The organism is Desulfobulbus oligotrophicus, from assembly GCF_016446285.1.
Classification (GTDB): domain Bacteria; phylum Desulfobacterota; class Desulfobulbia; order Desulfobulbales; family Desulfobulbaceae; genus Desulfobulbus; species Desulfobulbus oligotrophicus.
In genome coordinates, this window is the sequence record NZ_CP054140.1 from 115,343 (window position 1) to 162,500 (window position 47,158).

The following is a 47,158-nucleotide window of genomic DNA, read 5'->3' on the forward strand; positions in this document are numbered from 1 at the left end:
AACCGTGAGGTGAGGCACTGTTACCTCTACTTTTTGAACAGGATCAACATAACGGACCTGTTCGCAACGAAGCCCTTCCAACCAGCCTGCTGAGCAGGTGGCGATCTCGAGTTTTCCGGGAATGTGTTGTGTAAGATAGTGTTGCAGCAGGGCAAAAGCAGGTGCTGACGTAAGCAAGGCCGGAAGAAAGACAAGCACTGCAACTGTCAATCCTGCAGCGATGATCATGGCACGCCATTTTCTGCTCACAATTTTCCTGTTCCCCCACAGGTCGAAATGCACTGACAACTGCCGGATGCAGCCCCTGTACCTTGCCGCGATTACCACGGGTTGTCAACCTTGGAGTACGTAACGGCTGACGGTTGTTCAGCAGGTAAAGGTCTGTAAAAAGACGGAAGATATTAACAACGAATCGGTCACCGATACGCTGAGCAGTCCGGGACGCTTCCGCTGCATCAGTCACAAGAATATCACGATTGCCGCAATAACCGAGAACAGTACAAAAGGAAAACAATGATCTGGAAAAAAAGACCAACGCTTGAGGAACTTCAGCAGGCCTGTCATCAAACCCTGGTGGAACGGCTGGGGATAGAGTTTACCGAGGTGGGTGAAGACTATATAGAAGCCCGCATGCCAGTGGACGAACGAACCATGCAGCCCATGGGCTTACTTCACGGCGGTGCCTCGGCGGCCATGGCCGAAACCCTGGGAGGTGCCGGTGCTTATCTCTGTGTTGAAGAGGGCATGGTCTGCGTCGGTCTGGAGATCAATGCCAACCACGTCCGCCCTGCAGGCCCGGGCTGGGTGTTCGGTCGTACCATCGCACTGCGCATATTCTTGATGACATGGGTGCAGATCATTGTCGTTTCGATCTTGGCATGTCCGAGAAACTCCTGAGTCAGGTGTTTGTGATTGACGGGCAACTTAACTGGAGGGTATAGGATGGCAATGGGCAGGACAAGGAGCTATAAAAAAATATTTCCTGATACCAAAATATTACAAGACATGCCGGCGATTCCAGGAACAAAAGAATGGAGACGATATCACCTGCATGAATCGCACGTTCAGGGCGCGTTGAAAAGAGCCGCACGGATGGCAAAACTCACTAAGCGTGTTAAACTACACACTTTTCGTACAGCTTCGCGACCCATCTTTTATAAGCTAACGACGACATACGGACAATCCAAACGATGCCGGCCCATACCGATGTGAGAACAACGATGATGTATACCCACTGCATACCGAGCAAGACGACAAAAGAGGCAAAAAGCCCATTGGATTTTTTAAGCATCATTTCACCGTGAAATATAATAAATTTAGCATGTTTTTTGCTTTTATCGTTAACAACACTATTGAGTGTATTAGCTGGACGATTCCGTCCAGCTAATACCTTGTTATGCCTCATGAATGGCCGCTGCGATGACTGACCGATTTTCGAAGAGACATGGGTACCACGAGTCACACGAGAAAGAAATCTCTGTGAGGCAGGACGCGCCACACGAATTGCGTGGTGTTCTTGTTCAACTTGCTTACGAGTGCGGTTTTCGTCCGCAGAGCCTTCGAGAAGTTGTTTGTCGCCTACTCCGCAAACGTCCAGACCAAAACAACTGGTCCGAGTACCCCAACATTGACCGTGAAGTACACGAACTCGTTGATGACTGCGACTGGTACCGCGTGTACGACATCATTGAGGGGCTCGCCGTTGCCATGTGCGAAGCACCATATTCCTATGATGCCGGGAAATTCGAGAGCGAGTTGAACGATTACTTCTTTGAAAACGGCATAGGTTGGAAGTTGTCTGCGGGTGTCATCGAAATGCGCGGCCCCGAGGTGTTCGAGGAAGTAGTTGTCACGGCTGAACATGCACTTGAAGCGCGAAAGCTCAGCACAGCGAGAAATGAATTACATGAGGCGCTTCGTGATTTGTCTCGCCGTCCCTTGCCGGATGTAACGGGGGCTATTCAACATTCGATGGCAGCTCTGGAATGCGTAGCCCGCAAAGCGTGTGGTGACGAGAAGGCCAATCTCGGCGACATCATGAAACGTTACGGAGATATTGTGCCTCGCCCTCTAGACGAGGCAATTTCAAAGGTATGGGGATACGCTTCGGAAAACGCGCGCCATATTCGTGAAGGAAGGGAGCCAACCTTTGAAGAAGCCGAGTTGGTCGTCGGTATCGTTTCCGCGCTTTCTACCTATTTGGCGAGAAAACATGAGGCATAACCCTACGGTCCACCGGGCGCTGCGCGATAAAGCCGCGCAGCGCCGGTGACCTCCACGTTATGTGTCTTAGAAACCATGTCGTCCTTTGACCCGGACAAGTTCTTGAGCGAACCGATCTACGCGTTGGATTTCGGGTTCATGGTCGGAGACGTCGAGGATTTTCTTGAGTTCTCGGAATCGAACGTGGAGTGGCAGTTTCGGCGAGAGATGATCTCTGTACAGCGGCAAGCGGCTTCTGATGCTCTTGAACCTGGGTACAAGGAGCATCTTGAGACAAACGCCAAACACAGATTCAAAGTCAGCTTACCGCTGCGCGTGCGCTACGCCGCTCTTGTGGCGCTAATCACGTCGGTGGAATGGGCAATTGTTCTTGTCGTGGGCAGGCTCCGAGTGCCGCTGCCCGAGAAGCCAAAGAATGCGAACGCACCGTCTTTTTCGATGACGAGGACCGGCAGACGTATTTGAAGGTATTGGCAGGATATGCCCAAAAATATCATGTGAGTATCCGTGCGTAATGCCTGATGGGCAATCACATGCATCTTCTTGTTGTGCCGGAGACAAAAACCGCTCTATCGCGAGGAATCGGCAGTACCAACCTGATGTATACCCGGTATCTCAACCACAAGCTGAATCAGTCTGGACGCATCCGGCAAAACCGCTTTTTCTCTTGCGTAGTTGAAAGTGAGCAGTATCTTTGGGCAGTGACTTGCTACATTGAGCGTAACCCATTGAAGGCCGGTTTGGCGGCGAGTGCGGAGACATATCGCGGGTCCAGCGCCAAAGCCCACGTTATCGGCATAAACGACCCCCTGCTGGATGCAACGCCGTGGCTCTCTCCTCAAAAGCGGAGCGCGTATGCAGCTTTTGTCGGAGATGAAGATAAAGAAACTGATAATGCAATCTGCCTGGCTACCCGAACCGGGCGGCCATTAGGAACGGAGCAATGTATCGATCAACTGGAATTTCGGTTAAATCAGCCATTAAGACCGGGAAAGCCGGGGCGGCCACGCACAAAAACCGGGAAGTGTCCCTAATTTTCCTGGGAAGTATCCCTAAATTTCCTAATTTTCTCTAATTTTCAATTTTCCTGTAGCTGTCCGTTACCCGAAAAAGAAGGAATTTCCGCTTTAGCCTGCCAGGACTGGAAACAGGTGTCTCAAGCCGCTGGCAATAAATTCCACTCCCATGGCAGCCATGATCAGCCCCATCAATCGGGTGACGATGTTGATACCGGTTTTACCGAATAAACGGGTAATAGCCGGAGCCAACCGGAATAAACAGGCGATCAGACAGGCAAGCAGAACAATGGCCACCATCAGATAGATGTAATGCAGGGGTGAGGGATACCGCTGGGCATAGAGGATAACCGTGCTGATTGCCCCCGGACCCGCCAGAAGCGGTGTGCCCAGCGGAACCACCGCCACATTGTCCCGTTCTGCCGAATCCAGCTCTTCTTCTTTGGTCTGTCTGACATTACCCATCTTGGCGTTGAGCATGGAGATGGCCATGAGCAGAATAAGAATGCCTCCACCAACCCGAAAAGAATCCACTGAGATCCCGAAAAAACGAAGGATGGCTTCGCCGCTGAACAGCACCACCAAAAGGATGATACCCATGGAAACAGCGGCCATGACGCTGTTTTTGCGGCGCACCTCGGCAGTTTGGTGAGCGGTCATGTTAATAAACACCGGCAACATGCCCATGGGATTGACAATGGCCAGCAGCGCAATAAAGAATTTCAGATACTCATTGATCGTTCCGGTTTCCACAGACTCATTATCCTCGGCAGCATACCAGTTGAGGCAAACATCACAAGTTAAGCACAAAAAAGAGGGGGAGTCCGACTGCCCCGACCTCTTGACTAGCAGCACAGAAAAAAAGGTGGTGTCAGGCCCCCAACGGTGAACCTGTTGCACCCGGCGTATCGTGGCCCCTGTGTACACGACAACAACAACCCCTGTCAGTAAAAATAAAAAAAGGGGTAATTGCCCTACCCATCCCCCTGTAACAGACACCATCAGCCACAGATGCGTATCAGTTTCTCAGTATTACCGCCGGCAGGCATTGTCACCGTCTTTGTCGTTGACTCCGGATTGCACACTGCATACTTTTTAGCATAACCGTGGAGTTTTCATACAGAGGTTGAGCACCGTCAGGAGATAGATTAAATTTTCAATCTGGTGGTCACAGAATGTATGCCACTCCCCCCAAGCATCAGCAAGATAACCAATCCCTCGGTTTTCTGACATTTTTGCTGATGTCAAAGTCCACCCCCAGCATAGAGGAGAAAACAGCCATGTTCATCGTTCTCATTTCGTTTCCACCCATTAAAGAGGGCAAGGATGCAGAATTCCAAAAATGGTTTGTCTCTTCAGGGAAAGCGTTCAGTGGGTATCCCGGTTTTATAAGCAGGCGGCTGCTGCGCCCCATCAGCGGTGGAAACTATGCCGCCATTGTTGAATTTACAGATCAGGATGCATTCCAGGCCATGCACAGCAGCCCTCTTCATGCCGAAGTAGGGGCACAGGTGATGCCGCTCTTTGATGGCAGTCCGAAACCGACATTCTACCAGGTGGTTGAGGAGTAGTTGTGTAGATCAACCGTCTGTTGACGAATACAACAGGAGGTTTTTCAGCACAGCAAATCCAACCGGAGCCGCCCCCTTTTGTACCGGTATGCAGAATCGACCACCCTCTGCTCTTGTATATCCGGGGCGGCACCAACACCGTGCCTGCCGTCTTTCCTGAAGGTATTCGTGCTGTTTCCGGCTTCACAGCAGCAACGTGAGGAAAATCCCGGCAGCCGCGATTTCGGCATCGACCCAAGTGTAATGAACCGGCCTCAGACGCCTTGCTTGAAAATAAACACAGCCATACTGGGCCGTAATCCCTGGGCTGTAAAAAAAGCCTCCGAACCGGATGAACAGCCGGCATACAGCATGGTTACCAGAAACAAGAAACGCCGCAGCTCACCACTGCGCTGGTAGCGTTGTTTTGGGATATCGGGACATTGACATGTCCAGACAGGCAGGGAGCTGTCCATCGGGTCTCTAAAAGAAAAAGCCTGCAGGCGTTGTTTCACCTGCAGGCTTTGATGTCTGTTTGGTAGCGGGGAGAGGATTTGAACCTCTGACCTTCGGGTTATGAGCCCGACGAGCTACCAGACTGCTCCACCCCGCGTCACAATTTTGTTATAATAGCAAATTTTCTGAAAAAGTCAACCATTCTAACAGCCAGATTATCGATTTCCCAGCATTGCCGTGAGCTTTTCCAGCACAACCGGTGGAAAAGGTGTCAGTTTACCCTGACGATTCACACAGGCATGCACGGTAAATCCTTTTGCCAGCAACGTTAAACGATCGGAATCCTGCCGTGACACAGCATAGTGTAATCGGCAACTGACCTTGCCGGCTTCAACAAGCGAAGTGGCAATGGTGAGCAGATCGTCATAGGCAGCCGGTGCCTTGAAACGAAGGTAGCTCTCGGTAACCGGCAGTACGCAGCCCAACTCCTCAATGGCCCTGTAGGGCAAGGCCCAGGCACGCATCATTTCAGTGCGGCCGATCTCAAAATACCGTAAGTAGTTGGCATTGTACACCACTCCCGCAGCATCGGTATCACCATAAATAACCCGGTAAGTGGTGGTAAAGATCGGTTCTTCAAGATTCACTGCCAGTTTACTCATCCTCATCCCTCCTGCTCGACGAATCGACGAAAAAAAGCCGATCCTGAGGCCAGATCCAGTCCGTTTTCCTGAACCGCGGCCAGAACATTGGCCTCAGTGTATGTCCTTCCGGACGGTACCGCAACACCGCGCGAGTCGTATAAAAACATCGGCACCGGCCAATCCTCGTGAGTCCGTCGGGCGACCGGTGTGTAATGATCCATGGTCACCACCAGCCGGAAGGGTTCGCCTCGACGTTCCATCTCCGTTACAATCGGAGCAACGATGCGTTGATCAAAATCAGCCACTGCCTGTACCTTTTCCTGCGCCAATCCCTGGTGTCCGGTTTCGTCCGGTGCCTCAACATGCACCACCACAAAATCGTTCTCAGCCAGCACCGCAAGGGCGGCCTCAGCCTTGCCCTGATAATTGGTATCCAGGTAACCGGTGGCACCCGGCACTTCAATAACCCGCAGCCCTCCCAGTACTCCCAGCCCCTTGAGCAGATCAACAGCGGAGATCATGCCGCCGCCAACACCAAATCGCTGTTGCAGGGTCTCCATGGCCGGCCGCTTACCTTCGCCCCATAACCAAAGAGCATTGGCGGTCCGCTTTCCCTCTTGTTCACGCTTCCGGTTCACCGGATGATCCCGCAAAATTGTCGACGCCTGTTCCAGAAGAGGCGGAAACTGTTCAATCTGCCGGTACTCCTGGAAATACGCAGACACATCCTGATCAGAATGATCGTGGGGAGGAACCGTGGCAAACCCTTCGGGCAGCTCGCCGCGATACACCAGAAGATGACGGTAACTCACCCCCGGGTACAGGCGCACTGACTCGTTGCCGCATTCCTGCTGCACAGCCTCGATCAACTGCTGACTCTCCTCAGTGGTGATATGCCCGCTGCTGTAGTCCACCATGATCAGCCGTTCGGCATCCGGTCGATGCACATGGACCAGGTTGCACCGGAAAGCTGTTTCTTCCGGCGCCAGTTCAACACCCATGCTGGCCGCCTCCAACGGCGCCCGACCAGTGTAGTACCGCTCCGGCTCATAGCCCAGCAAAGAAAGATTGGCCACATCACTGCCGGGAGGATACCCTTCAGGAACCGTACGCACCCGCATCATCTCAGCCAGCGGCGCCAGCCGGTCCATGGTGGGAGTTGCTGCCGCCTCCAGAGGCGTCTGGTTGTGCAAGTCGGCGATGGGCAGGTCCCCCATGCCGTCACCGATCAAAAGAATATATTTCATAGTAACCTGCGTATAGGTTGATAGGGTTCACTCCTCTTCCAGGATACGGATCTTAACAACCGGAGCCGTCACAGCCTCAAGACGACCGATTTCATCAAGTGCTCCGCGGATAGCCGATTCTCTGGCGCTGTGCGTCACCACGACCAGAGGAACAGCACCGGCACTTTTACGACCCTTCTGAAGAACCGACTCTATACTGATCTCATATTTTGCCAGGATCCCGGCAATGGAGGCCAGAACCCCCGGTTGATCAAGAACTGTGCAGCGAAAATAGTAGGGTCCGTACAGTTCATCCATGGGAGTGATACGACGGGATTGCATCTGATCGGGCAGATACGACAGGGCCGGTACCCGGCCGATGGAGCCGCAGGCGATGTTACGGGCAATATCAACCAGATCAGCAGCAACAGCACTGCCCGTGGGAATCATGCCGGCTCCCAGGCCGTAAAGCAGCACGTTGCCCACGGTATCCCCCTGGAAATGAATGGCGTTGTAGGCCCCATTAATCGAGGCCAGCAGATGTTGCTGCGGGACCATGGTGGGGTGAACACGTGCCTCGACATGATCACCATGATTGCGGCTGATGGCCAACAGTTTGATTCGGCAGCCGAATTCACGGGCCAGTTCAATGTCCATGGGTTCTATCTGCGAGATGCCTTCCGTGACAATCTGCTTGTGGGTGATCGGTGTTCCGTAGGCAATGGTCATCAGGATAGCGAGCTTGTGGGCGGTGTCGATACCTTCAATATCGTAGGTCGGATCAGCCTCGGCAAAACCCAATCGTTGTGCGTCCTGCAGCACTTCGGCAAAAGGAATCCCCTCATCGGTCATACGCGTTAAGATGTAGTTGGCCGTACCGTTCATAATGCCCATGATGGAGAGAATGCGGTTGGCGACCAATCCCTCTTTGAGCGCCTTGATCACCGGAATGCCGCCACCGACACTGGCTTCAAAGCCCACCTCCACCCCCCTGGCAGCCGCCGCGGCAAAAATCTCAGCGCCTTCCTCAGAAAGCAGCGCCTTATTGGCGGTCACCACATGCTTACCGGCGGCAATGGCCTGCATGACAAAGGTTTTAGCCGGTTCGATACCACCGATCAGTTCAACGATCACATCGATATCCGGATCAGTGATCAGATCTGCGGCGTTCTTGGTCAGGGAAACAGAACTGAAACGATCCGGCAGGGCTGCAGTGCTGTGATCGGCAACCCCGGCAAGGCGAATGCTCATTCCCGTTCGCCTGATCAACCGCTCCTTCTGTGTTAACAGTACCTCTGCCAACCCCTTTCCCACTGTGCCGAATCCGATCAACCCAACCTTGATTTCCCTCATAGCATCACCTGAAAAAATTGAAAAAGGAACCACGCATCGGCAGTTTTCTACCCTCTTTCCAGTTCCTTGTCAAAAAGTATACTCCCCAGGTTCAGGATTCCCTGCCTCCACAGCACATCCGCCAAAGCTGCAATCAGTTGCAACGCCGCCTTCTCTTAGCCCAGCCGGTGCAGTCATCCTGACCGCAGCTGATATCATTTCGCCTGATCCCTCTCATCATTTTCTCTGGCACATTCGACCAGGGTACAGTATATTCAACGAGATTATGAGAGGCTATTCATTTTGCCAGCCTGTTTTTCTGTTATCAGATCAATGTATTATCGAACAATATCCTGGAAAATCTGGAGGAACCCGGCATGAACATCCTGACTTTCGGTCCAAACGGCAGCGGTAAAGGTACCCAGGGTGCCATTATCAAAGAAAAATATGGTGTCGATCACATAGAATCAGGTGCCATTTTCCGTGAGCACATCAAGGGAGGGACCGATCTGGGCAAAAAGGCGAAAGCCTATATCGATCGTGGCGACCTGGTTCCCGACGAGATCACCATCCCGATGGTCCTTGAAACCCTGGCAAAATCGAAAGAAAAAGGCTGGCTGCTCGACGGTTTCCCACGTTCACTGGCCCAGGCCGAAGCTCTGCACAAGGCCTTGCAGGAAGCCGGCATGAAACTTGACTACGTGGTGGAGATCGTCCTTGACCGGCAGATCGCCAAAGATCGTATCATGGGCCGCCGTCTCTGCGCCAATGACAACAATCACCCAAACCATATCGCCTTTGACGCCATTAAACCGGTTGAAAAAGATGGACGCCTGGTCTGCCGTGTCTGTGGCGGTGAGTTGTCCACCCGCGCTGATGACCAGGATGAAGAGGCCATTAACAAACGACACAATATCTACTACGATGAAACAACCGGCACCATGGCTGCAGTCAACTACTTTAAAAATCTGCCCGGTGCCCCGGTGATCTCTGTTGATGGTTCCAAAACCATCAAAGAGGTCTCTGAACTTATCATGAAGGAACTGCCCTAAAACGTCACGATACCTGGTTGACAACAAAAACGTTCCGGTACCTGAGGTGCTGGAACGTTTTTTTGTTTGACAGGCACTGGTTTTCCTTTATGGTTGAAGACATGAAAACACTGCTGTCAACAAATCTGATCTACTCCATCATGGCAAAGGAAGCCTTTGTCAAAGAGGCTGCCGACGATATCCTCCGTCTGACCGAATGGATTCGCGAGGTCTTTGAAGATGGCGGCAAACTGCTGATCTTCGGCAACGGCGGCAGTGCTGCAGATGCTCAGCATCTGGCTGCTGAATTTGTCAACCGCTTTCTTATCAACAGGCGCCCCCTGCCGGCCCTGGCCTTAACGACAGACACCTCGATCCTGACCTCCATTGCCAACGACTTCTCCTATGACCTGGTTTTTGTCAAGCAGATACAGGCGCTTGGAAAACCAGAAGATTTGGCGCTCGGCATCTCCACCTCCGGCAACTCGGTCAACGTTGTTAAAGCCATGGAAACAGCCCGGGCAATCGGCATGAAAACCGTTGCCTTCACCGGCGGCACAACCCGTCCCGGAGGAGACCTGGCCGCTGTCTGCGACCTGGTCCTCAATGTGCCGTCAGACTCCACACCACATATCCAGGAGACCCACCTCTGGCTGGAACACGTCATCTGCGAGATTGTTGAAAAGCAGATGTTCGGCACCACTTAAACTCCACCGCACCCTCAAGGCTCCCCAACTTGCGATATACCCATGGCATTCTACCCAGAACCCCTTGATTTAAGTGGTTTACACACCTATTCAGTCTTCGGTCGCCACTCTAAAGTCAGTGTCAATGACTTTGCCTCGCCTGTCAGACCGGGTATGACTGTGCGCCAGTTACTCTCCAGCCTGCCTGCCCAGCTGGCCGGCGCTGATTTTCCTGATCTGGTCAACCGCATCGTCACCGCTCGCAAACATGGACGCCCGCTGCTTCTGGGTATGGGGGCACATGTGATCAAGGTCGGACTCAACCCGATCCTGATCGACCTGATGGAACGCGGTATTATTACAAGTATTGCACTCAACGGGGCCGGTATTATCCATGATGCTGAAATTGCCATGGTGGGCCGGACATCGGAAGAGGTGGCTGATGTCCTCGGTGCCGGCGCCTTTGGAGCTGCCAAGGAAACCGGCGAAGTCCTCAATCAGGCCATCAGCGAAGGTGCTGCACAGGGTATTGGCATCGGTCAGGCTGTGGGTATGGCCCTGCTGGCCCGCAACTTCCCGTACAACGACCAGAGCCTTCTCGCCATGGCCGCCAAACTTGAGGTACCGGTGACCGTTCATGTGGCCATGGGCACCGATATCATCCACATTCATCCCTCAGCGGACGGCGCAGCCATCGGTCGGGCCGGGCACCATGATTTCCGGCTCTTCTGCCGTCTTGTCAGCGAACTTGAGGGCGGCGTTTACCTCAACGTCGGTTCAGCAGTCCTGCTGCCCGAGGTGTTTCTCAAGGCTCTTACCGTGGTCCGTAACCTCGGCTATGAGGTCAAACAGATCACCACCGCCAACTTCGACTTCATACGGCACTATCGTCCAACCACCAATGTGGTTCACCGTCCGACTCTGGAAGGCGGCAAGGGCTTCAACTTCACCGGTCACCACGAGCTGCTGCTGCCGCTCCTGGCAGCAGCCCTTGTTGACGAGTTTGACAAATAACCCTATTGGCTGTATATGGCCGCTGCAGTCAATCTGTACCGATGTATTCGCCTTCAAAAACAGGAACATTGCATGAGAAATCAACTGCGCATTGGAACGCGCGCCAGTCTCTTGGCTGTCACCCAGTCGACCTGGGTCAAAATTCAGATAGAGTCAACCTGTCCAGGAACGCAGGTGGAGCTGGTGAAAATCACCACCAAAGGGGATCGGATCCTCGACGTCCCTCTGGCCAAGGTCGGTGGTAAAGGGTTATTCGTTAAAGAAATCGAAGATGCGCTGCTGGCCGGGGCAATCGATCTGGCGGTTCATTCGATGAAGGATGTGCCGACCGAGCTTCCGGAAGGCCTGCACATCGGCATCATTCCCGCACGCGAAACCCCCTGCGACGCCTTTCTTTCAACCCGATACGCCTCTGTTGAAGAACTGCCGACAGGGGCCTGCATAGGCACCTCCAGCCTGCGACGCAAAGCACAACTGGCCACTCTCCGCCCGGATCTTACCATCCTCGATCTCCGCGGCAATGTTGATACCCGGTTGCGTAAACTCGAAGAAGGCGAGTTTGATGCCATTATTCTTGCCGGTGCCGGCTTGCATCGTTTAGGCAAAACAGACAAGATCACCACCCTGCTTACACCGGAGCAGATGTTACCTGCCATAGGGCAGGGGGCACTCGGTATCGAGCTGCGCGAAACTGATACCGAACTGCTGGCCGGCCTTCAGTTTTTACATCACCGGGCAACCGCTGTGACCGTTGCTGCAGAGCGGGCCTTTCTCCTACGTCTGGAGGGCGGTTGTCAGGTTCCGATCGGTGCCCACGCTACCTTGTCAGGTGATCAGATCACCCTCACTGGTCTGATTGCGGCTGTTGACGGCAGCATTGTGCTCAAAGAGCACATCACCGGTTCTGCCCGGGAAGCCGCTGCACTGGGCACTGCTCTGGCGGAATCTCTACTGTCCAAAGGTGGTAAAGCCATTCTTGACGCTGTTTACTGCACTGGTTCGTAACCTCCCCATAACCTCATTTCTGTTCAGGCGACTCAACTGTGACCACGACCAATCCTGTACCCCACCCTGCTCCCGGTAAAGTCTATCTTGTTGGTGCCGGTCCCGGAGATCCGGGCCTGATCACCCTGCGTGGCAAGTATCTCCTGGAGCACGCTCAAGCCGTTGTCTATGACTATCTGGCCAATCCCAAGCTGCTGGGCTATGTACCCAAAACCGCCGAACGCATCTATGCCGGCAAAAAGGGAGGCGGCCTCCATGCCTATACCCAGGAAAATATCAACAAACTGCTGGTTCGACTTGCCAGAGAAGGCAAGATGGTGGTGCGTCTGAAAGGTGGTGATCCCTTCATCTTTGGCCGTGGTGGTGAGGAGATAGAGGAACTGGTGAGCGCAGGGATTGATTTTGAGGTTGTACCCGGAGTGACTTCCGCCACTGCGGCCGCCACCTACGCGGGAATTCCCATCACCCACCGGGAATACACGGCCTCTGTTGCCTTTGTTACCGGCCACGAAGATCCGGCCAAAAAGTCCTCCAACATCTGCTGGGAAAAGCTGGCCACTGCAGCCGGCACCATCGTTGTTTATATGGGGATCAAAACCCTGCCCAACATCACACAAAAACTGATGGATTTCGGTCGTTCTCCGGAAACCCCGGTGGCTGTCGTCCGCTGGGCGTCTACTCCTCAGCAGCGCTCCGTGGTCGGCACCCTGGCCACGATCTGCGATATCGTACACAACGCAGACATCAGACCGCCGGCACTTGTGATCGTCGGCGAAGTTGTCAACCTGCGTAACACCATTGACTGGTTTGAAAAAAGACCGTTGTTCGGCCGACGCATCGTTGTCACCCGCACCCGCGAACAGGCCAGTGAGCTTGTTGCCCAGCTGGAGGAGTATGGGGCCGAGTGTCTGGAATACTCCACCATTCACATCGAGCCGGTGGACGACTTCACTCTTGTTGACCGGGCAATCGGTGAGATGGCAACCTATCAGTGGGTACTGTTCACCAGCCTCAACACTGTCAGCCATTTTTTCCAAAGACTTGCCGCACTCGGCTACGACAGCCGTCTTCTTGCCGGCACAAAAGTAGCCGCCGTTGGTAAAGCCACTGCTGAAGCACTGCATGCCCACGGTATCACAGCAGACCTGGTGCCACAAAAATTCACAGGCCAGGGATTAGCCGAGGCCCTGCTCTCTGTTGAAGTCAAGGGAAATCGGATTCTGCTGCCCAGGGCACTGCACGCCAGCGATATCCTGCCCGAGATGCTGACCGATGCCGGTGCAGAGGTTATTATTGCTCCGGTCTATCGAAACGTACCGCAGGAAGGTGTCAAAGATGAGCTGCGTGATCAGTTGCTTGCCGGTTCCATCGACATGGTGACCTTTACCAGCTCTTCCACGGTAACCAACTTCCTGGCAATGATAGAAGGCGGTGGTGCCGGTGAACTGCATCGCCTGCTCGATCAGGTGGACATCGCTGCGATCGGGCCGGTCACTGGGGAAACTGTGCAGAAATATGGTCTTGCTGTGACCGTTCAGCCACAACGCTACACGATCAGCGACATGGTACAGACCATTGTTGCTCACTATCGCAACAAATCCGGTCATGCTGCCTGATCAGCGGATCTGTCGGGTACATCTTCCCCGACCCGGGAATCATCGGCCACCCGCACCAGAAAACAACGATACACCGGTAGCAGATGAAAATGCGAAAGCACTGCGCTGTACACTCTGCAACACCGTCATCACCGGACAAGAACAGGCCGTGGCTGTTCAGGGTGGGCATGAACACGCCTTTTTCAATCCAGCGGGTATTGCCTTTGAAATTCGCTGCTTTCGTACCGCACCCGGTGCGATCCCTCAAGGCAACGCAAGCGACACCTTTACCTGGTTTTCCGGTTATCACTGGCAGATCGTCCTGTGTATCAACTGTCACACCCATCTTGGCTGGCGGTTCATCGGAGACTCTATCTTTTTTGGCCTCATTGCCTCGCGATTGCAATAAACGTATCGGTGTGAACGGTCCCGGCAAAGAGCAGAAGCCGGCAACCTTTTGGTCATCGCCGTACTTTTATTTTTTCTTGTTCGACAAAATATTAAAAGTTGCATAAATTACATATTTTATCGGTAAAAATATCGATATTTCTTCAATAACGCCGCTTCCTCAACAGCGATTTTTTCTGTATGAGGCAACAGGACAACATGAAATCTTTTATCGGGCTCAGATGTGTTGACCTCTTTTCATGCCAACAGTGCCCGTATATTTTTCCGCTTACTCAGTCGCCGGCCACACGTTTTCCTGAATACTTGAGCAAGGAGTGCCCACCGTGAAACTGAACCTCTGCTGTGCATCTTTCTGTCATGTCAACCGTTACCGGTGGTTCCTGACCTGCTTCAGTCTGTTCTGCTGCACATTACTCATCTCTGTCGCCTCTTTCGCTGCTGACGGCAAAACAGGCCCACCAGCTAAACAGCAGGTGATTATCCTTCCCTTTACTGTCGAAATCCCTGGTTCGTACAGCTACCTGAAGCATGGCCTTGCCAGTACCCTGGCGAGCCGCCTCTCCGCACGAGCCGGTGTTGCTGCAGTTGCCCAAGGTAGCATCTCCGAACAGATGGCCCTGACCCTCAAAGAGGGCAATCATGCTGCCTTTGGTCAGCTGCTCCGCCAATCCGGTGCACAACACGTGATCATCGGTTCTCTGGCACCCAAAAACAATCAGTTTGAACTGACCTGCTACGTCTTTTCACAGAGCGGTACGCAACCACCCAGACAGTTTATTCAAAGTTTTACCATTGTGGACGACGCCATGCAGGCCGTTGATGAGCTGGCCTGGGACATAAGCGGTACTCTCTTTAACAAACCCCGCCCGGAAATACGAGATGCAGCCAAACAGACAACCGACATGGCGACCTTCCAGACCGCTCACCCGGAACGCGCCTATCGAGAAGGCCGGTACGCGGGCATGACCACCGGCCTTGAGGCAGGTGGTCTCTTCACGCTGGCCAACACCTTGCGCAGCCGGGCCCTTCCAGTGCAAGCCATGGACATAAACGCCGGTGACCTGGATGGTGACGGCAAGGATGAGGTTGTTCTTCTGACCACCGACAGCCTCGTGATTTATCGTTATGATGACAACCAGTTCCGCATGCTGGCTACAGTTAACCTGCCCAACCATATCCGCTATCACTCCGTCACTCTGGGAGATTTCAACAAAAACGGCCTGCAGGAAATATACATCAGCGGCAGCAATGGGGACATGCCCGACGCCACAGCCATGGAATGGAACGGTAAACGAATAACCACACTCTTTGAGCATGCCCGCTGGTATCTCCGAACCATGGCTTCACCGGGAGAGGCACCTGTACTGCTGGGTCAGCGAAGCTTAGCCGATGACCTTGGCGGCGGTGGAATTTTTGAAATGCACCTGGATGCTCAAAATACCCTGAACGAAGGGCAACGCCTCAACATTCCCAAAGGCCTTTCCGTGTTTGACTTTGTTCTGGCAGACCTCGACGGCAGCGGTAATAAGGTTGTTGTGGCCATCAACAGCCAAAACCGGCTGCAACTGTATGACACCGCAGGTTCTGTGCGCTGGACAAGTCCTGATACTTTCGGGGCAAGCAACAACTTTTTCGGAACCCTCACCAGTGCCAACAATGCTGCCTCAAGCGAAAAAGAGCCTGCCTGGATTCGGACCAGGATCGTGGTTGCTGATCTGGACGGCGATCATATCAACGACATTCTGGTTGGTCGCAACCGACTGGAGACCGTGCCTTTTATGCCAAATCTCCGATACTTTGCCGGCAGTTCACTGGCCGCCTTCAAATGGGATCGCTTCAGCCTGACCCGCCTTTGGGAATCTAAAAAAATTCCCGGCTATATCGCGAACTATCAGGTCCTCCACGCTGATCCGGGAAGCACGGAATACGCAGTCCTTTTTGCTGAAGCAGAAACCAGTTATCCATTTATCTTCTGGCAGAGTGCATCCACGTACCTCAACAGCTACACCCTGCAAATCAATCTCCAGGGATCAAATCAAAGCATCTGGGACAGCCAGGATCTCCCCTCTTCTGAAGAACAGTGAGGAAAAGAAGTGCCACTGTGGAGCACCACAGACAACAAGAGTAAAATTTTTTAAACTCAAGTAAAAAAAACTTGACGAGCATCACAAGTTATTTTACGCTGCAGTCGGTGAATTCGTTTTTTTAAGGTTTAGCTCTGTTGTGGAGACACTCTACCAACACCTACACAAGAAGGAGAGAGAAATGAAAAAAGTACTAGTTGCAGGCGCAGCCCTCATGCTGGTAGGCGGCTTAGGTTCCACTGCCTCCGCTGCTGCTGTTGAGCCCGGAGTAAAGATCACCGGTGATGCCCGTGTTCGTCTTGGCTATACGGATAAATACCACATGAATTCCAGACAGTTCGGCAACCGAAATGCCGGCGGAGTTGATCAGGTTGGTGAGTACAATTACAAGGGCCAGACCAACATGGATTCCCGTATCCGGTTGAATGTTGTCGGAACCGCAGCAGGCGGTGCCTATGCCAAGGCCCGTTTCCGTATGGAAGGATCCTCCGGTGATATTGATAATGACCCTGCCGTTACTCAGCCGCCAATCAACTCCGGCAGCAATATCTGGGTTGACCTGGCTTACATTGGTATTCCTTTCAACGACAACCTCACCGTTGAACTTGGCCGATACCGTTCCACCTACGGCCCGATGGGACCGACCTACAACTTCTTCTATGATGATGTCAGCTCCTACGGGATCCGCGGTATCATTAAATTTGATAATGTAGAGATCAACCCCTTTATCGAATGGATGGAAGAGGCACAGAACGGCGAGTACACAGGCTCCCTCAGAAGAGTTGCTGCTGAAGACGATGATGTTATGCGCTACGGTGTGCATGCCAAGACCAAACTCAACAACGACTGGACCATCGGTGGTATGCTCGGCTATCAGACCGACTCACGCCCTGAAGTGTGGACCGCAACCGGTATTCAGTACTTCGAACCCAACGAAGGTCTGTTCGGTTCTCTCTATGTGTCCGGTAAGGCCGGTGCCTTTGGCCTGAACAGTGAAGTGGCCTTTACCAACGCCGACCTGAACAACTTTAACTCCTGGGAAACCGACACCTGGACCGTTTCAAATAACGGTAATGACCTGATCGGCTCCAAGGACACCGGATACGGCGGCTATGTGTTGCCGACCTACACCATTGACAAGCTGACCCTTGGTCTTAACCTTGGTTTCACCACCAAAGGTTTCCAGCCTGACCGGGCCTTTGGTACCGGCGTTATGATGGGTTCTTCCGACAACAGCCGTATCTCCTCCATCCGTATCGGTGATTTCGGCAACTGGCTCTGGGGTGGACTGATTGTCCAGTACCAGGCAACCGAAGCACTGAAGCTGACCGGTAACTTCATGTATGCAGATATCCATACCTGGGACAGCAAGGGTGTGGCAGGCGACGGGCCGAATACAACATCCGCATCCATACCGGGAACGGAAGCTACCGATTACAGTGCCGGTGGTGTGAAGAGCGCCTGGGAGGTATCCGGAATTCTCCAGTACACCATCAGCCAGGGTATGGACATGTACCTGTCCGCTGGTTATCTGAAGCCCAAAGTTGAGGGATATCTTGAAGAAGATGACGGCGTGTTTGGTGCACTTTCACGATTTGAGCTGAAGTTCTAAAACATCTCGTTTCCAAAAGAGCTGTCTGCACAGAGGTGTGGGGTTGATCATCAGCCTCACACCTTTTTTTATGGATTCCTGTCTGAAACAACGAACAGGCTATCTGATCAGGAGGCATCCTGATTGGTTATAGGCAACTCATCCTGTGGTTTCGGCAAGACAATTGTTGCCCGCATCCCATTACCGCTGCTTTGAAGCACCAGTTCACCACCGTGTTCTTCAACAATTCGCCGGACAATGGTAAGCCCCATACCTGTTCCCACGACCTTGGTTGTGAAAAACGGGTCGGTTGCATACTCTACAGTTCCCCGGCTCAATCCTTTACCGGTATCGTGAATGATGATACGTACCTGTTTGTCCTCTACTTCCACAGAGACCGTTAACTCACCTCCCAATGGCATGGCCTCGATACTGTTACGAAAAAGATGCACCAGTGCCTGCTGAATCTGGCGCGGATCAATCAACAGTTCCAGATCATGCTCAGGCAGGACGAGATTCTGGCGGATCCCCCGCTCGTTCAGTGTCTTGTAATAGAGCAGCAGCGATTGACCGATAAGCGGCAACAGCGAAACCCGTTCCATCTCCGGTTTAGTCTGTTCAACAAAAACAAAAAGATCTTCCAGGATCTTTTCAATCTTTTCCGCTTCACCCGTCATCATCGAAAGAAACCGTAACCACTCTTTGTTCTCAATTTTACGGGCAAGCAGGCGGGCCGTTCCGCCAATGGCCGTGATCGGATTACGAATACTGTGTGCCAGCTGGGCAGCCATGTGCCCCAGAGCCGAGTAGCGCTCTGCATCGATGAGCAGGTCTTTATTTTTTTGCAGTTCTGCCGCCACTGCCTCAAGCTCATTCATTTTGCGTTGCATTGCTGTATGCAGACGGCAGTGTTCAATGGCAAGACTGGCTTGACTTGCAAAACCCTCCAATGCCTTTATCTGTTCTTCATCAATCGGGTGACGACTGACAAAATGATCCGCAATGATGACCCCCAAGGCCCTGCTGGGTGAGAAGAGGGGCACAACCACAAAAGTATCTTCCTGCAGCAGGCCGAGGAGCTCAAGGGGGACTGAAAACTCAGACTGCCCGTTCACCACATTGATGGATCGTCGCTCACGGACCGCCCGGATTAAAACATGCTCACTGTTCAAGGCATCGACCTGCAAAGCACGGGCAATTCGATTCACCTCGACATTCATGGTGTTGCTGTCGTCCCGGAGGCGGGCGATAAGGTCATGCAATCCCAGCTTTTGATCCTGGATTTCCTGCCAGATCCGACTGCCTTCCTCCCTGTTCGCCGGTCCGATGGCGGACCGCCCTTTCAAAAGGGCACCATCCTCATCAAACAGGGCAAGAAAGGCACGGTTAAACCCCACCCCCTCTTCTGCAGTAATACCAACCAGGATAGCGTGCAATACCTCGTCCAGCTCGGTGGTCCCCAGGTAGGCGGTGTTCATTTTCAAGGCTAAATCATGGGCCAATTGAATCCGAAAGTTTGCCTGCTCGATTCGCCGCTGGTAATGTCGGTTACGGATGGTCAGGCGTCGTTTTTCCAGTACACGGTGCAGGGCGGAGTGCAGGTCAGGGAATTGTACAGGCTTAACCAGATAGTCGTCAGCTCCCTGACGAAGGCAGGCAAGTGCGGTGTACACGTCCGAAACAGCGGTCAGCATGATAACCGCCAGATCCGGATACCTCTGCTTCAACTCAGGGATGAGGTTCGCTCCATCACCATCAGGAAGACCGATATCCAGCAGTACAAGCGCCACATTGCTCATCGTCAGCTGGCGATGCAGGGCGTCGGCGGAGTGAGCAGTAACTGCCGGCAGGTTGTTCTTATGGAGAAAGTCCTGGACAAGACGAGTAAATTCGAGAGAATCGTCAACAATGAGAATACACTCCTCATCTTCAAGGAGTTCGTGCTCATTGATCATCGACAGAGATGGTGAAGATACATTGCCGGTCATGGAGAATGGGAACAGGGAACTGATTTATCGGAAAGATTCTCTCTTACTGTTGTTTTATCATAAAAATTTCAGCTGTCAAACCGTAAAGAAGTGACTCTCGAATTGCCGACTGCTCTGGTCCATGGTATGGACAAAACATTACGGTCAGTCAAAGAGTATCCACTATGCTGCAAAATACAACACAACCTCCCCGGTACAGGGTCGGTGACGAGGAACTTGTAACGGTTATCGCCGACTTTCTCGCGCTGGGCCATGTCGACAATATCATTGCCATGATCCGGCAAGAGTCCCGTTATATTGCCTGGATCGGACGCCTTCTTGAGGATGAGCGGTATTCGGTGCGGATCGGCGTATTGGTCCTGCTGGAAGAGCTCATGTCTTTACATTTTGACCACCTGTCCCTTGCACTGCCGGGATTGATCAGACGTCTGCAGCATCCGGTCGAGTGGGTTCGAGGTGAAGCAGCCAGTGCCCTCGGTATTATCGGCTCGGCCGATGCACTTGCGGCCCTGCCCTCTCTGCTCAACGATCCGTCACCGCAGGTTGCTGAAATCGTCCGGGATATTTTAGAAGAAGCTCATCATGGATAAATTTTTCGGACCAGACGGCCTGCTGGCCCGCGGCCTCCCACACTACCAGTTCCGATCAGGCCAACTGCACATGGCCCAGGCTGTTGCCGACCTGCTCCATACTGACGAACATCTTGCCGCATCGGGACGGGCGGCCTGTCTGGCAATTGAAGCAGAAACCGGACTGGGGAAGACCCTTGCCTACCTTATCCCTGCAGTTTTAAGCGGATACCGGGTTGTGGTGTCCACAAATACCCGTAACCTTCAAGATCAGATCCTTCAACGTGAAATTCCACTGATCACAGAAATTATCCGCCCTGATCTCAAGGCACTCTGTGTCAAAGGCCGTCAGAATTATCTCTGCTTGTACCGATGGCATCAGCTTCAGGCAGGCAGTCAGCACGAACTGTTTACGGCCGGACAACGTCGGGAAATCGAAAACTGGATCAACACGACCCGGCATGCCGACCGCTCTGAACTCACCTGGCTGCCTGCGGATTCACCACTCTGGCAAAAAATTTGCTGTCAGACTCAATTTTGTCTTGGCCAGGATTGTCCGGACGGTTCGGTCTGCTTTCTGCATCACCTGCGTCGCGATGCCGCTGCCAGTGACCTGCTGGTCGTCAATCACCATCTCCTCTTTTCCGATCTAGCTCTGCGTAAAAGTGGGTATGGCGAGGTATTACCCCGATACGAGACCGTTATCTTCGATGAAGCCCACCATCTCGAAGCAGTGGCCACCACCTATTTCGGCTTTACCTTTTCCCGGTATCAGGTCCTTGATCTCTGCAGTGACGTTGAGCGCAGCACGCAAACAGATTTGAGTGTTGAGCACCGTCAACAGATTGTCGAAGCAACAGGTCGACTCACAGCGGCCGTTGAAAAATTTGTCGGCACCTTCCCTGCCGCAAGAGGCCGCTATCTGTTACCGGCACTTCTTGCCAAGTACCCGGAGATCAATCTCCACCGGGATCATCTCGGTGCCGCCCTTTCTCATCTGGCTGTCAGGATGGAAGCGGTCGGGTCATCAGACGGCCCCTGGTCACAGTATAGCAACCGTATCCATGAGCTGGAAGAACGCCTTGCACTCATCACCGCCGAACAGTTTGAAGACATACAGCCTGAAGATGTTCGTCACACCTACTGGTATGAACGAACCGAACGAAACTTCTCACTTTTCGCCACCCCCGTTGATGTGGCTCCAGAGCTTGATGCCACTTTATTCACACAGGTGCGCCACTGTATCTTCACCTCGGCAACGCTGGCCAGCGGCGACGGCTTTCATTATTTTTTAAACCGGTTGGGCCTGCCTGCAGATACCCGCACCTTACAACTGCCATCACCCTTTGATTATCCGGGCCAAACCCTCCTCTATATCCCCGGCAGCGGTTATCCCGAACCCGGCGCCCCGGATCACCCGCATGCCCAGCAAAAAGAAATAGCTACGCTGATCGGTTATGCAGGCGGTAGAACGCTTGCCCTCTTTACTTCCATCGCCGCCATGAATCAGGCGTATGAAGCACTGCATGATACACTGCCCTACCCGCTGCTCAGACAGGGTGACGCCTCGCGCCGGATACTGCTTGAACACTTTCGGGAAACGACTCACTCGGTTTTATTTGCGGTGGCAAGTTTTTGGGAAGGAATCGATGTTCCGGGAGAATCACTCAGTCTGGTCATTATCGATAAATTACCGTTTGAAGTCCCCACTGATCCTGTTATTATGGCCCGCATACAACGAATCAAAGCCTTGGGGGGAAATCCGTTCAAGGACTACCAGGTGCCAAGCGCCATTCTCAGCCTCCGCCAGGGAGTGGGGCGGTTGATGCGTACTGCCGCAGATCGGGGTGTCATAGCCGTCCTGGACACACGTCTGTTCACCAGGGGATATGGCCGACAGTTTCTTCGCAGTCTACCACCAAGCCCAATCACCCGGGAGCAGACCGATGTTGCCGCCTTTTTCAGCACCGCAAACAGACTAACCACGGATGCGCATGTCAGCCACTGAACCTTCAAACTCTGTGCAGGCCGATCCCTTTGCCGAACTGCACAGCGCCGTTGCATCGGCAGTTGCCCGTGTTGAAGCCGCTATACGGGCTGATCTGGAACACGCACTTGACCAATGCGATCCTCTGCTCAGCGAGGTTGTCCATTATGCCCTGTTTAATGGCGGTAAACGCATTCGGCCACTTCTGACCATCCTCTGCTCACGGGGTTGCGGAAGAGACGATGACAACCTGTACCTGCTGGCCGGAGCCTTTGAATATCTGCATGTGGCAACCTTGATCCATGACGATATTATTGACCGGGCGGACCAACGACGCGGCAAGGCAACCGTGATTGCCCATTACGGCATAACCGCGGCAATTCTGGCCGGTGACTGGCTTCACGCCCGCAGCATGTACCTGGTCGGCAAAATGGCCGGGTCCGACAGCCTGGACGTATTCTGTCACGCCACCCAATCAATGGTCAACGGTGAATTCGAACAGCTTCGCCAGATTGCCAATGTCCATGCATCAGAGCAGCAGTACTTTAAGATCATCCGCCAGAAAACAGGCAATCTGATCGCCTCCACCTGTGCCATCGGTGCGCTCTATGCCGGAGCAGATCCACAACAGCAGCACGCACTGAGCACCTACGGCAGCCATATCGGCGAGGCTTTCCAGATAGTCGACGATCTCCTCGATTTTCAGGGGAACACTGCTCAGACCGGTAAACAGGTTGGTAACGATTTTGCAGAAGGTAAGATAACCCTGCCCCTCCTCTATGCCCTCGCCCATGCCACTCCGGAAGATAAGCAGATCATGGAAGACCTGATACAGGGTGATCGCACCCAGCGTTCAGCCTATCAGGATCTGGTGGCAAACATCGAACGCTACGACGGGTTCAGCCGTGCCGCCCATACTGCCCGACAGCTGGTCAGCCAGGCAATCGAAACCATCAAGACCATGACGGTTCATGAAAACGGCGGACAGGCGCTTCACCTGTTACAGATGCTGGCAGCCTACCTGCTCACCCGAAAAAAATAATCTGATCGATCTGCAGCCGCTTCACTGCAAACTGATTAAAAACATGTTTTATGCAGGCTTCCACAGTCATTGCGTCAAACAGCACAACTGCCGTTCTTCCGGAATAACGTTTACGCATGGAGGTCTGTTGACAATCGCCTCACAAACCGCTTGTCCCGGTTGTAAGGTCACTTCCGGCACCAATCTTTCACAACAGAAAACCGTTACACCCGCAGAGCGGGGACAAGAAAGCTGGTATGCTCCTCTTCTCCCTCCATCTCCTCGATGACGCCGGCCCCGTATTGCTGGAGCCGTTGCACAACCTCCACCACCAGATGTTCCGGAGCAGAGGCTCCGGCACTGATACCGACCCGTTCCACATTTGCAAACCACTGCATGTTGATTTCATCCGCATCATCGATCAGAAATGCCGGAGTTTTCTGCAGTTCGGCCACCTCTCGCAACCGGTTGGAATTAGAGCTGTTTTTTGAACCGACAATCAGCACCAGATCAACGGCTCTGGCCAACTGCCTGACCACAGCCTGCCGGTTGGTTGTGGCATAACAGATATCTGTTCGTTCAGGCTCAGATATGAGCGGGAAGTGAGAACGGAGCGTCTTCAGCAGTTCAGCGGTATCGTCAACACTCAGTGTTGTTTGGGTGACATAGCCGATCCTGGCAGGATCTCTCACCTTAAGAGAGGTAATCTCCTCCGGGCTGGACAGCACATGGACCGGTCCGGTGGCCTGGCCGCAGGTCCCCTCGACCTCAGGATGCCCCTTGTGCCCGATCACCAGCACATCAAATCCGTCTTTCTGAAGTCGTATCATCCTCCGGTGTACCTTGGAGACCAATGGGCACGTAGCATCAATAGTCCGCAACCCCAGCTCATGCGCTCGCTTTTCAACCGCCCGGGAAACACCATGGGCACTAAAGATAGTGACTGCACCGCGAGGGACCTCTTCCAGCTCTTCGACAAAAATCGCACCCTTTTGCCGCAGCTCCTCAATAACATGTCTGTTATGAACGATTTCGTGAAGGACATAAACAGGCGGCCTGTAACGTTCCAGAGCCTGGTTGACAATAGTGATCGCTCGATTGACACCGGCACAAAAACCGCGGGGATTTGCAAGAACTATATGGAAGGCCATGGGATTACACTATGATAAAATGGATAAGCAGTTACCCATCAGTCCGGCAGAAACGGCGTTTGCTAGTTGACCAGGGTGTTGAGGACATCGTCTACAGCCAGCGGATAGGGATGATGTTTGCGAAGATAAACCGGCATGTTGTTCCGTGCTTCCCGGGCATCATCTAAACTGTCGTACAGCCCGTGATACACAAAGATGGTGAGCGGATTGGTTCTTTTACGAAAAACATACAGCTGGTTGAGGATAGAATAAAATGCATCCTGCTGCAGCGTATCGCCAACGACCGTCTGCGCCGTATCTGAAGACACTGTCAATAATTGAATGGTATACTTTCCTTTATGCATCCCCGTCAGCCAACTGGCGCTGGCACCGAGCCGTTCCCGATACAGCTGCTCACCGTCCCTCCCTGCCTGCGCCTCTGATATGGCGCCGTCATTTTCTTTCCCGGTTGCAGATGAGGACGGTTCAGCAGCCAAAGACCGGTCAGGTTCATTCGGCGTCGTCTTCCCGGGAAAAAGGGCAGGAGTCTGCTGATCCATCACCACAGGAGAAGCCGGCTCCTGATCGCGATCACCGATCCAGAGGAACACGCCGATGACCAGAAAGGTCACCGGCACCCCAATCAGAACAGCTGTAAACATTCTGTTGGCAGACAGCAGTTCCCAAAGATCATGTACCGACAAAAATTCCCATAGCTCATGGATCTTTTCTTCCCAACGGGGTACATCTTCCTCCTCTTCCGCAAGCACCGGTTCAGCGGCAACAGGCTGATCAACAACGGCCTGATGCTGACAGAAGGCGTGCAAAACCTCTTTGGCCAGGGTGTTGATCATACCGATGTTACCACGGGCGGTTGCTATGATGCGGTCCATCTTCTCTTCATCAAACAGTTCTTCAATCTGCTCTCGCGGCATTCCGGCGGTCTGGAGACAGAAATAGAGATACTGTCGGGTTTCACTGGCCGTCAGCTCATCAAGAGCATATCCGGTATGGATATCAACACTGTTACAAAAGACCGACAGCTGATCCAGATGTGCATCCAAATCAGGGTTTCCGACCAGCAGCGTTGTCCAGCCGGAGTCTTCAGAATTATCGCTGATAAACTGAAGCAGCCGCTCCAGTGTGGCAAGGTAGAGCTTTTCTGCACCATCAATGATCAGCACAAGCCTGATATGTTCGGCCAGCCGCCGTTCGAGCAACCGTGGAAGGACCTCCAGATAATCAGCAGCCTGCCGCCCCCTTGGATCCATGCCCAGTTCAAGGCACATCTCTTTTATCAGATCGTCGAAAGAATCCAATGGAGCCTGCAGCATGATCACCTGATACTCGGACGGCAATCGATCGACAACCATTTGGCAGAGCGTCGTTTTTCCGGAACCTGCTCGCCCGATTACTTTCACGAGTCTCTTGCCAGCCAGGATATCAAGAATCAATGATTGGCATATCTCCTCTCGTCTGGCACCGGAAAAAAAGAGATCAGGATCGGGATTTGCGGAGAACGGCTCGTAACTGAGATGAAAATGTTCGAGATACATGATTGTAATAAACCAACCTGGACTATTATTTCGACAACTTTACCGATTTTAAGGGCGACTGACTGTGCCACCAAGTAAAAAATCACATGTTAACATCTGGTTACCGCAAAGACCGTGCCGCACTCCACACAACAAGTCAATGCACTCCCAGGAAACGAACCATGCCCCTGACACGACCCGCACTGATCCGGCCGCTACTGACCCGTCGTTCTCTGCTTGCAGTGCACATGACAGGGCTTTATCTTGGGTTTTTTCAGCTGGTACAGTAAAATGCCGGATCATTCCTGTAACCTCCACTTCGCCTGACACCAGATGCCAGTTTTTCGACTGATCGACGAACCTGTCTTTCCATCACCTGATCTTGCCGAACCGGACGGCCTGCTTGCCGTTGGCGGCGATCTTGAACCGATCCGCCTGCTGACGGCCTACAGTCAGGGTATTTTCCCCTGGTTTTCTCAAGGTGACCCGATCCTGTGGTGGTCACCGGCCCCGCGTCTCGTCCTGTTCCCTGAGGAATTTCACCTTCCTAAAAGATTGCGGCGCACAATTCGGTCCGGCATATTTACCGTGTCTGCAGATACAGCTTTTGCCGAGGTTGTTGACGGCTGTGCCACCTCCCCTGCCCGACTCGATCAGGGCACCTGGATCACCCCGGAAATACAGGAGGCCTACAACCGACTCCATGAACTCGGTTTTGCCCATTCGATCGAATGCCGGCATAAAGGCCAACTGGCCGGTGGCCTTTACGGCGTTTGTCTGGACCGGGTATTTTTTGGTGAATCAATGTTTACCCGGATTCCAGATGCCTCCAAGGTGGCGCTGGCGTACCTGGTACAACATGCCCTGCTCACGGGTATCGCCATGATCGACTGCCAGATGACCACAGAGCATCTTCTACGCTTTGGGGCCAGAGAACTCAGCCGAAAGGTTTTCCAAACTCAGTTGCATCGTCTTATCGACCACTGCCGGCCTCAGCCCAAATGGTTGATCACCTCAGCAACCGGCAAATAGCTGCGCTGCAAACCTCGCCCTCGCCGGCCTCCTTCACACAAGCTCCTGGGTGCCGGGATGTTGCTCATGCATACACAGATCGTACCTTAAGGGATCAGCCACAATCTGTACTCACAGCACATGTACTTTCTTCATCTTTCCAGCTACCTGTCCATGATATGAATGTCGGAAAACCGATTTACCGTCGTTGCAGGTACGTGCGGGTCACTGTTCGAACTCAAACTCATACCGCAACCCTGAACGAGAGAAATGACGATCGACTTTTTTCAGGCCATACAGATCAGCAACCTGAAAATGGATCTCCCAATCACCTTCCAGATTCGCTCTCCTGCCAAGGTGCAGGACATCAACAATTTTCATCTCTTCAGGCGCCACCGACAGCATCATCAGCAACCGGTTACGGGTTGCCCGCATGACAATAATGCGCTGATTTTTAATGATACGCGTGCCTTTCAACTTCCAGCGTATCTCCACCGCATCTTCCCGCTGAAAATGGATCTTCTGCAATTGAATGCAATCCTTACGGTGTAGCGAAAGACCCCGTGGACTCAGCAGCGCAATCACTCCCTTATCCAGTGGACCGGGTTTGCAGCAGGCTGAAAATTTGATAACCACCGGGTCCAGGGTTGCCAGATCCACCCGGTTAAACGCACCGGTCGGCTGATACAGCGTTGGCCGGCCGGCATAAAGGCCATTACGGATCTCGTAGATCAGCTCGCGCAATCGTACCCTGCCCTCACCCAGTGTCAGGAACAGATCATCCATGGATTCGATATCAAAATAGGTCAGGACATCGGCCATCTCCTCTTTTTCCACCACTTCAAAGGGAACGCCATATCGCCGTAACTCCTGGGAAAGTAAGGATATACCTATCTGACGTGATACGGTTACACGCCGCACTCGAAACGTCTTGGACAACTCTGCCCTGGCCTTTGGTGTCTGACAGAGTTTCTGCAAAGCAGGATCAAAGTATACCTGCTCTTCCTGCCTGATAATTTTAATCACCTGCCCATCACGCAGCTGGTAATCCAATCCGACCCTTTTCTGACCGATCATAGCGCCGATACAACTGTGCCCGATGGCCGTGTGGACCCGGAAAGCAAAATCAAGAACAATGGAATTAACCGGCAGACAAATCAAATCGCCCTGGGGTGTGTAGGTATAAATCTCCTTTCGGCCACTGGCAGCAATCATATCCCGGTAGCTGACCGAATCGTCACTGCCGAGGATATCGAACATCTCCTGAATTTCCTGGAAAAACTTGCTGCTGGCCTTGTTGTCTTTCCCCCAGTCGCGCACCATGCCCCGCTGGGCTCTCCTGGCCATCTCCTCTGTTCTGATTTTAAACAGATATGTTCGACCGGCGATATTAGGCCGGGCATGGAGCCCCTGGTACCCCGTAGGCTTGGGACTGGCAATAAAATCGCGGATTGTTCGGGGTGTCGGCGGATACAGCTGATTTAAAATCCCCAGTGCCTGGTAACAGCCCAACCTGGTTTCCATTAAAATCAACATCTCCTGCGGGCTTTCAATCTCTTTAATCAGAATGCGATTGCGGATGTCATAATACGCCCATAATCCTTTGGTCCGCAGGGAGACCTTGCCCTGCACCCCCTGTCGGTCAATCGCTGCCTGGACATTGGCGACAATCTGCAAAGATTCGGGATTGTCTCGTAAACTGTTGATATGCAGTTGCAACCGATTCCCCTGTCGAGGAAATTTGAAGGCCAGCGCCAGATTGTACAGCTCACGTTTAATGCCGAACAAACCGAGGATATTTGCCAGGGGAGCATAGATGTCCAAGGTTTCGTCGGCAATCTTCTGCCGCTTGTGCCTCGGCATGCTGGAGAGGGTGCGGAGATTGTGCAGACGATCGGCCAGTTTGACGATCATCACCTCCAGTTTGGCGGCCGCTCCGGAGAAAATCTTCCGGTGAACCAGCTTTTTGAAACTCTGCCGGTCACCGCTGTAGTGGGTTACCTTGGTACACCCTTCAACGATCGCCTCGACGTTTGCCCCGAATTTTTGACGAATCAGCTCACTGGTAACCTCCTCAACATCTTCGAGCGTATCATGCAGCAAGGCTGCCGCCAGAATTTCCGGATTGCGGATATCCAACTCTTCGGCCAAAATCCGAGCCACTGAACACGGGTGCATAATGTACGGGTCGCCGGAGCGCCGCCACTGTTCACCGTGCGCATCAACAGCAAAATCCAGGGCATCCCAGAACACCTTTGCTTCCGGTCGGTCACCGATGAAAGGGTACATGGTCTGGCGATATGCTTTGAGATCAAACTTAACGTATTGCATTGCTTATGATGTCAGCGCTCATGGCTTTTTCTTTTTTTCCAGTCCAAATGGTGTATGTTCACGGCAGTTTCATTAAATAAAAGTACACTTTAACAGAGAGCTTCAAGCGAACAAAGCAAATTATATCAACGAAAACTTAAAGATACTCATCAAACGGAAAACAAAAAGAGATGGCGAAAAAAATTTTCCCTAGCCGCAGACGATCAAGACCGATTTACAAAAAACGCAGGCCATCCGGCCCTCGTGGTAAAGATCACGACCACCTGCAGGCATCCATCCTCACACTACTGACAGGGCAGGAGAAACCACTGACAGCGGACGAGATCGCAAACGCTCTGTATCTGCACCATACACAGTCATCTTTACTCCGTAAAACACTGGGACAGATGCTCGCAGCAGGTACCCTTCTTAAAAAAGGAAAACTCTTTACCGCAGCTGATAAACCTGAACAGCTGCAGGGTACCCTTGACCTGACCAGTAAAGGTTTCGGATTTGTTACCCCTGAAGGTGAGCAGATTAAAGGCGGCAAAGATGTGTACATCGCTCAGCAGAACCTCAACACCGCCGGTCCCGGTGACACGGTCCTGATAGCCATCATCGGCAGCACGTCAAGGGGCCGAAGGGAAGGTCGTGTGCTCAGGATAATGCACCGGGCTGTCACCCGGATATGCGGTGTGTACAATCTGACAGCAGTCGGTGGTCAGGTCCTTCCGGATGACAGTCGCCTCCCCTACGCTCTTTTTATTCCTCAGGGCGAAGATCTTGACGCCCAGGATGGCATGGCCGTGGTGGCGGAAATCACTCACTACGGTTCTCAGCAACAGGGCCCAACCGGCCGGGTCACCGAAGTCCTTGGCGATCCGCGCCAGGCCGGTGTGCAGATTCGCATGGCAATACAGCAGTTTTCCCTGCACGAGCAGTTTCCGGTCGCGGCTGAAGAGGAGGCTTCCCGTTTACTCCCCGTCACCCAGGCCCAGGGCGACCGTATTGACCTGCGTCACGTGCTCCATGTGACCATTGACGGTGAGGATGCCCGGGACTTTGATGATGCCATCTGTGTGGAGCGCCGGAAGGATGGGTTTGTCCTTTATGTGTCCATTGCCGATGTCGGTTTTTACGTTCAGCCCGGATCTTCCATTGATCAGGAAGCCTATCTCCGCGGCACCAGCATCTATCTCCCGGACCGGGTGTTGCCGATGTTACCTGAGCGGTTATCCAACGATCTCTGCAGCCTGATGCCTGATACCGATCGTCCTGCCTTTACCGCTGTTCTGGAATTCGATAACACCGGCCAACGAATGGCTGAGCGCTATCACAAGAGCCTGATCCGCAGTAAAAAACGCCTGACATACACCACAGTCAACCAGATTCTCTCAGATCACGATCAAGAGGTCCGCTCCGCTCATGCAGAGCTGGTGCCGATGCTGGAACAGGCCAACCACCTGGCCGCACTCCTGAACAACCATCGGGCCCGGCGCGGCAGCCTTGATTTCAATCTGCCGGAGCCGGTGATCAGCCTGCAAGGCGACAGGGTGGTCAATATCAGCCAGGCTGAACGGTACGAGGCCCACCTGCTGATTGAAGCCTTTATGCTGGCAGCCAATGAGGCGGTGGCTGAAAGCCTGAGTAAAGCAAAGTTGCCGGTGCTCTATCGTATTCATGAACCACCGGATCCCGCCAAGCTGGAGACCTTTACCGATGCCGCGCACGCTTTGGGCATCCACACACCACGCTCAGCCATGGGACCGAGCTGGTTTGCACAGATCATAGCTCAGGCTAAACACTCACCGAGTGAGTACATTGTCAACAGTCTGTTGCTTCGCACCCTGCAGCAGGCCCGGTATTCTCCGGAAAACACTGGCCACTTCGGTCTTGCCGCCCCCTACTACCTCCACTTCACCTCACCGATCCGCCGCTATCCGGACCTGATAGCTCACCGGGTTCTTCAGGCTCTCCTCACCGGAACGGCGGAACAACCACTCACACCTCAACAAAAAACCGATCTTGTCGAAGCAGGTACGCATCTCTCGCAGTGTGAACGCAAAGCCATTGATGTCGAACGCAACATCCACGCCCGCTGCTCAGCGCTGTATCTGCTGGACCAGGTCGGAAATGTATTTACCGGTATCATCTCCGGTGTCAGTGCGTCAGGTCTGTACATCATGCTCGATGATTCCTTTATCAGCGGCATGATCCCGCTGTCGAGCATGACCGATGATTACTATCTTTATGACAGTCGCCGCTACCGGTTGATCGGAGAGAACAGGCATCAGATCTACCAGCTGGGCAATCGGGTGCACGTTCGTCTTGATCGTGTTGACCTTCTTGACAAACAGCTTTCTTTCTCGCCGGCAACCGACTGATACCTGCTGGGCGGATCATGCACCCGGCAGAGGAATACGCCAGAGAGACCTCCCTGGTTTTTCTTGACGAACAGCGACATATCAAATAGAAGACATACTTTAATCAGCATGAGCAATGCACAAATGTTGGAACCAACAGAGAGGTTCCACCCAATTTTTCCAAAGGATACCACCATGGAAAACAGCAGCTGGCTTTCGAGTATTTTAACGAATCCCTTCTTACGCGGATTAACCATCGGTCTGTTTATCGCCATCATTCTCTGGATCCGCGGCTGGTTCAAAGCCAGAGAGCTCAACGGCAACCTCAAGAAACTCCGTGAACATCTCCACACCAAACTGGAGATCGATTCTGCTGAAAATGAACGGCGCAAAGAGGAGATGAGCAAAGTCAAACAGGAACGGGACAACCTGCGCAACATGGTTCAGGTGCTCAACCAGAAACCCGGTCGCCAGGAACTGCGCCAAGTCCAGGTCTATCAGAAAGCAATTGAGATCATGTTTGAAAAGTCACCGGGATTTGCTCCGGCCTGGCAGATTACGGTGAAAGAAGCTGAAGAGGAAATCAAACGGGCAGAGCGCGGCATTATCCCGTTTTTCAAACGCATGACCACCACCGGCTCCGGGACTGAGAAATCTTCAAAAAAACCTCTGGAGCTGGAACAGTCAACAGATCACTGATTTAATCGTCCTTACCTGAGTGTGAAACGACAGATATCAACGAATCGCCTCCGACAGATTGCGATCATCCTCGTTGAACCGAAATACCCGGAAAACATAGGAGCATCTGCTCGAATTGCGTCTAACTTCGGCATAACAGAGCTGATCGTGGTCAGCAATGAACTGTTCGACCAGGAACGCATGCTCAAAATGGCAACCCATAAGGCCGCACATCTTATCCGGAGGATGCACACCTGCGCCACAACAGGCCAGGCAGTCGCCCCGTTTCATCTGGTCGTCGGCACCACCGCGCGACAGGGACGACAACGCCTCCCGGATCAGACACCGCGTGAAGTCATGGCAGAGGTTGCGCCTTTTCTGGCCGACAACCGCATTGCACTCATGTTTGGCCCTGAAAGCACGGGATTAAGCAACGAAGACCTGGATTTCTGTCAGTTTGCATCCACAATCCCCACCGCTGATTTTTCTTCTTTGAATCTGGCTCAAGCAGTGGCGATCCATTGCTATGAACTCTATTCCACCGTGCACAGCCACCCCTTTGCAGCAATCCCCAAATCAGAATTTGCCAACTCCTTTGATATGGAAGGCATGTACAGTCATATCAAGGAAGCCCTGAACGAAATCACCTTCCTCCAGGATACCAACCGGGCCTACTGGATGCGCAACATCCGGCAACTTCTTGGCCGCATACATCTTAAGAAGAAGGAGGCCAGTATGATCCGCGGCATCTGTCGCAAACTGCTCTGGCACAGTCGACAACAGATGCCGGTAATGCCGGAATCACCGTCTCACGAAAAAAGACCGCAATAACATACCAGTCAGACCCCTTCCAGGGGACAGGCGCTGCAATCGGGTTTACTTTTTTTGCAGTACTTCTTCCCTGCACACACCAACAGGGCATGGTATTCATTAAACAGGGCAGGATCATTGGGCAGATGATCCATGAACAACTCCTGTATACTTTCGTAATCATACTCAGGATCAACGACTTCATGACGCACCAGAATACGGTGAGTATAGGCGTCAACCACAAAGATGGGAAGATGTGCGGCATACAGCAGTATGGTATCAGCGGTCTCCCTGCCGATACCTTTGACCGAGAGAAGTTCTGTGCGAAGCAGAGGCAGCGGCTGATCAAGAAAGTCGTCAAGACTGCCGTTATGGTGCTCATTGATCAAGGCCAGCAGATTATGCAGCCGACCGGCTTTAACGTTATAGTAGCCGCTGGGACGGATATACTCGGCCAACAACCCGGTGGGCAGTGACGATAAAGCCTCCAGGGACATCAGACCGGCAGTTTTCAGATTGGCAATCGCTCGTTCAACATTGCTCCAACTGGTATTTTGCGTGAGGATAGCGCCGACCGCCACCTCCAATGCCGAGTCAGCAGGCCACCAGTGCTGTGGCCCGAACTCCGATAACAGACGATCGTACATGATTGACAGCCGTTCGGCAGTACGCATGGCAAACACTCTGAAAAAGGTTAATCGCCCAGACAGATACCGATATCGCGAGCTGTGCGTACCTTATCGCTTTCCAGATCCACTTTCTTCCGATGTCGAATAGCTTCAGCAATAGGCACTGCGGTCATGGTGGACGAGGCCAAGGCCACCATGTGATCAAAGACACCCTGCTCAGCCAAACGCACTGCTGCTGTGCCGAAACGAAGGGCCAGCAACCGGTCAAATGTTGTGGGTGAGCCACCGCGTTGCAAATGTCCCAGCACAAGGGAACGGGTATCCTTCTTCAGCCGCTGACGAATCTGGTCGGCAACCCACTCACCCACACCACCGAGAATCACCTCCGAACGCCCCATTTCCCCCTGCCCTTTGCTGATAACCTCCCCATCCTCAGCGCGGGCTCCTTCCGCCACGACGACAATCGAGTAATGCTTGTTATGGAGCTCATTATCACTGATTTTGGCATAGATAGATTCAATCTTGAAAGGTATTTCCGGAATGAGAATTATATCAGCTCCACCGGAAATACCCGAGTACAGTGCAATCCAGCCGGAGTCCCGTCCCATAACCTCAACCACCATGACCCGATCATGCGACTTGGCCGTTGAATGCAGTTTATCGAGGGCATCAGTGGCAGTGGACACAGCAGTATCAAAACCAAAGGTTCGATCCGTTGCCTCCAGATCATTATCAATCGTCTTGGGTACACCGATGACCGGCATGCCTTTTTGAGCAAAGCGGTGGGCAATATCCAAACTGCCGTCACCTCCAACGGCAATATGGCAAAAAAAGCCCATCCGGTTGAAATTATCTAAAATCTTATCTGAGATATCAACAATTTGAATCTCACCGGCCAGATTTTCCACTGGCTTACAAAAGGGATTCCCCTTATTCGTGGAACCAAGAATGGTCCCCCCCTGTGAAAGAATACCTTCCACGTCTTCGGGGATGAGTCGAACAAGATCATCCCGGTCGAGAAGTCCGCCGTATCCTGCCCGGCTGCCGTACACTTCCCATCCCTTCCTCGTTGCTGAAGTAACCACGGCAAAGATAACGGCATTCAACCCTGGTGCATCGCCGCCGCCGGTGGAAATAAGCAATTTTTTTCGCATAATGTCCCCATGTATAAAAAAATATCTCTATTCTTCAATCCAAATGACAAAGAACTGTAAAAAATATCTATTCCCTTGACAGTCATTGCATTAAAAATGTTGTATTTTACTCCACTTTTCAAACCGTATCAACTGTTGGCACTGCTCTTTACCTGCGTTATTATTGCGCTTGTCAGACAACTTTATATCAGTACTTCCACAGCGTGCCGGTTATTTTTCAGTCAGACATCATTTTCCCTCTGGTTCAATGGTTGACGTAATCCTGAATGGGCCTTATTTTGCCAGGAATCACAGCACCTCTCCTTTTGGTCGACAAAAGGAGCTTTTTACTTTTAAGGAGGCGGAATGTTTGAAGTAACAGCCCTTGCTGTCAACAATCTGAAAGCTTATCTGGAGCAGAACAACATCAGTTCTGCAATTCGCATCGCACTGATGCAGGGCGGCTGCAGTGGCCCATCTCTTGGGCTGGCTCTGGATGAACCAAAGGATAGCGACAAAGTGTACGAGGATGACGGCTTGAAGTTTCTGGTTGACAATGATCTGCAGGAACAGTGCGGAGCCGTCAAGGTTGATTTCATTGAAGCCGGATACCGGTCCGGATTCTCCATCACCTCCGCCAACTCACTGGGTGGAGGCGGCTGTAATACTGGATCCTGTGGATGTTCTTGCGGTTGATTGTTCAGCATACAGTGGTTGACGTAACCCTGAATGCGCCTTATTTTGCAGACATCATAACATCTCTCCTTTTGACCGACAAAAGGAGCTTTTCACTTTTAAGGAGGCGGAATGTTTGAAGTAACAGCCCTTGCTGTCAACAATCTGAAAGCTTATCTGGAGCAGAACAACATCAGTTCTGCAATTCGCATCGCACTGATGCAGGGTGGCTGAAGTGGCCCATCTCTTGGGTTGGCTCTGGATGAGCCAAAGGATAGCGACAAAGTGTACGAGGATAGCGGCTTGAAGTTTCTGGTTGACAATGATCTGCTGGAACGGTGCGGAGCCGTCAAAGTTGATTTCATTGAAGCCGGATACCGGTCCGGATTTTCCATCACCGCCACCAACCCGCTGGGTGGTGGCAGCTGCAGTGTTGGGTCCTGTGGAGGCTCTTGCGGCTGATTGTTCATCGCGCTCGAGAAAAGGCCCCTGCGTCGCATGCGACACAGGGGCCTTTTTTTATGCCTGCAAAAAACCCCTGCAGTCATGGGTCAAAATCTTGACACGTCAGGCTTTATCCTTATCGTCTTTCATGTTCAAACGAATTAACCATCTGTTTTTCAATAAAAAAAACAGGAAAGGAGAGAAGATATGCAACTTGACAAATTTACCCTCAAATCACAGGAGGCCATCCAGGCTGCCCAGCAGCTTGCACAAGCCGCCAACAATCAGGAATTACAGCCTGAGCACCTGGTTAAGGCCATCCTTGAACAGCCTGAAGGGGTGGTGGTACCGGTTCTGCAAAAAATGGGCGTTACTCCAAGTCTTGTTCTCAAGGAAACCAATGCGCTGATCAACGGGCTTCCCAAGGTGAGCGGATCAGGAGCCGGACAGACCTATGCCTCGAATGCTTTCAGAAATCTGCTTGAACAGGCGTTCAAAACCGCTGCCAACATGCAAGATGAATATGTCAGTCAGGAACACCTGTTTTTGACCATCCTTGCAGACAGCTCTTTAAAAGCTGCTGTCATGCTGAATCGACTGGGCATCGACAGTAAGGGGTTTCTGCAAGCGCTGATGGCTATACGCGGCAGCCAGCGCGTTACCGATCCCTATCCGGAAGACAAGTACCAGGCCCTGGAAAAGTATGCCCGCAACCTCACCGATGTTGCCCGGATGGGCAAACTCGATCCGGTCATCGGGCGGGACGAGGAGATTCGCCGGATTATACAGGTTCTTTCCCGGCGCACCAAAAACAATCCCGTTCTTATCGGCGAACCGGGTGTAGGTAAAACCGCCATTGTCGAGGGGCTGGCACAGCGTATTGTCAACGGTGACGTTCCCTCAACACTGCACGGCAAACAGGTGATAGTCCTTGATCTCGGTTCACTCCTCGCCGGTGCCAAGTACCGCGGAGAATTTGAAGATCGACTCAAGGCTGTTCTCAAAGAGGTGGAGAGTCGCGCCGGTGAAATCATCTTGTTTATTGACGAAATCCACACCCTGGTCGGTGCCGGAGCAGCTGAAGGCTCGATGGATGCCTCCAACATGCTGAAGCCTGCCCTGGCCCGTGGTGAGCTGCACTGCGTCGGTGCAACGACCCTGGATGAGTATCGGAAGTACATCGAAAAAGACGCGGCCCTTGAACGTCGCTTTCAACCGGTTCTTGTGCAGGAACCAAGCGAAGAAGACACCATCGCCATCCTGCGCGGTATCAAGGAAAAATATGAGGTGCATCATGGTGTTCGTATCCAGGATGCAGCGACTGTGGCTGCTGTTACACTTTCCAGCCGATATATTACCGACCGTTTTCTGCCGGACAAGGCCATTGATCTGATCGATGAGGCAGCCTCACGGCTGCGGATTGAAATCGACTCCATGCCCACCGAGATCGATCAGCTGGAACGAAAAAAAATCAAACTCGAAATCGAACAGGAGGCCCTTAAAAAAGAAAAGGACCCTGCTTCCAGTGAACAGCTGGCAAAAGTTCGTGAAGAGCTTGCCAATCTTGACGACTCCCTCAAAGCGATGAAAGGGCAGTGGACCCTGGAAAAAGATATCATCCAGTCCATTCGTGATATCAAGGCACAGATTGACCAGGCACATATGGAGGAGCAGCGGGCTGAACGGGCCGGCGAACTCAGCAAGGTTGCTGAAATCCGTTATGGCCGGATTGTACAGTTGCACAAAGAACTTGAAGCTGCCAATGCCCGGCTGGGTGAGATCCAACAGCAGCACCAGATGCTCAAAGAGGAGGTATCGGCTGAAGATGTGGCAACCGTTGTTGCCAAATGGACCGGTATTCCGGTGGACAGACTGCTTGAAGGCGAAAAGGAAAAACTGGTCCAGGCTGAAGCCGTACTCGGCGAACGGGTGATCGGTCAGCGTGAAGCTATCGGCGCGGTGGCCAATGCAGTGCGACGGGCGCGCGCCGGACTCCAGGATCCGGATCGACCGCTCGGAAGTTTCATCTTTCTCGGCCCCACCGGTGTCGGCAAGACTGAGCTGGCACGCAGCCTGGCGGATTTTCTTTTTGACTCGGAGCACGCCATGATTCGCATCGACATGTCCGAATACATGGAGAAGCACTCCGTCGCACGGCTGATTGGAGCGCCTCCCGGCTATGTCGGTTATGACGAGGGCGGCATGCTGACGGAAGCGGTTCGTCGCCGGCCCTATGCAGTTATTCTGCTCGACGAGATTGAGAAAGCGCATCCTGATGTGTTCAACGTTCTCCTGCAGGTGCTTGACGACGGGCGAATGACCGACGGCAAGGGACGGACAGTGGACTTCAAGAACACCATCCTCATCATGACCTCGAACCTCGGCAGCCATATTATCATGGAAATGGCACAAACAGATCCGGAGACCATGCATCGGCAGATCGATGATCTCCTGCATCGTCAATTCAAACCCGAATTTCTTAATCGAATTGATGAGATCATCACCTTCCACAGCCTGACCCGTGACAACCTGTTCGCCATCGTGGATATTCAAATCAAGCGGATGAGAAAACGGCTGGCTGATCGCAAGTTCAAGGTCACCTTGACCAAAGAGGCAAAACAGTTTCTTGTCAACACCGGCTATGATCCGGCCTTTGGCGCCCGACCGCTGAAACGTGCGATCCAGCGGCATATTGAGGACCCGCTTGCTCTTGAAATACTCGAGGGCCGCTTCAACGAAGGTGACCACATCCTCATTGACCAGAGCCTGGACAACCGCCTCATCTTCACCAAACAGTAACATCACCCTTCTCCCCTTCCTGCAAATCTGCAGGAAGGGGGCTGCATCCTCCCCCCAAAACTGCTCTTCCCAAAAATAGCCCGCTGTATTACAGTCACCATCAATCAGCGTGTATGGCATATATTTTCTCGTGTCATGCCTTCCCTAACGCGGTTGTTTAAGAGACTCCGGCATGCTCATCTTTCTGTTGGTTTCCGTCCTGCTTCCATCCGTTCTTCGTCGGGCAGCAAAACATATCAGGTCCAGGCTTCACCATACTCCTCCAGGCACGAGCATTGCTTTATCCATCAGGACCCTTGGGGGTGTAACAGCAGCAGCTCTGATCATTACCCCATCCGCAGCCGTCGGAGCTGAAGCTCCTGTTATCGTGGAAATCTCCGGCCAGCTGACAGAACAACAGCGTGGCAACATTCAAAGTCACCTTTCCCTGACCAGGATGACCGGTAATGCCCCCCTGTCAACGGCCGTTTTCAACGAACTGTACAGCAGGGCGGAAAAAGAGACCAAAAAAGCTCTGGAACCCTTTGGCTACTACACTCCGGAAATCAACCTCACCCATCGGATGACCGGCGATGTGCATCATGTTGCCATGGCCGTTGACCCCGGTGCACCAATCATCGTGACCGAAGTTGATATCACCGTTGTCGGCCAGGGCAAGGAAGACAAGGTCCTGCACAAGGCAGTGACACTGTTTCCACTGCAGTCCGGCAATCGGCTCGATCACCGGGTCTATGAAGAAGGCAAGGATGCCCTGGTCGGCCAGGCATTGGACCAGGGGTATCAACAGGCCCGCTTCCGGCACAACAGAGTCGCTGTCCGCACCAAAACGCACAGTGCCGCTATCCATCTGCAACTCGACACCGGCCCGCAGTACCGGTATGGTCCGCTTACCTTTGACACTGACCTTATTGATCACAATCTGCTTCGTAAAGTAACCCAGGTGCGCACTGGTGATCCTTTTTCTCCCAAATCACTGACACGGTTGCGACAGGCACTGTTTAACACCGATTACTTCAAAACCGTTGACCTGCATTATGACCTTGAACAATCCCCGGCTGATCGCGTTCCGGTGACGGTTGCCCTGACCCCAAACCCTGCTCACAAGTACGGCATCGGCCTGGGATACGGGACCGATACCGGCACCCGGGGAACCCTGACCTACACAAACCGCTATATTAATCAACTCGGACACCAGCTGGACGTTCAACTGCAACCCTCGGAACGAAAAAACAGTCTCGGCAGCACCTATATCATTCCCATCGGCGATGCCAAAAAAGACAGAGTGGCCCTGGCTGCCGGATATGCAACCGAAGAGTTCAACAGCATCGATACAAAAACGTTCAACACAACGATCAGCCATGATCAGTACCGGGAATGGGGTGAATTCTCCACGTATGTACAATTTCTTGACGAACAATACAGTGTCGGCCATCAAGATGACCATGCCACCCTGCTCATACCCGGCATCAAAGGCAGTGTCTTCTGGACAGATGATCGAATAGCCACGAAAAAAGGACTGCGTCTGTCCGCCTCTGTGCTGGGGAGCGAGGACACTCTTCTGGCTAACACATCCTTTCTGCAGGCATCACTTCGCGCCAAGGGCATTTACTCCTTTTCCAGTCTGTGGCGTTGTATCGGTCGCGCCGATATCGGTACAACCCTGGTTGACGACATCGGAAAACTACCGCCCTCATTACGGTACTATGCCGGTGGTGACCAGAGCGTGCGAGGCTATGGGTACAAAAAGATCGGCCCGGTTGATGCAGAGGGGAACAACCTTGGCGGCAAAAATATTCTTACCTACAGCGTTGAGCTGGAACGAACCCTTGTTGATGCATGGAGCGGCGCTGTTTTTTATGACAGCGGCGCCGCAATGAACACCTTTTCACATGTCTCCTTAAAATCCGGGGCCGGGTTTGGTCTTCGCTGGAATGGCATCTTCGGTCAGGTCCGCCTTGATCTCGCAAAGGCACTTGACGATGATGGTGGCTGGCGTCTTCATTTTACCATGGGGGCTGACCTGTGAGTATGATTCGGTCTCTGCTGTATCGCATCGTAAAACTGCTTGTACTGCTGGTACCTGCTGTACTTGTCACCGGTGTGCTGCTGTTGGGAACAGCACAGGGATTAAGGTTCCTGACACCGGTCATCAACCACATAACCGCCCCCCTGTTGACTATTGGTTCTGTCTCCGGTTCTCTCTTTTCAACCATTCGACTGCAGAACCTTCAGTTTGCAGACGGCATTGACACTGTCCGGATTGATACGATCACCCTCTCCTGGGAGCCGACCCAACTCCTCGCCGGCCGGATTCATCTCAAAAGCATCCAGGCAGCAAATGTCCATGTCCTGCTTGGTACCAGCAATGAAGATACATTACTCTCTCCCCTCACCCTGCCCATCCTGCTTGAACTCGATGCGCTCACGCTGGAAAACGTGCATATTTTTTCGGATGGAGAAGAAGTCTGGCACATCAACACCGTAACTCTTTCCACCCTTACCTACCACAACGAACTGTTACGCATCCGGCAGCTCAGGCTGGACAGCAAGACTGCCACCCTTGCTGCCACCGGCACCCTTCAAACACATCTGAACTATCCGGTGGAGATGGAGATCACCGGCACCATCCACCAAGAAGGTTACACCGCAGTGCCCGGTCGCGGCCGGATATACGGCCCACTCAACGATCTCACCATGACCGGAACCTTTGACAATCCCCTTTCTTTCCAGGTCAAAGGCCACCTTAAAGATCTCATGACCACGACCCCCACCTGGCAGGTCCAGGGGACTTGTCCGCTGCTGACCCCTCGGGCACTGCACACAACCTGGCCTGACCAGCCCCTGTCCGCACTGATAGTCACAGGCCGGGGAACCTTTGATGCGTACACCGTTCAGATGCACACACAGATCCTGCCCCCGGGTTTCAAGGACCCAGGTCAGATCAATGTTGCATTGCAGGGGAACAGTCAGGGGCTGGAGGTACAAGACCTGCGCCTTCGTCATCAGAAAACCGAACTCACAGCCCAAGGCGAGGTAACCTGGGCCCCTCATCTGTCCTGGCAGGCAGAAGTGAACGGCACCTATCTCAACCCTGCCCTGTTACATAAAGACTGGCCCGGCAACATGACCGTGGCCGTCACAACCTCCGGGCAAGGTACTGACCACGGTGTCAGGGCATCTCTTCATGTAACCAGATTACAGGGCACAGTTCGCCAGCAACAGGTAACTGGAACCGGGGAGGTACATCTCGAAAACAAGCAGATACGCATTCCGGCCTTCACACTGCAAAGCGGCGGTTCATCGTTACAGATCAAGGGCAGTCTCGCTGACAACCTTGACCTGCTCCTGGCCCTTGACTCATCAAACCTCGCCGACCTCTGGCCCGGTGCAAGCGGCAGAATAAACGCCAACGGACGGATATCGGGAAGTGTTGAAAAGCCTGGTATCGACTTCAAACTGACGGGGAGCAATCTGGGGATCAATGGAACTACAGTGCAAAAGATAGCCATGGAGACCAGAGGGGTTTTCAGTAACGATGGCAATGTGCATGGCGTACTGCATGCTGAAAAGATGCACTTTGGCAACATCTCCATGACGTCCGGATCCCTTCGTCTTACCGGAGCATCTCAACGCTATCAACTTGTATTGGAAGGCCGGACAAACCTGGGTTCCGCAGGTTTGTCCATGGACGGAACCCTGACGGACGGTCGCTGGCAAGGCACGATAAACCGTGCACGTTTTTTAAGTCAACAGTACGGAAACTGGCAGCAACGACAACCGGCCGAAACGATACTGTCCACCAGCAGAGCAGACCTTGATCCACTCTGCATTGCCACCACCTCTTCCACCCTGTGTATCGGAGGTTCCTGGCAGAAAAAAGAGAATTCCTGGCAGCTCCAGGGAAAAGTAGCTGCACTACCGTTAAACCTCTTTACCCTGCCCCCTTTTACCACTGAACAGCTCTCAGGATCGATCAGCGGTGAACTTGCAATATCCGGCCGCCAGGAGCAGATCCTGGCGGCTCAACTCACAGCAACCACCCAGGCGATGAGCTTCCCCCTGCCACTTGCCGATAACCATCAGCACCTGGTGAAGTGGAAGAAAAATGTGTTCCGGGCAGATTATGAAAAAAATAATTTGCAGGCATCCGTTGCCAGCGAGTTAACCGATGGCAGCATGCTTGAGGGAAGTCTGTCCTGCAGGACAGACCAGCTTTCACTTTTACAGCTGCTCCAGGCAGAAATGACCGGTTCAGTGCACGTTAACATTCTCGATTTGAGTCCAGTCATCCTGCTGACGAACCGAAAAGTACTCCCATCGGGAAACATTCAGGGAAAATTAACTGCCAGCGGTACGCTGTTGGCGCCTGTTGTTCAAGGTCAGCTTGAACTCCAAAACGGTCAGGCGGAGATCCCACCACTCGGGATCACCCTCTCACCACTAACGCTCAGTGTGACGGGTGACGGCCGTCTCCTGCATCTCCTGGCAACAGCCCGCTCCGGTGCGGGCATTATAAAAGCAGAGAGCGAGATCCCGTTTGACCAGTCAACCGCCGATCTCTATACCCTCCGGCTTGCCGGTGAAACGTTCCAGGCTGCACGCATCCCGGGACTTGACCTTGTCATCAGCCCGGATATTCGTTTAACATTCGACCACCGTCAAATTGAAGTGGGTGGCACAGTTACCGTTCCGCACGCCGACATCACCTCAATCGACTTTGACCAGGGTCTCGCCCCTTCGGCAGATGTGGTAGTCATCGATGCCGAGGAAAATGATGAGAGCACCTCTTCATGGCCGATCTTCTTTGACATGACCGTCCTCACCGGTAACGAGGTACTGATAAATGCCCATGGTTTGCGAGGATATATAGATGGAAAGCTGACCGTTCAAAAACAACCGGGCCGACCCCAGACCGGCAACGGCATGTTAAGTGTACGGGATGGTTCCTTCACCCTCTACGGCAGACGCTTGAAAATCGATCTTGGCCGACTCATTTTTTCCGGAGGCTCTTTGACCAACCCTGGTATTGAGTTGCGCAGTGAGAGAAAAAACCAAAAGACAACTGTAGGAGTTATTATTGATGGTTTCCTGCAAAAGCCGAATATAAACTTCTACTCTACCCCGGCACTGGAGCAGTCGACAATTATTACCAGTTTACTTGAGAGTACGGCGATCGGCGGCGAAACGCGACAGGAGCTCGGTATGGCGGGAACACTCGCTGACACCATAGGTATAGGTGGACTTGTTCCGTATCTGCAAAGTATAAAAGAGTTGGCAATGATCGATGTCATCAAGTTTGAACCAAGCGATACCTCGGATTCCTTTTCATTAGTGTTTGGCAGCTGGCTGACGCCAAATTTTTATGTGAGTTACGGTAAAGATCTGGCTGCTGAAGCCGCCACTTTCAACACCAGATACACCTTGGGGAACGGCTTTTTCCTGCTCACTGAAACAGGGGCTCTGCATAACAGCGGCGATATCAAATACGAATTTGAACAGTAACTTTGCCCTTGTGCCGGCTCTGGAGCACCTCTTGCTTTTCCTGATTCATCCGACTACTTTAATAAACCTGTTTTTTGTATGATATCTCTTTAGCCCACCTGGTGATAATATGCCTGAAAACACAGACGATTTAACAATAAACTACGAGGAAGACGGAGTCCTGGTTGTGCAGGAGATCGATAAGAAGATTCTCTCCAAAGGTGCCTGGACGACTATCTTATTCCGTTACCGGGATCTTGACCGAACAACCCAACAGTATGGAGCCGATAAGTTCACTATCCGCAGGTATCAAAAAAGAAGCGGCAAGTATCAGGTTAAATCAAAATTTAATATCTCATCTGTTGCTCAGGCGGAAAAAATCATTGAAGCCCTGTCACAATGGATAAAATCACCCAAAAATTGAGCAGTTAAACACACTGATCTCTTTGGTGAGCAGTACAGATATTCTTCTAAAATCCTTATGGTGGTGTTTTTTTATATTGACATGTATTTTTTGTTCAGGTAAATAGCCGTCTCCTTTTGGGGCACGTGTCATGTTTTGTTTTTGGTTGTTCCTCAAATTTTATTATTGACACGATGTTTTTAAAAGGTTAGATTGAGTTCTTGCAGCGTTTGATTCGCTGTTTTTTATGAGATGGCCTTTGGCCGTCCTTGATCTTTGAAAACTGAACAGTAAACGAGCGGGCCAAGTAATTGGTTTTGATTTGGATAAGTCCAGTCTTTTGTGATTGGCTAGGATATTTAACTGGAGAGTTTGATCCTGGCTCAGAACGAACGCTGGCGGCGTGCTTAACACATGCAAGTCGAACGCGAAAGGGACTTCGGTTCTGAGTAGAGTGGCGCACGGGTGAGTAACGCGTAGATAACCTGTCTTTATGTCTGGAATAACACACCGAAAGGGGTACTAATACCGGATATTCTTGTTTTTCATAAGGCATGCAAGGAAAGGTGGCCTCTATTTATAAGCTACTGCATAGAGAGGGGTCTGCGTACCATTAGCTAGTAGGTGGGGTAATGGCCTACCTAGGCGACGATGGTTAGCGGGTCTGAGAGGATGATCCGCCACACTGGCACTGGAACACGGGCCAGACTCCTACGGGAGGCAGCAGTGAGGAATATTGCGCAATGGGGGGAACCCTGACGCAGCGACGCCGCGTGAGTGAGGAAGGCCTTCGGGTCGTAAAGCTCTGTCAAGAGGGAAGAAGTGCACTATGGTTAATACCCGTATTGCTTGACGGTACCTCTAAAGGAAGCACCGGCTAACTCCGTGCCAGCAGCCGCGGTAATACGGAGGGTGCGAGCGTTGTTCGGAATCACTGGGCGTAAAGGGCGCGCAGGCGGTTTGGCAAGTCAGATGTGAAATCCCATGGCTTAACTGTGGAAGTGCATTTGAAACTGCCAGGCTTGAGTACCAGAGGGGAAAGTGGAATTCCCGGTGTAGAGGTGAAATTCGTAGATATCGGGAGGAATACCGGTGGCGAAGGCGACTTTCTGGCTGGATACTGACGCTGAGGCGCGAAAGCGTGGGGAGCAAACAGGATTAGATACCCTGGTAGTCCACGCTGTAAACGATGTGAACTAGATGTAGGGGGTGTTGATCCCCTCTGTGTCGCAGCTAACGCATTAAGTTCACCGCCTGGGGAGTACGGTCGCAAGATTAAAACTCAAAGGAATTGACGGGGGCCCGCACAAGCGGTGGAGTATGTGGTTTAATTCGATGCAACGCGAAGAACCTTACCTGGTCTTGACATCCCGGGAATTCCTAGGAAACTAGGAAGTGCCTTCATCCGAAGGAACCTGGAGACAGGTGCTGCATGGCTGTCGTCAGCTCGTGTCGTGAGATGTTGGGTTAAGTCCCGCAACGAGCGCAACCCTTGCCTTTAGTTGCCAGCAGTTCGGCTGGGCACTCTAAAGGGACTGCCGGTGTCAAACCGGAGGAAGGTGGGGATGACGTCAAGTCCTCATGGCCTTTATGACCAGGGCTACACACGTACTACAATGGCCGATACAAAGGGCAGCGACACTGCGAGGTGAAGCCAATCCCATAAAATCGGTCTCAGTCCGGATTGGAGTCTGCAACTCGACTCCATGAAGTCGGAATCGCTAGTAATCGCGGATCAGCATGCCGCGGTGAATACGTTCCCGGGCCTTGTACACACCGCCCGTCACACCACGGGAATCGGTGGTACCAGAAGCAGTTGAGCTGACCGTAAGGGGGCAGGCTGCCAAGGTATGGCTGGTGACTGGGGTGAAGTCGTAACAAGGTAGCCCTAGGGGAACCTGGGGCTGGATCACCTCCTTTATAAGGATAGATACAGAGGCATACTCTGTATGGGATCAACCCTGCTCGTTACTGTTCAGTTTTGAGAGATCAAGGCACGGGCCTATAGCTCAGCTTGGTTAGAGCGCACGCCTGATAAGCGTGAGGTCGGTGGTTCAAGTCCACCTAGGCCCACCAGGCGTGCAGGTCGGTGAAGATCGGGGGTGTAGCTCAGCTGGGAGAGCGCCTGCCTTGCACGCAGGAGGTCATCGGTTCGATCCCGTTCACCTCCACCAGACTTCTGAAGGGGTAAGATTAGGTGTTGGGCCTTGTTCAACATCTAATTTTAAGCTTTTAGAGTTTTTGATCTTTGACAATTGAATAGCAGGGTATCTAAATCGTAGAGTCGGCACTTGTGCAAGTGGGTTTTCGGACCTCCGCACGTTTGGTGTC

38 protein-coding genes, 3 tRNA genes and 1 rRNA gene (1 of these 42 only partly in view) are annotated in these 47,158 nt (G+C 52.6%); 29 read left to right on the top strand and 13 right to left on the bottom strand.

Annotated elements, in window-relative coordinates; translation table 11 throughout:
• Positions 1-249 carry the beginning of a hypothetical protein gene (locus HP555_RS00505; protein ID WP_199263280.1) on the bottom strand. It extends 3,189 nt beyond the left edge of the window, so 249 of the gene's 3,438 nt are visible here — the first part of the coding sequence; its start codon is at positions 247-249; its stop codon lies off the left edge, out of view.
• A gap of 264 nt (positions 250-513) precedes the next feature.
• Here HP555_RS00505 and HP555_RS00510 point away from each other — a divergent pair, with 264 nt between their 5' ends.
• The 4 genes from HP555_RS00510 to HP555_RS14320 all read left to right on the top strand — a co-directional run bounded on the left by HP555_RS00510 (position 514) and on the right by HP555_RS14320 (position 3,257).
• A complete protein-coding gene (locus HP555_RS00510; protein WP_233249213.1) occupies positions 514-897 on the top strand; it encodes a hotdog fold thioesterase in 384 nt (127 codons plus the stop codon).
• A 522-nt stretch (positions 898-1,419) separates the two neighbouring features.
• A complete protein-coding gene (locus HP555_RS00515) occupies positions 1,420-2,223 on the top strand; it encodes an AbiJ-NTD4 domain-containing protein (RefSeq protein ID WP_199263281.1) in 804 nt (267 codons plus the stop codon).
• Positions 2,224-2,325: 102 nt separating this feature from the next.
• The gene (locus tag HP555_RS00520) at positions 2,326-2,688 is read left to right on the top strand and encodes a hypothetical protein (protein ID WP_199263282.1); all 363 of its coding nucleotides are present in this window, start codon (positions 2,326-2,328) and stop codon (positions 2,686-2,688) included.
• A gap of 56 nt (positions 2,689-2,744) precedes the next feature.
• Complete coding sequence (locus HP555_RS14320) at positions 2,745-3,257, top strand: transposase (protein ID WP_408639830.1); 513 nt, start codon at positions 2,745-2,747, stop codon at positions 3,255-3,257.
• 93 nt (positions 3,258-3,350) lie between these two features.
• On the opposite strand, the gene HP555_RS00530 is transcribed toward HP555_RS14320, so the two are convergent.
• A complete protein-coding gene (locus HP555_RS00530) occupies positions 3,351-3,992 on the bottom strand; it encodes a YchE family NAAT transporter (RefSeq protein ID WP_199263284.1) in 642 nt (213 codons plus the stop codon).
• Positions 3,993-4,519: 527 nt separating this feature from the next.
• On the opposite strand from HP555_RS00530, the gene HP555_RS00535 reads away from it, so the two are divergent.
• On the top strand, positions 4,520-4,810 hold the full coding sequence (locus HP555_RS00535) for an antibiotic biosynthesis monooxygenase family protein (RefSeq protein ID WP_199263285.1): 291 nt from the start codon (positions 4,520-4,522) through the stop codon (positions 4,808-4,810).
• 254 nt (positions 4,811-5,064) lie between these two features.
• Here HP555_RS00535 and HP555_RS00540 read toward each other — a convergent pair whose 3' ends face one another.
• The 5 genes from HP555_RS00540 to HP555_RS00560 all read right to left on the bottom strand — a co-directional run bounded on the left by HP555_RS00540 (position 5,065) and on the right by HP555_RS00560 (position 8,468).
• Positions 5,065-5,265, bottom strand: coding sequence for a hypothetical protein (locus HP555_RS00540; RefSeq protein ID WP_199263286.1), 201 nt, complete (start codon positions 5,263-5,265; stop codon positions 5,065-5,067).
• 60 nt (positions 5,266-5,325) lie between these two features.
• Positions 5,326-5,402: transfer RNA gene (locus tag HP555_RS00545), tRNA-Met, on the bottom strand.
• 58 nt (positions 5,403-5,460) lie between these two features.
• Positions 5,461-5,907 (bottom strand): acyl-CoA thioesterase, encoded by a 447-nt coding sequence (locus tag HP555_RS00550; protein WP_199263287.1) that lies wholly within the window; start codon positions 5,905-5,907, stop codon positions 5,461-5,463.
• Between the two features lie 2 nt (positions 5,908-5,909).
• Positions 5,910-7,136 carry a cofactor-independent phosphoglycerate mutase gene (locus tag HP555_RS00555; RefSeq protein WP_199263288.1) on the bottom strand — a complete coding sequence of 409 codons (1,227 nt, stop codon included), beginning with the start codon at positions 7,134-7,136 and terminating at the stop codon, positions 5,910-5,912.
• Positions 7,137-7,163: 27 nt separating this feature from the next.
• Positions 7,164-8,468, bottom strand: coding sequence for a homoserine dehydrogenase (locus HP555_RS00560; RefSeq protein ID WP_199263289.1), 1,305 nt, complete (start codon positions 8,466-8,468; stop codon positions 7,164-7,166).
• Between the two features lie 356 nt (positions 8,469-8,824).
• Here HP555_RS00560 and HP555_RS00565 point away from each other — a divergent pair, with 356 nt between their 5' ends.
• From HP555_RS00565 to HP555_RS00600, 8 genes are all read left to right on the top strand, one after another.
• Positions 8,825-9,499, top strand: coding sequence for an adenylate kinase (locus HP555_RS00565; protein WP_199263290.1), 675 nt, complete (start codon positions 8,825-8,827; stop codon positions 9,497-9,499).
• A gap of 101 nt (positions 9,500-9,600) precedes the next feature.
• Entirely contained in the window at positions 9,601-10,185 is a 585-nt protein-coding gene (locus HP555_RS00570; protein ID WP_199263291.1) for a D-sedoheptulose-7-phosphate isomerase, read from the top strand.
• Positions 10,186-10,227: 42 nt separating this feature from the next.
• Positions 10,228-11,178, top strand: a complete 951-nt coding sequence (locus tag HP555_RS00575) for a hypothetical protein (protein ID WP_199263292.1) — start codon at positions 10,228-10,230, stop codon at positions 11,176-11,178.
• A 72-nt stretch (positions 11,179-11,250) separates the two neighbouring features.
• Positions 11,251-12,183 (top strand): hydroxymethylbilane synthase, encoded by a 933-nt coding sequence (gene hemC / locus HP555_RS00580; protein WP_199263293.1) that lies wholly within the window; start codon positions 11,251-11,253, stop codon positions 12,181-12,183.
• A 38-nt stretch (positions 12,184-12,221) separates the two neighbouring features.
• On the top strand, positions 12,222-13,799 hold the full coding sequence (gene cobA, locus HP555_RS00585; RefSeq protein ID WP_199263294.1) for a uroporphyrinogen-III C-methyltransferase: 1,578 nt from the start codon (positions 12,222-12,224) through the stop codon (positions 13,797-13,799).
• The gene (locus HP555_RS00590) at positions 13,789-14,187 is read left to right on the top strand and encodes a cereblon family protein (RefSeq protein ID WP_199263295.1); all 399 of its coding nucleotides are present in this window, start codon (positions 13,789-13,791) and stop codon (positions 14,185-14,187) included. The genes cobA and HP555_RS00590 overlap by 11 nt, the downstream gene beginning before the upstream one ends.
• Positions 14,188-14,509: 322 nt before the next feature.
• Positions 14,510-16,270, top strand: coding sequence for an FG-GAP repeat domain-containing protein (locus HP555_RS00595; RefSeq protein ID WP_199263296.1), 1,761 nt, complete (start codon positions 14,510-14,512; stop codon positions 16,268-16,270).
• 181 nt (positions 16,271-16,451) lie between these two features.
• A complete protein-coding gene (locus HP555_RS00600; RefSeq protein ID WP_199263297.1) occupies positions 16,452-17,882 on the top strand; it encodes a porin family protein in 1,431 nt (476 codons plus the stop codon).
• 107 nt (positions 17,883-17,989) lie between these two features.
• On the opposite strand, the gene HP555_RS00605 is transcribed toward HP555_RS00600, so the two are convergent.
• A complete protein-coding gene (locus tag HP555_RS00605) occupies positions 17,990-19,849 on the bottom strand; it encodes a hybrid sensor histidine kinase/response regulator (RefSeq protein WP_199263298.1) in 1,860 nt (619 codons plus the stop codon).
• A 164-nt stretch (positions 19,850-20,013) separates the two neighbouring features.
• Here HP555_RS00605 and HP555_RS00610 point away from each other — a divergent pair, with 164 nt between their 5' ends.
• Genes HP555_RS00610 through HP555_RS00620 form a run of 3 tightly spaced genes read left to right on the top strand, consistent with a single transcriptional unit; the run spans position 20,014 to position 23,447 of the window.
• Positions 20,014-20,439, top strand: coding sequence for a HEAT repeat domain-containing protein (locus HP555_RS00610; RefSeq protein ID WP_199263299.1), 426 nt, complete (start codon positions 20,014-20,016; stop codon positions 20,437-20,439).
• Positions 20,432-22,426, top strand: a complete 1,995-nt coding sequence (locus HP555_RS00615; RefSeq protein ID WP_199263300.1) for an ATP-dependent DNA helicase — start codon at positions 20,432-20,434, stop codon at positions 22,424-22,426. The genes HP555_RS00610 and HP555_RS00615 overlap by 8 nt, the downstream gene beginning before the upstream one ends.
• On the top strand, positions 22,413-23,447 hold the full coding sequence (locus HP555_RS00620; RefSeq protein ID WP_199263301.1) for a polyprenyl synthetase family protein: 1,035 nt from the start codon (positions 22,413-22,415) through the stop codon (positions 23,445-23,447). The genes HP555_RS00615 and HP555_RS00620 overlap by 14 nt, the downstream gene beginning before the upstream one ends.
• Before the next feature lie 203 nt (positions 23,448-23,650).
• On the opposite strand, the gene ispH is transcribed toward HP555_RS00620, so the two are convergent.
• Positions 23,651-24,577 (bottom strand): 4-hydroxy-3-methylbut-2-enyl diphosphate reductase, encoded by a 927-nt coding sequence (gene ispH, locus HP555_RS00625; protein ID WP_199263302.1) that lies wholly within the window; start codon positions 24,575-24,577, stop codon positions 23,651-23,653.
• A 62-nt stretch (positions 24,578-24,639) separates the two neighbouring features.
• Complete coding sequence (locus HP555_RS00630; protein ID WP_199263303.1) at positions 24,640-26,112, bottom strand: AAA family ATPase; 1,473 nt, start codon at positions 26,110-26,112, stop codon at positions 24,640-24,642.
• Between the two features lie 312 nt (positions 26,113-26,424).
• On the opposite strand from HP555_RS00630, the gene aat reads away from it, so the two are divergent.
• Positions 26,425-27,123, top strand: coding sequence for a leucyl/phenylalanyl-tRNA--protein transferase (gene aat / locus HP555_RS00635; protein ID WP_199263304.1), 699 nt, complete (start codon positions 26,425-26,427; stop codon positions 27,121-27,123).
• 204 nt (positions 27,124-27,327) lie between these two features.
• Here aat and HP555_RS00640 read toward each other — a convergent pair whose 3' ends face one another.
• On the bottom strand, positions 27,328-29,433 hold the full coding sequence (locus tag HP555_RS00640) for a RelA/SpoT family protein (protein ID WP_199263305.1): 2,106 nt from the start codon (positions 29,431-29,433) through the stop codon (positions 27,328-27,330).
• Positions 29,434-29,603: 170 nt separating this feature from the next.
• On the opposite strand from HP555_RS00640, the gene rnr reads away from it, so the two are divergent.
• The 3 genes from rnr to HP555_RS00655 all read left to right on the top strand — a co-directional run bounded on the left by rnr (position 29,604) and on the right by HP555_RS00655 (position 33,284).
• On the top strand, positions 29,604-31,796 hold the full coding sequence (gene rnr / locus HP555_RS00645) for a ribonuclease R (protein WP_199263306.1): 2,193 nt from the start codon (positions 29,604-29,606) through the stop codon (positions 31,794-31,796).
• A gap of 174 nt (positions 31,797-31,970) precedes the next feature.
• Positions 31,971-32,474 (top strand): hypothetical protein, encoded by a 504-nt coding sequence (locus HP555_RS00650; RefSeq protein WP_199263307.1) that lies wholly within the window; start codon positions 31,971-31,973, stop codon positions 32,472-32,474.
• Positions 32,475-32,495: 21 nt separating this feature from the next.
• A complete protein-coding gene (locus HP555_RS00655; protein WP_199263308.1) occupies positions 32,496-33,284 on the top strand; it encodes an RNA methyltransferase in 789 nt (262 codons plus the stop codon).
• A gap of 8 nt (positions 33,285-33,292) precedes the next feature.
• On the opposite strand, the gene HP555_RS00660 is transcribed toward HP555_RS00655, so the two are convergent.
• Together HP555_RS00660 and HP555_RS00665 are read right to left on the bottom strand one after the other, a co-directional pair.
• A complete protein-coding gene (locus tag HP555_RS00660) occupies positions 33,293-33,937 on the bottom strand; it encodes an endonuclease III domain-containing protein (RefSeq protein WP_199263309.1) in 645 nt (214 codons plus the stop codon).
• Between the two features lie 20 nt (positions 33,938-33,957).
• The gene (locus HP555_RS00665; RefSeq protein WP_199263310.1) at positions 33,958-35,046 is read right to left on the bottom strand and encodes a 6-phosphofructokinase; all 1,089 of its coding nucleotides are present in this window, start codon (positions 35,044-35,046) and stop codon (positions 33,958-33,960) included.
• Between the two features lie 345 nt (positions 35,047-35,391).
• On the opposite strand from HP555_RS00665, the gene HP555_RS00670 reads away from it, so the two are divergent.
• The 9 genes from HP555_RS00670 (at position 35,392) to HP555_RS00715 (ending at position 47,001) form a co-directional block, all read left to right on the top strand.
• Entirely contained in the window at positions 35,392-35,721 is a 330-nt protein-coding gene (locus tag HP555_RS00670; protein ID WP_199263311.1) for an IscA/HesB family protein, read from the top strand.
• A gap of 111 nt (positions 35,722-35,832) precedes the next feature.
• Entirely contained in the window at positions 35,833-36,162 is a 330-nt protein-coding gene (locus tag HP555_RS00680) for an IscA/HesB family protein (protein ID WP_408639831.1), read from the top strand.
• A gap of 189 nt (positions 36,163-36,351) precedes the next feature.
• Entirely contained in the window at positions 36,352-38,943 is a 2,592-nt protein-coding gene (clpB, locus tag HP555_RS00685; RefSeq protein ID WP_199263314.1) for an ATP-dependent chaperone ClpB, read from the top strand.
• Positions 38,944-39,115: 172 nt separating this feature from the next.
• The gene (locus HP555_RS00690) at positions 39,116-40,969 is read left to right on the top strand and encodes an autotransporter assembly complex protein TamA (RefSeq protein WP_199263315.1); all 1,854 of its coding nucleotides are present in this window, start codon (positions 39,116-39,118) and stop codon (positions 40,967-40,969) included.
• Between the two features lie 2 nt (positions 40,970-40,971).
• Complete coding sequence (locus HP555_RS00695; RefSeq protein WP_199263316.1) at positions 40,972-44,445, top strand: translocation/assembly module TamB domain-containing protein; 3,474 nt, start codon at positions 40,972-40,974, stop codon at positions 44,443-44,445.
• 109 nt (positions 44,446-44,554) lie between these two features.
• The gene (locus tag HP555_RS00700; protein ID WP_199263317.1) at positions 44,555-44,848 is read left to right on the top strand and encodes a hypothetical protein; all 294 of its coding nucleotides are present in this window, start codon (positions 44,555-44,557) and stop codon (positions 44,846-44,848) included.
• Between the two features lie 339 nt (positions 44,849-45,187).
• Positions 45,188-46,747 (top strand): 16S ribosomal RNA (locus tag HP555_RS00705).
• A gap of 78 nt (positions 46,748-46,825) precedes the next feature.
• A tRNA-Ile gene (locus HP555_RS00710) sits at positions 46,826-46,903 on the top strand.
• A 22-nt stretch (positions 46,904-46,925) separates the two neighbouring features.
• Positions 46,926-47,001, top strand: a tRNA-Ala gene (locus HP555_RS00715).
• Positions 47,002-47,158: the final 157 nt, after the last annotated feature.

Excerpts from the sequence above, each read along its gene's own strand:
- HP555_RS00630 (WP_199263303.1), bottom strand. The coding sequence starts at position 26,112 with ATGTATCTCGAACATTTTCATCTCAGTTACGAGCCGTTCTCCGCAAAT.
- ispH (WP_199263302.1), bottom strand. The coding sequence starts at position 24,577 with ATGGCCTTCCATATAGTTCTTGCAAATCCCCGCGGTTTTTGTGCCGGT.
- HP555_RS00610 (WP_199263299.1), top strand. The coding sequence starts at position 20,014 with ATGCTGCAAAATACAACACAACCTCCCCGGTACAGGGTCGGTGACGAG.
- aat (WP_199263304.1), top strand. The coding sequence starts at position 26,425 with ATGCCAGTTTTTCGACTGATCGACGAACCTGTCTTTCCATCACCTGAT.
- HP555_RS00700 (WP_199263317.1), top strand. The coding sequence starts at position 44,555 with ATGCCTGAAAACACAGACGATTTAACAATAAACTACGAGGAAGACGGA.
- HP555_RS00665 (WP_199263310.1), bottom strand. The coding sequence starts at position 35,046 with ATGCGAAAAAAATTGCTTATTTCCACCGGCGGCGGCGATGCACCAGGG.
- HP555_RS00695 (WP_199263316.1), top strand. The coding sequence starts at position 40,972 with ATGATTCGGTCTCTGCTGTATCGCATCGTAAAACTGCTTGTACTGCTG.
- hemC (WP_199263293.1), top strand. The coding sequence starts at position 11,251 with ATGAGAAATCAACTGCGCATTGGAACGCGCGCCAGTCTCTTGGCTGTC.
- rnr (WP_199263306.1), top strand. The coding sequence starts at position 29,604 with ATGGCGAAAAAAATTTTCCCTAGCCGCAGACGATCAAGACCGATTTAC.
- HP555_RS00570 (WP_199263291.1), top strand. The coding sequence starts at position 9,601 with ATGAAAACACTGCTGTCAACAAATCTGATCTACTCCATCATGGCAAAG.
- HP555_RS14320 (WP_408639830.1), top strand. The coding sequence starts at position 2,745 with ATGGGCAATCACATGCATCTTCTTGTTGTGCCGGAGACAAAAACCGCT.
- HP555_RS00605 (WP_199263298.1), bottom strand. The coding sequence starts at position 19,849 with ATGACCGGCAATGTATCTTCACCATCTCTGTCGATGATCAATGAGCAC.
- HP555_RS00550 (WP_199263287.1), bottom strand. The coding sequence starts at position 5,907 with ATGAGTAAACTGGCAGTGAATCTTGAAGAACCGATCTTTACCACCACT.
- HP555_RS00555 (WP_199263288.1), bottom strand. The coding sequence starts at position 7,136 with ATGAAATATATTCTTTTGATCGGTGACGGCATGGGGGACCTGCCCATC.
- HP555_RS00650 (WP_199263307.1), top strand. The coding sequence starts at position 31,971 with ATGGAAAACAGCAGCTGGCTTTCGAGTATTTTAACGAATCCCTTCTTA.
- clpB (WP_199263314.1), top strand. The coding sequence starts at position 36,352 with ATGCAACTTGACAAATTTACCCTCAAATCACAGGAGGCCATCCAGGCT.
- HP555_RS00510 (WP_233249213.1), top strand. The coding sequence starts at position 514 with ATGATCTGGAAAAAAAGACCAACGCTTGAGGAACTTCAGCAGGCCTGT.
- HP555_RS00540 (WP_199263286.1), bottom strand. The coding sequence starts at position 5,265 with ATGGACAGCTCCCTGCCTGTCTGGACATGTCAATGTCCCGATATCCCA.
- HP555_RS00515 (WP_199263281.1), top strand. The coding sequence starts at position 1,420 with ATGACTGACCGATTTTCGAAGAGACATGGGTACCACGAGTCACACGAG.
- HP555_RS00690 (WP_199263315.1), top strand. The coding sequence starts at position 39,116 with ATGCTCATCTTTCTGTTGGTTTCCGTCCTGCTTCCATCCGTTCTTCGT.
- HP555_RS00620 (WP_199263301.1), top strand. The coding sequence starts at position 22,413 with ATGTCAGCCACTGAACCTTCAAACTCTGTGCAGGCCGATCCCTTTGCC.
- HP555_RS00640 (WP_199263305.1), bottom strand. The coding sequence starts at position 29,433 with ATGCAATACGTTAAGTTTGATCTCAAAGCATATCGCCAGACCATGTAC.
- HP555_RS00560 (WP_199263289.1), bottom strand. The coding sequence starts at position 8,468 with ATGAGGGAAATCAAGGTTGGGTTGATCGGATTCGGCACAGTGGGAAAG.
- HP555_RS00535 (WP_199263285.1), top strand. The coding sequence starts at position 4,520 with ATGTTCATCGTTCTCATTTCGTTTCCACCCATTAAAGAGGGCAAGGAT.
- HP555_RS00590 (WP_199263295.1), top strand. The coding sequence starts at position 13,789 with ATGCTGCCTGATCAGCGGATCTGTCGGGTACATCTTCCCCGACCCGGG.
- HP555_RS00670 (WP_199263311.1), top strand. The coding sequence starts at position 35,392 with ATGTTTGAAGTAACAGCCCTTGCTGTCAACAATCTGAAAGCTTATCTG.
- HP555_RS00660 (WP_199263309.1), bottom strand. The coding sequence starts at position 33,937 with ATGCGTACTGCCGAACGGCTGTCAATCATGTACGATCGTCTGTTATCG.
- HP555_RS00615 (WP_199263300.1), top strand. The coding sequence starts at position 20,432 with ATGGATAAATTTTTCGGACCAGACGGCCTGCTGGCCCGCGGCCTCCCA.
- HP555_RS00575 (WP_199263292.1), top strand. The coding sequence starts at position 10,228 with ATGGCATTCTACCCAGAACCCCTTGATTTAAGTGGTTTACACACCTAT.
- HP555_RS00565 (WP_199263290.1), top strand. The coding sequence starts at position 8,825 with ATGAACATCCTGACTTTCGGTCCAAACGGCAGCGGTAAAGGTACCCAG.
- HP555_RS00600 (WP_199263297.1), top strand. The coding sequence starts at position 16,452 with ATGAAAAAAGTACTAGTTGCAGGCGCAGCCCTCATGCTGGTAGGCGGC.